This is a genomic window from Pseudooceanicola spongiae, from assembly GCF_014899185.1.
GTDB lineage: Bacteria > Pseudomonadota > Alphaproteobacteria > Rhodobacterales > Rhodobacteraceae > Pseudooceanicola > Pseudooceanicola spongiae.
The window spans coordinates 913,266-969,618 of the sequence record NZ_CP045201.1; the positions used below are offsets into that span (position 1 = coordinate 913,266).

50 protein-coding genes and 5 pseudogenes (2 of these 55 only partly in view) are annotated in these 56,353 nt (G+C 62.3%); 34 read left to right on the top strand and 21 right to left on the bottom strand.

Annotated elements, in window-relative coordinates; genetic code table 11:
- Positions 1–30, top strand: partial view of a chemotaxis protein CheD gene (locus tag F3W81_RS04275; RefSeq protein WP_193082421.1) — the 3' portion only. 501 nt of this gene lie to the left of the window's left edge; the window shows 30 of its 531 coding nt (coding positions 502–531); its start codon lies beyond the left edge, outside the window; it ends in the stop codon at positions 28–30.
- Positions 31–97: 67 nt separating this feature from the next.
- Here the strand turns inward: F3W81_RS04275 and F3W81_RS04280 are convergent, their stop codons facing one another.
- Genes F3W81_RS04280 through F3W81_RS04290 form a run of 3 tightly spaced genes read right to left on the bottom strand, consistent with a single transcriptional unit; the run spans position 98 to position 3,118 of the window.
- Positions 98–784: a GntR family transcriptional regulator gene (locus F3W81_RS04280; RefSeq protein WP_193082422.1), complete on the bottom strand. Its 687-nt coding sequence runs from the start codon at positions 782–784 to the stop codon at positions 98–100.
- Positions 771–1,934, bottom strand: coding sequence for an acetylornithine deacetylase (gene argE, locus F3W81_RS04285; protein WP_193082423.1), 1,164 nt, complete (start codon positions 1,932–1,934; stop codon positions 771–773). The genes F3W81_RS04280 and argE overlap by 14 nt, the downstream gene beginning before the upstream one ends.
- Positions 1,934–3,118 (bottom strand): M24 family metallopeptidase, encoded by a 1,185-nt coding sequence (locus tag F3W81_RS04290; protein ID WP_193082424.1) that lies wholly within the window; start codon positions 3,116–3,118, stop codon positions 1,934–1,936. The genes argE and F3W81_RS04290 overlap by 1 nt, the downstream gene beginning before the upstream one ends.
- Before the next feature lie 350 nt (positions 3,119–3,468).
- On the opposite strand from F3W81_RS04290, the gene F3W81_RS04295 reads away from it, so the two are divergent.
- Entirely contained in the window at positions 3,469–4,839 is a 1,371-nt protein-coding gene (locus F3W81_RS04295; protein ID WP_193082425.1) for an aspartate aminotransferase family protein, read from the top strand.
- 264 nt (positions 4,840–5,103) lie between these two features.
- Here the strand turns inward: F3W81_RS04295 and F3W81_RS04300 are convergent, their stop codons facing one another.
- Complete coding sequence (locus F3W81_RS04300; protein WP_193082426.1) at positions 5,104–5,673, bottom strand: YcbK family protein; 570 nt, start codon at positions 5,671–5,673, stop codon at positions 5,104–5,106.
- Between the two features lie 328 nt (positions 5,674–6,001).
- On the opposite strand from F3W81_RS04300, the gene F3W81_RS04305 reads away from it, so the two are divergent.
- From F3W81_RS04305 to F3W81_RS04320, 4 genes are read left to right on the top strand one after another with little or no spacing between them, the layout of a single operon-like run.
- Positions 6,002–7,630, top strand: a complete 1,629-nt coding sequence (locus tag F3W81_RS04305) for a L,D-transpeptidase family protein (RefSeq protein ID WP_193082427.1) — start codon at positions 6,002–6,004, stop codon at positions 7,628–7,630.
- A 36-nt stretch (positions 7,631–7,666) separates the two neighbouring features.
- A complete protein-coding gene (locus F3W81_RS04310; RefSeq protein ID WP_193082428.1) occupies positions 7,667–8,758 on the top strand; it encodes a UDP-3-O-(3-hydroxymyristoyl)glucosamine N-acyltransferase in 1,092 nt (363 codons plus the stop codon).
- Positions 8,759–8,792: 34 nt separating this feature from the next.
- A complete protein-coding gene (locus F3W81_RS04315; RefSeq protein WP_193083622.1) occupies positions 8,793–9,056 on the top strand; it encodes an acyl carrier protein in 264 nt (87 codons plus the stop codon).
- A complete protein-coding gene (locus F3W81_RS04320) occupies positions 9,053–10,264 on the top strand; it encodes a beta-ketoacyl-[acyl-carrier-protein] synthase family protein (protein WP_193082429.1) in 1,212 nt (403 codons plus the stop codon). Before F3W81_RS04315 ends, F3W81_RS04320 begins: the two co-directional genes overlap by 4 nt.
- A gap of 92 nt (positions 10,265–10,356) precedes the next feature.
- Here the strand turns inward: F3W81_RS04320 and F3W81_RS04325 are convergent, their stop codons facing one another.
- Both F3W81_RS04325 and F3W81_RS04330 read right to left on the bottom strand, forming a co-directional pair.
- Complete coding sequence (locus tag F3W81_RS04325) at positions 10,357–11,022, bottom strand: invasion associated locus B family protein (RefSeq protein WP_193082430.1); 666 nt, start codon at positions 11,020–11,022, stop codon at positions 10,357–10,359.
- A 603-nt stretch (positions 11,023–11,625) separates the two neighbouring features.
- Positions 11,626–12,633, bottom strand: coding sequence for a GlxA family transcriptional regulator (locus F3W81_RS04330; protein ID WP_226941953.1), 1,008 nt, complete (start codon positions 12,631–12,633; stop codon positions 11,626–11,628).
- 172 nt (positions 12,634–12,805) lie between these two features.
- On the opposite strand from F3W81_RS04330, the gene F3W81_RS04335 reads away from it, so the two are divergent.
- Positions 12,806–14,173: a class II 3-deoxy-7-phosphoheptulonate synthase gene (locus F3W81_RS04335; protein ID WP_193082432.1), complete on the top strand. Its 1,368-nt coding sequence runs from the start codon at positions 12,806–12,808 to the stop codon at positions 14,171–14,173.
- Positions 14,174–14,289: 116 nt separating this feature from the next.
- Here the strand turns inward: F3W81_RS04335 and F3W81_RS04340 are convergent, their stop codons facing one another.
- On the bottom strand, positions 14,290–14,973 hold the full coding sequence (locus tag F3W81_RS04340; protein ID WP_226941851.1) for a PAS domain-containing protein: 684 nt from the start codon (positions 14,971–14,973) through the stop codon (positions 14,290–14,292).
- 277 nt (positions 14,974–15,250) lie between these two features.
- Here F3W81_RS04340 and F3W81_RS04345 point away from each other — a divergent pair, with 277 nt between their 5' ends.
- The 10 genes from F3W81_RS04345 (at position 15,251) to phoB (ending at position 24,964) form a co-directional block, all read left to right on the top strand.
- Entirely contained in the window at positions 15,251–16,138 is an 888-nt protein-coding gene (locus tag F3W81_RS04345) for a YicC/YloC family endoribonuclease (protein WP_193082433.1), read from the top strand.
- Positions 16,139–16,220: 82 nt separating this feature from the next.
- The gene (gmk, locus tag F3W81_RS04350; protein WP_193082434.1) at positions 16,221–16,862 is read left to right on the top strand and encodes a guanylate kinase; all 642 of its coding nucleotides are present in this window, start codon (positions 16,221–16,223) and stop codon (positions 16,860–16,862) included.
- On the top strand, positions 16,859–17,386 hold the full coding sequence (locus F3W81_RS04355) for a gamma carbonic anhydrase family protein (protein ID WP_193082435.1): 528 nt from the start codon (positions 16,859–16,861) through the stop codon (positions 17,384–17,386). The genes gmk and F3W81_RS04355 overlap by 4 nt, the downstream gene beginning before the upstream one ends.
- Before the next feature lie 28 nt (positions 17,387–17,414).
- Positions 17,415–18,455 carry an ATP-binding protein gene (locus tag F3W81_RS04360; protein WP_193082436.1) on the top strand — a complete coding sequence of 347 codons (1,041 nt, stop codon included), beginning with the start codon at positions 17,415–17,417 and terminating at the stop codon, positions 18,453–18,455.
- Positions 18,456–18,686: 231 nt separating this feature from the next.
- Positions 18,687–19,727: a substrate-binding domain-containing protein gene (locus F3W81_RS04365; RefSeq protein WP_193082437.1), complete on the top strand. Its 1,041-nt coding sequence runs from the start codon at positions 18,687–18,689 to the stop codon at positions 19,725–19,727.
- A gap of 136 nt (positions 19,728–19,863) precedes the next feature.
- Complete coding sequence (gene pstC / locus F3W81_RS04370; RefSeq protein ID WP_193082438.1) at positions 19,864–21,330, top strand: phosphate ABC transporter permease subunit PstC; 1,467 nt, start codon at positions 19,864–19,866, stop codon at positions 21,328–21,330.
- Positions 21,327–22,694: a phosphate ABC transporter permease PstA gene (gene pstA / locus F3W81_RS04375; RefSeq protein ID WP_193082439.1), complete on the top strand. Its 1,368-nt coding sequence runs from the start codon at positions 21,327–21,329 to the stop codon at positions 22,692–22,694. Before pstC ends, pstA begins: the two co-directional genes overlap by 4 nt.
- A 16-nt stretch (positions 22,695–22,710) precedes the next feature.
- Positions 22,711–23,508, top strand: coding sequence for a phosphate ABC transporter ATP-binding protein PstB (pstB, locus tag F3W81_RS04380; RefSeq protein ID WP_193082440.1), 798 nt, complete (start codon positions 22,711–22,713; stop codon positions 23,506–23,508).
- A 27-nt stretch (positions 23,509–23,535) separates the two neighbouring features.
- Positions 23,536–24,270: a phosphate signaling complex protein PhoU gene (gene phoU / locus F3W81_RS04385; protein ID WP_193082441.1), complete on the top strand. Its 735-nt coding sequence runs from the start codon at positions 23,536–23,538 to the stop codon at positions 24,268–24,270.
- 1 nt (position 24,271) lies between these two features.
- Positions 24,272–24,964 (top strand): phosphate regulon transcriptional regulator PhoB, encoded by a 693-nt coding sequence (gene phoB / locus F3W81_RS04390; RefSeq protein ID WP_193082442.1) that lies wholly within the window; start codon positions 24,272–24,274, stop codon positions 24,962–24,964.
- A gap of 195 nt (positions 24,965–25,159) precedes the next feature.
- On the opposite strand, the gene F3W81_RS04395 is transcribed toward phoB, so the two are convergent.
- Complete coding sequence (locus F3W81_RS04395) at positions 25,160–25,831, bottom strand: TetR/AcrR family transcriptional regulator (RefSeq protein WP_193082443.1); 672 nt, start codon at positions 25,829–25,831, stop codon at positions 25,160–25,162.
- Positions 25,832–25,966: 135 nt separating this feature from the next.
- On the opposite strand from F3W81_RS04395, the gene F3W81_RS04400 reads away from it, so the two are divergent.
- From F3W81_RS04400 to F3W81_RS04420, 5 genes are read left to right on the top strand one after another with little or no spacing between them, the layout of a single operon-like run.
- Complete coding sequence (locus tag F3W81_RS04400) at positions 25,967–27,043, top strand: C4-dicarboxylate TRAP transporter substrate-binding protein (RefSeq protein WP_226941852.1); 1,077 nt, start codon at positions 25,967–25,969, stop codon at positions 27,041–27,043.
- The gene (locus F3W81_RS04405; RefSeq protein WP_193082444.1) at positions 27,040–27,576 is read left to right on the top strand and encodes a TRAP transporter small permease subunit; all 537 of its coding nucleotides are present in this window, start codon (positions 27,040–27,042) and stop codon (positions 27,574–27,576) included. The genes F3W81_RS04400 and F3W81_RS04405 overlap by 4 nt, the downstream gene beginning before the upstream one ends.
- Complete coding sequence (locus F3W81_RS04410) at positions 27,576–28,877, top strand: TRAP transporter large permease (protein WP_193082445.1); 1,302 nt, start codon at positions 27,576–27,578, stop codon at positions 28,875–28,877. Before F3W81_RS04405 ends, F3W81_RS04410 begins: the two co-directional genes overlap by 1 nt.
- 26 nt (positions 28,878–28,903) lie before the next feature.
- Positions 28,904–29,680, top strand: a complete 777-nt coding sequence (locus F3W81_RS04415) for a cyclase family protein (protein ID WP_193082446.1) — start codon at positions 28,904–28,906, stop codon at positions 29,678–29,680.
- A gap of 15 nt (positions 29,681–29,695) precedes the next feature.
- Entirely contained in the window at positions 29,696–30,634 is a 939-nt protein-coding gene (locus F3W81_RS04420; RefSeq protein ID WP_193082447.1) for a fumarylacetoacetate hydrolase family protein, read from the top strand.
- 98 nt (positions 30,635–30,732) lie between these two features.
- On the opposite strand, the gene F3W81_RS04425 is transcribed toward F3W81_RS04420, so the two are convergent.
- Positions 30,733–31,452, bottom strand: coding sequence for a phosphatase PAP2 family protein (locus tag F3W81_RS04425; RefSeq protein ID WP_193082448.1), 720 nt, complete (start codon positions 31,450–31,452; stop codon positions 30,733–30,735).
- A gap of 301 nt (positions 31,453–31,753) precedes the next feature.
- Between F3W81_RS04425 and F3W81_RS04430 the strand changes: the two genes are divergently transcribed.
- The 4 genes from F3W81_RS04430 to F3W81_RS04445 all read left to right on the top strand — a co-directional run bounded on the left by F3W81_RS04430 (position 31,754) and on the right by F3W81_RS04445 (position 36,426).
- Positions 31,754–34,198 (top strand): sensor domain-containing protein, encoded by a 2,445-nt coding sequence (locus tag F3W81_RS04430; RefSeq protein WP_193082449.1) that lies wholly within the window; start codon positions 31,754–31,756, stop codon positions 34,196–34,198.
- 110 nt (positions 34,199–34,308) lie between these two features.
- Positions 34,309–34,767 (top strand): GNAT family N-acetyltransferase, encoded by a 459-nt coding sequence (locus F3W81_RS04435; RefSeq protein ID WP_193082450.1) that lies wholly within the window; start codon positions 34,309–34,311, stop codon positions 34,765–34,767.
- 143 nt (positions 34,768–34,910) lie between these two features.
- A complete protein-coding gene (locus F3W81_RS04440) occupies positions 34,911–35,510 on the top strand; it encodes a TetR/AcrR family transcriptional regulator (RefSeq protein ID WP_193082451.1) in 600 nt (199 codons plus the stop codon).
- On the top strand, positions 35,500–36,426 hold the full coding sequence (locus tag F3W81_RS04445; protein WP_193082452.1) for a DMT family transporter: 927 nt from the start codon (positions 35,500–35,502) through the stop codon (positions 36,424–36,426). The genes F3W81_RS04440 and F3W81_RS04445 overlap by 11 nt, the downstream gene beginning before the upstream one ends.
- Before the next feature lie 39 nt (positions 36,427–36,465).
- Here F3W81_RS04445 and F3W81_RS04450 read toward each other — a convergent pair whose 3' ends face one another.
- Entirely contained in the window at positions 36,466–37,875 is a 1,410-nt protein-coding gene (locus tag F3W81_RS04450) for an MATE family efflux transporter (RefSeq protein WP_193082453.1), read from the bottom strand.
- A 190-nt stretch (positions 37,876–38,065) separates the two neighbouring features.
- On the opposite strand from F3W81_RS04450, the gene F3W81_RS04455 reads away from it, so the two are divergent.
- Positions 38,066–38,521, top strand: coding sequence for a winged helix-turn-helix transcriptional regulator (locus F3W81_RS04455; protein WP_193082454.1), 456 nt, complete (start codon positions 38,066–38,068; stop codon positions 38,519–38,521).
- A 92-nt stretch (positions 38,522–38,613) separates the two neighbouring features.
- On the opposite strand, the gene F3W81_RS04460 is transcribed toward F3W81_RS04455, so the two are convergent.
- Positions 38,614–39,000: a winged helix-turn-helix transcriptional regulator gene (locus tag F3W81_RS04460; protein ID WP_193082455.1), complete on the bottom strand. Its 387-nt coding sequence runs from the start codon at positions 38,998–39,000 to the stop codon at positions 38,614–38,616.
- Positions 39,001–39,104: 104 nt separating this feature from the next.
- Here F3W81_RS04460 and F3W81_RS04465 point away from each other — a divergent pair, with 104 nt between their 5' ends.
- Positions 39,105–40,172: an SDR family oxidoreductase gene (locus F3W81_RS04465; RefSeq protein WP_193082456.1), complete on the top strand. Its 1,068-nt coding sequence runs from the start codon at positions 39,105–39,107 to the stop codon at positions 40,170–40,172.
- Between the two features lie 94 nt (positions 40,173–40,266).
- Here the strand turns inward: F3W81_RS04465 and F3W81_RS04470 are convergent, their stop codons facing one another.
- The 4 genes from F3W81_RS04470 to F3W81_RS04485 all read right to left on the bottom strand — a co-directional run bounded on the left by F3W81_RS04470 (position 40,267) and on the right by F3W81_RS04485 (position 44,002).
- The gene (locus F3W81_RS04470) at positions 40,267–41,766 is read right to left on the bottom strand and encodes a tripartite tricarboxylate transporter permease (RefSeq protein ID WP_193082457.1); all 1,500 of its coding nucleotides are present in this window, start codon (positions 41,764–41,766) and stop codon (positions 40,267–40,269) included.
- 7 nt (positions 41,767–41,773) lie between these two features.
- Entirely contained in the window at positions 41,774–42,205 is a 432-nt protein-coding gene (locus tag F3W81_RS04475) for a tripartite tricarboxylate transporter TctB family protein (protein ID WP_193082458.1), read from the bottom strand.
- Complete coding sequence (locus F3W81_RS04480; RefSeq protein WP_226941853.1) at positions 42,202–43,164, bottom strand: Bug family tripartite tricarboxylate transporter substrate binding protein; 963 nt, start codon at positions 43,162–43,164, stop codon at positions 42,202–42,204. The genes F3W81_RS04475 and F3W81_RS04480 overlap by 4 nt, the downstream gene beginning before the upstream one ends.
- Positions 43,165–43,279: 115 nt before the next feature.
- Positions 43,280–44,002 carry a GntR family transcriptional regulator gene (locus F3W81_RS04485; protein WP_193082460.1) on the bottom strand — a complete coding sequence of 241 codons (723 nt, stop codon included), beginning with the start codon at positions 44,000–44,002 and terminating at the stop codon, positions 43,280–43,282.
- Between the two features lie 69 nt (positions 44,003–44,071).
- On the opposite strand from F3W81_RS04485, the gene F3W81_RS04490 reads away from it, so the two are divergent.
- From F3W81_RS04490 to F3W81_RS04500, 3 genes are all read left to right on the top strand, one after another.
- A complete protein-coding gene (locus F3W81_RS04490) occupies positions 44,072–45,034 on the top strand; it encodes a hydroxymethylglutaryl-CoA lyase (RefSeq protein WP_193082461.1) in 963 nt (320 codons plus the stop codon).
- Positions 45,034–46,215 (top strand): CaiB/BaiF CoA transferase family protein, encoded by a 1,182-nt coding sequence (locus F3W81_RS04495; protein WP_193082462.1) that lies wholly within the window; start codon positions 45,034–45,036, stop codon positions 46,213–46,215. Before F3W81_RS04490 ends, F3W81_RS04495 begins: the two co-directional genes overlap by 1 nt.
- A gap of 282 nt (positions 46,216–46,497) precedes the next feature.
- Positions 46,498–47,184: a GntR family transcriptional regulator gene (locus F3W81_RS04500; protein WP_193082463.1), complete on the top strand. Its 687-nt coding sequence runs from the start codon at positions 46,498–46,500 to the stop codon at positions 47,182–47,184.
- 3 nt (positions 47,185–47,187) lie between these two features.
- Here F3W81_RS04500 and F3W81_RS04505 read toward each other — a convergent pair whose 3' ends face one another.
- The 6 genes and pseudogenes from F3W81_RS04505 to istA all read right to left on the bottom strand — a co-directional run bounded on the left by F3W81_RS04505 (position 47,188) and on the right by istA (position 54,174).
- Complete coding sequence (locus F3W81_RS04505) at positions 47,188–47,634, bottom strand: type II 3-dehydroquinate dehydratase (RefSeq protein ID WP_193082464.1); 447 nt, start codon at positions 47,632–47,634, stop codon at positions 47,188–47,190.
- 6 nt (positions 47,635–47,640) lie between these two features.
- The gene (locus F3W81_RS04510) at positions 47,641–48,936 is read right to left on the bottom strand and encodes a TRAP transporter large permease (RefSeq protein WP_226941854.1); all 1,296 of its coding nucleotides are present in this window, start codon (positions 48,934–48,936) and stop codon (positions 47,641–47,643) included.
- The gene (locus tag F3W81_RS04515; RefSeq protein WP_226941855.1) at positions 48,933–49,448 is read right to left on the bottom strand and encodes a TRAP transporter small permease; all 516 of its coding nucleotides are present in this window, start codon (positions 49,446–49,448) and stop codon (positions 48,933–48,935) included. Before F3W81_RS04515 ends, F3W81_RS04510 begins: the two co-directional genes overlap by 4 nt.
- Positions 49,449–49,523: 75 nt before the next feature.
- The gene (locus F3W81_RS04520) at positions 49,524–50,477 is read right to left on the bottom strand and encodes a sialic acid TRAP transporter substrate-binding protein SiaP (protein ID WP_226941856.1); all 954 of its coding nucleotides are present in this window, start codon (positions 50,475–50,477) and stop codon (positions 49,524–49,526) included.
- A 1,038-nt stretch (positions 50,478–51,515) separates the two neighbouring features.
- A pseudogene (gene istB, locus F3W81_RS04525) lies at positions 51,516–52,385 on the bottom strand (IS21-like element helper ATPase IstB).
- 51 nt (positions 52,386–52,436) lie between these two features.
- A pseudogene (gene istA, locus F3W81_RS04530) lies at positions 52,437–54,174 on the bottom strand (IS21 family transposase).
- A 427-nt stretch (positions 54,175–54,601) separates the two neighbouring features.
- Between istA and F3W81_RS04535 the strand changes: the two are divergent.
- From F3W81_RS04535 to F3W81_RS21110, 3 pseudogenes are all read left to right on the top strand, one after another.
- Positions 54,602–55,525 (top strand): annotated as a pseudogene (locus F3W81_RS04535) (IS481 family transposase).
- Positions 55,526–55,990: 465 nt separating this feature from the next.
- Positions 55,991–56,119: pseudogene (locus F3W81_RS21105) on the top strand (transposase); the annotation flags it as partial.
- 51 nt (positions 56,120–56,170) lie between these two features.
- A pseudogene (locus tag F3W81_RS21110) lies at positions 56,171–56,353 on the top strand (IS3 family transposase) (its annotated part continues 62 nt past the right edge of the window); the annotation flags it as partial.

Below are 56,353 nucleotides of genomic sequence, written 5' to 3' on the forward strand. Positions count from 1 at the left end.
CCAGAACGCAACGGCGTGGAGCTTTTCTGAATTTGCGCACGAGGAATGTCCGGCCAGATCAAAGGAAGAAACGCTGCAGCCGATGTGACGGCGGATTTCACGCGCCCGTTTCGCGCCGCGCCCGCATCCTGCGATAACTGAGCGAGATATGTGTGCGATGGATCGAAGCCGCTGCATCGAGATCCCCGGCCTCCAGCGCGGCCAAAACGTCGGCAACCTCACGTGCGAAAACACTCAGTTCCTCTGCAAGGTCGAGGGAGGATGTGAACAGCGATTGCACCCAGATCCGGGCCGTCTGAAAGTAGAGGTGCTGAGTGACCTCCATCAGGGGCTTGTTCGCGCAGAGTTGCGACTGGGCCAGGATGAAGTCCATGATCAGCTGCGCAAAAGGTCGCGGCGTTTCAGGGTCCGGTTGCAGGGCCATGGCGCGATCGGCAAGGTCACGAAACTGCGTCAGAAGCGCAGTCGAGGGCGGCACGGGATCAAGGCGTCCTGCGAGCTGCGCCAATTCGATCCGCAACCGATAGATCTGGTCCAACTCCTCATCCGCCAGGTCGGTGACAAAGGTGCCGACACCATGCACCGAGTGCAGAAGATGCGCGCTTTCCAGGCGCGCAAGGACACGGCGAAGCGGCGTGCGCGAGATGCCGAACTCCTCCGCCAGCTCGGCCTCGGAGAGGCGCATACCCGGAGGGTAGTCGAGCACGCAGATGCGGTCGCGCAAAATCTCCTCAATCCGCTCGGCACGATCACGCGCCGACAGGGGCGCGCTATCCTGTGCCATGGGCGACGCCGAGCTTGCGCAAAAGGGCCAGGCACTGGGCCAACTGGTCGATGTCGATGAATTCGTCCGGCTTGTGCGCTTGCTCTATCGAGCCGGGCCCGCAGATCACTGTCTCGATGCCAATCTGCTGGAACAATCCCGCCTCGGTCCCGAAGGGCACGCACGAGGCACCGTTGGCCCCTGTCAGGCGTTGGATCAGATCGCGCATCTGGTTGTCAGGCATCGGGATCAGGCCCGCAACCTCGCCAATCACTTCGGTCAGAATATCGGCGCGTGGGGCGACACGGCGCATGGCGGGCAGTAAAGCCTCCTCGCAATAGGCCGCAATATGGGACTTCACGAAGGCCATGTCCGCATCGTTAACGGGCCGCATCTCCCACTCCAGAGTCGCCGCACCGGGGATCACGTTATGGGCGTGGCCGCCGTGCAAGGCCCCGATGTTGATCGTGGTGTGAGGCGGCTCAAAGGGCGAACCTTCGGGCGTGCGCGCCATCAGGTCTTGGCGCAACTCCATCAGCCGGGCGATATAGCGGCTGGCGTATTCCACAGCATTGACGCCGCGCTCGGGCGCCGATCCATGACCTTCGGCACCGGAAAACCGCACGGTATATTCGCAGCAGCCCTTGTGGCCTTCGATCACCTGCATCTGCGTCGGCTCGCCGATCAGGGCCATCGCGGGGCGGAGACCGCGCTGTGACAGGGTTTCGACCAGAGCCCGACCGCCGAGGCAGCCGACCTCTTCGTCATGGGTGAAGGCGAAATGGATCGGTTTCGTAAGCGGCAGGGCGGCGAATTCAGGCGCCATGGCGACACATGCGGCGATAAACCCCTTCATGTCGCAGGTGCCACGGCCATAAAGACGGCCATCGCGGGCGACCATCTCGAAGGGATCGCTGCTCCAGTCCTGCTCGGCCACGGGCACCACGTCGCTGTGACCGGACAGGACCAGACCGCCGTCGCCCGCAGGCCCCAAGGTTGCCCAGAGATTGGCCTTCTGACCCGAGGGATCGCGCAGGACCTCGACCCGCGCACCGGCGCGTTCGAGATGCCCGGCGAGGAAGGCGATCGCATCCATGTTGCTGTCGGAGGAGATCGTCGGAAATCCGACAAGCTCCCCCAGCAGCGCGATTGTTGTGTCGAGGTCGCTCATCAATCCTTCACGAACAGCTTGCGTTCGACGTTGCAGAGGGTTTCGGCGGCACCGTCTTCGCGGATCAGAATGGTCTCGGTGGTCTCCAGACCCCAGTCATCCATCCAGAGGCCGGGCATGAAGTGGAAGGTCATGCCGGGTTCCAGAACCGTTTCGTCCATGGCGCGGATCGAGACGGTGTGTTCGCCCCAGTCCGGCGGATAGGACAGACCGACGGCGTAGCCGGCGCGGTTGGGTCGCTCGATCCCGACCTTCATCATCTCGACATCCAGAGCGCGGGCAATGTCACAGGCGCGGTTGCCGGGACGGGCGACTTCGATCCCGGCGTTGAGGCCCGCCGTCAGAGCTTCGGAGGCGTCGATCATGAATTGCGGCGGTTTGCCGAAGAAGATCGTGCGCGACAGCGGCGCGTGGTAGCGGCGGTAACAGCCTGATTGTTCGATGAAAGTGGCCTCGCCGGATTTCAGCGCCTCGCCGTTCCATGTCAGGTGCGGGGCTGAGGCGTCTTCGCCCGAGGGCAGCAGCGGCACGATGGCGGGGTAGTCGCCCCAGCTGTCGGCCTCGCCCTGAACGGCGGTCTTGAACAGCTCGCCGACGAGATCGTGTTTGCGCATGCCGGGCTCGGCCAGCTCCATCGCGCGGCCGATCACCAGCTCGGAAATCCGCGCGGCGCGGCGCATGAAGGCCAGCTCTTCATCGGATTTTATCAGGCGTTTCCAATTGACGAGCGTCGAGCCGTCGATGATCGTCGCATCCGGCAGGCCCTCGACCAGCACCTGATGCGCCTTGGCGGTGTAGAAGTAGGTCTCCATCTCGACGCCGATGCGCTTGTCGCCGAAGCCCATGATGCGCAGGTGGCTGGCGAGGTCTTCCATCGGGTGGCAGTCGGTCGACTGGATGTAGCGGTCCGCGTAGTAAAGGATTTGACTGTTATCCATCCAGACGGTGCGCTTGGCGCCATTGGCATCCTGCATCCGGCCCCACCAGTAGGGATCGCCCTCCAGCGACAGGATGACGCCCTGGTGGACGTAAAAACTCCAGCCATCGTAACCGGTTAGCCAATACTGGTTGGAGGGGTTGGTGACGAAAAGCACATCGATCCCGGCCTCGACCATGGCGGCGCGGGTGATGCGGATACGCCGGTCATATTCGGCGGCGGAGAAGGGGGCCTTACTGGCGGTCATCGCGGTTCTTTCGATTTGTGCACATCTTGAGCATACAGTGCCGGAGGGCCTTGGGAGAACCGGCAATAACATGAGCAGGATGGGGCGGCAGAGGTTTGCCTGTTTGCGACTCGGGTGCTGTTGTGCACATCATAAGCGAATGTCATCAGCCACACGTCAATAACCAAGATCGGCGGGAGGCATGGAAAGCGAAATCGTGATCTGTGTCGCACGCGATGTCGCCTGCCGAATGAGCAGTAAGCGCGGTGCGGCGGTCGGGCCCTGAGCAAGAAGCGGCCTGCGTAACCGGCTGAGAAGAAACGAAAGACAGCGCCTACGCCAATCCGCCGGGCGCCAGAAAGGAGCATATGATGCTGACCAACGACCAACTGGCGAAATGGGACCGCGAGTCCTTCTTCCACCCCTCGACTCATCTGGCGCAACACGCGCGGGGCGAGACGCCGACGCGGATCATCAAGACCGCCAAGGGGGTCTATATCGAGGATCGTGATGGCAAGAAGATGCTCGACGCGTTTGCCGGGCTTTACTGCGTCAACGTCGGCTATGGCCGTCCCGAGATTGCCGAGGCGATTGCCGAGCAGGCCAAGGAACTGGCCTATTACCACGCCTATGTCGGGCATGGCACCGAGGCGAGCGTGACGCTGGCGCATATGGTGCTGGAGCGCGCGCCGGCGGGGATGAGCAAGGTCTACTTCGGTCTTTCAGGCTCGGATGCGAATGAGACCAACATCAAATTGATCTGGTATTACAACAACATCCGCGGCCTTCCTGAGAAGAAGAAGATCATCTCGCGCTGGCGTGGCTATCATGGCTCGGGCGTGATGACCGGTTCGCTGACCGGGTTGGAGGCGTTCCACAACAAGTTCGACCTGCCGCGTGCGCCGATCCTGCACACCGAGGCGCCGTATTATTTCCGCCGCGCCGACATGAACATGTCCGAGGAAGCCTTTGTTTCGCATTGTGTTTCCGAACTGGAAGCGATGATCGAACGTGAAGGTGCCGACACCATCGCGGCCTTCATCGGCGAGCCGGTTCTGGGCACTGGGGGTATCGTGCCGCCGCCTGCAGGGTATTGGGAAGCGATCCAGAAGGTATTGAACAAGCACGATATTCTGCTGGTCGCGGATGAGGTTGTGACGGGCTTTGGCCGGTTGGGGACGATGTTCGGCTCGGATCACTACGGCATGAAGCCGGATCTGATCACCATCGCCAAGGGTCTGACCAGCGCCTATGCGCCTCTGTCGGGCAGCATCGTCGGCGACAAGATGTGGAAGGTGCTGGAGCAAGGCACCGATGAAAACGGCCCGATCGGGCATGGCTGGACCTACTCGGCGCACCCCATTGGTGCGGCGGCGGGCGTGGCCAATCTCAAGCTGATCGACAGCCTCGGGCTGGTGAAAAACGCCGGGGAGACGGGTGCGTACCTGAACGAAGCCATGCGCCAAGCCGTTGGAAACCATGCCAATGTTGGCGATGTGCGCGGCGAAGGGATGCTCTGCGCGGTCGAGTTCGTCGAGGACAAGGACAGCCGGACCTTCTATGATCCGAGCAAGAAGATCGGCTATCAGATCGCGGCGGCCTTGGCGGCTGAGGGCGTCATCGGGCGGGCCATGCCGCAGGGTGATATCCTGGGCTTTGCGCCGCCGCTGTGCCTGACGCGGGACGAGGCCGACACTATCGTTGGTGCGATGCAGAAGGCCGTCAAATCCGTCCTCGGCTGAGGGCAGGTTTACGAGACATGAAGGGGTGGTGCGCGCTGCACCGCCCCTTTTTTCACGACTGGCGCTGCGGGCCTTGGTTAACAGGGCAAAAGCGGCAAAACGGCACGTCGGTATCCGGTCGGTATCTGCACGGTATCCGGGCGGTGCGTTTTCGGGGGCAGAGCGCGGGTTAACGCAGCGTGCGGACAAAAGAAAAGACCGCCCGAGGCGGCCTTTCAATCTTCTTTCGTGCGTCTTTCGTGTGGCTCGTGTCAGATCACGGGATCAGGCGCCCCAGGTCCGTACCGCGCCGCAATCCATATGCACGAAGTCCGAGCCGCTGTAGCGACCGACGCCGCCCGCGTTGCACGATGCCGCAGCCTTGGCCATCTGGTTGACCGAACGCGAGGTGAGGCGCAGATCGGCGGCCTGGGCTTTCATGTGGAGAGAGTGTTTGGCGACACCGCCGGAGCGCGACCGCAACATGGCGTTGGTCTTGGGTGTCCGGTAACCCGACAGCAACATGTAGGGTTCGTCGATGTCCATCAGGTTGTGCGCGGCGGTCATGATATCGACAGTGCGCAGGTCGATCTGCTTGACCTCGTCGCTGCGCCAGTCGCGCATGAAATTGGAAATCTCGGTCAGGGAGTCTGTGAGGTACTGGCCTTCGATCCAGTAGACCAGATCCAGATGTTCGCCTGTGCGCGCTGAGTACATCTTGATGCGGCGGATATCGCCTGCGTTTCGTAGAAAACCTGCTGCCTTGGAGTAGGTCGGTGCGGCCATTACTGCTGTTGCCGCAAATGCCCCCAAGAGGGAGCGTCGCGATATCATCGCGGTGCTTTGCTTGCTCATTTAGCGCTGTCCCGTCGCTTACCTGTTATAATTCAGACCCACGATGTTACGCGGATCTTGCAATCTCATCCCCAGATGCAGGGTCGTTATGACATGTGGAGGGTTAAACTCAAACCAAGGATTGATTTGGTTCCATGCAATCTGCTTTTTTTGGCGGATTTTCGCCAAAATGACTGCAGTGATGAACCATTTCGGCTGCAGAACGTTTCCTTCCTACATCGCTTGTCAGGAAGTTTCACGGCATACCGATTTGTGAATGGACAGCCACAAGTCCTTGTCAGATCAGTGTTTCAAGCAAGTGACCAAGTGTTTTTGAAAGGACCTTTGCATGAAAGTGCCCCTGTTTTGTGCGATCCGCCCGCGTCTGGCCTCCAGCTTGGGGGCCATCGTGCTGGCCGCGGCGCTGTCTGGCAGTTTCGTGCAACCCGCAACCGCACAGGTGACGCTGGAGGCGCAGGCCATCGCGCAGAGCTCTGCGCAGAATGACGATGTTGCGGCCTATTACCGGGCGCGCGATTTCGCTCCGATCTGGACTGCGGCAGGGCCTGAGGCGGCCGACAGACGCTCAGCGCTGCTGACGGCGATCGATTTTGCCCCGCTGCACGGATTGCCCGCGTCGCGCTATGACGCCAATGCGCTGATGGCGCAGATGGGGGCGGCGCGTACCGCCAAGGAGCGTGGCGTGCTGGATGTGGCGTTGACGCGGATCTATCTGCGGCTGGCGCGCGATCTGCAGACCGGCATGCTGACGCCAAGCAAGGTGGTGCCCGAGATCATCCGCGAAGTGCCGCTGCGCGATGTCTCGCAATACCTCGACGGGATCCTGTCGGCGGATCCGCTGGCCTTCGTGCATTCGCTGCCGCCGCATAACGCCGAATACGTCCGTCTTATGAAGGCGAAGTTCCAGATGGAGCGGCTGATGCAGGCCGGCGGCTATGGCCCTACCGTGCCCGCCACCCAGACGATGAAGCCCGGTCAGAGTGGGCGTGCGGTGATTGCGCTGCGCGACCGTCTGATGGCGATGGGGTATCTCAAGGTGTCGTTCACCTCGACCTATGACGCCAGCATCGAAGCGGCTGTGCGCCAGTATCAGTCGGATATGGGCATGAACATCGATGGTGTGGTCGGGCCGGCCACGCTGGGCATGATCAACACCAGCGTCGAGGATCGTCTGAAATCGGTGATCGTCGCGATGGAGCGGGAACGCTGGCTGAACCGGCCGCGCGGTGACCGCCATGTGCTGGTCAACCTGGCTGACTTCAGCGCCAAGATCGTCGATTTCGACCGCGTGACCTTCGAGACCCGCGCCGTGATCGGGGCCGACAAGGTGGGCCGTCGCAGCCCCGAGTTTTCCGATGTCATGGAATTCATGATCATCAACCCGACCTGGCACGTGCCGCGCTCGATCGTGGTGAAGGAATATCTGCCCCAGTTGCAGCAAAACCCCAATGCGGCCGCACAACTGAATGTGATCGACCGGAACGGGCAGGTGGTGCCGCGCGGCGCTGTCGACTGGCGCCAGTTCAACGCCCGCAACTTTCCCTTCGAGATGAAGCAGCCGCCCTCCAACAGCAATGCGCTTGGGTTGGTGAAGTTCATGTTCCCGAACGCCAACAACATCTATCTGCACGACACCCCCTCCAAGAGCCTGTTCGCGCGGGATAGTCGTGCGTTTTCACATGGTTGCATCCGTCTGCAGGACCCGTTCGATTTTGCCTATGCGCTGCTGGCGCCGCAGATGAAGGACCCCAAGAGCTTTTTCCAGGCCAAGCTGGCCTCCGGCAAGGAGACGCAGGTCAACCTTGAAACGCCGATCCAGGTGCATCTGATCTATCGCACCGCGGTCACCACGCCGAAGGGCGAGATCGGGTTTCGCGACGATGTGTACGGTCGTGATCGCGCGATATGGGAAGCGCTTGCCGCTGAGGGGGTGACTCTGGCACCGGTTCGCGGCTAAACCTGCCCCCGTATCTGATACGGGGGACGTGGCCCGATGGCCCATAGCATTCAAGACATCGCCAACGCCCTGGGCTGTGAGGCCCTGGGCAACACCGAACTGACATTCAACAGCGTCGCTGAGCCCGCTTCTGCCGGGCCCGACGATCTGGCTCTGGCGATGAAGCCGGAGTACGCCGAAGCGCTGCACACCAGCCAGGCCCGCATGGCGATCCTGTGGGAGGGCGCGGACTGGCAGGCGCTTGGGCTGGAGGCCGCGCTGATTGCGCCGCGCCCACGTATGGCCATGGCATCGCTCACCAAAACGCTGGACGCAGGTCCGGGCTATTCCACCGGCATCCACCCGATGGCGTCGATTGACGACACGGCGATGCTGGAGGAGGGCGTCTCGGTTGGCGCGTTCACCGTGATTGCGGCGGGCGCGCGGATCGGCAAAGGCTCGGTCATCGGGCCGCAGTGCTATGTCGGACCCGACAGCGAGCTGGGCGCGGGCGCCTTGCTGCATGTCGGCGCCAAGGTCGGCCCCCGGGTCAGGATCGGCGCCAACTTCACTCTGCATCCCGGCGGCATGATCGGCGCGGACGGCTTCAGTTTCGTCACGCCCGAGGTCAACAACGTCGAGAAGGCCCGCAAGAGCTTTACCAATGAGGTCGAGGAAAACGCCCAGTCCTGGGTGCGGATCCATTCGCTCGGCGCGGTGATCATCGGCGACAATGTCGAAATCGGCTGCTATGCCACGATTGACGCCGGCACCATCCGCGCGACTGAGATCAAGGACGGCACCAAGATCGACAACCATGTGCACGTCGGACATAATTGCATCGTCGGACGCGATTGCCTGTTTGCCGCCTTCGTGGGGATTGCGGGCTCGGTCACGATCGGGGACAACGTGGTCATGGGCGGTCAGGTCGGTGTGTCGGACAATATCTCGATCGGCAACGGCGTGATTGCGACCGGGGGCACGACGATCCTCAGCTCGGTTCCGGCGGGACGGGTGCTGATGGGCTATCCGGCCACGAAAATGGAAACTCAGCTTGAGTCCTACAAGGCCCTGCGCCGTTTGCCGCGCCTGTTCAAGCAGGTCGCCGAGCTGCAGAAAGCGGTTTCAAAGGGAAATGAGAATGACTAAATCGGCGCTGAAGGTAGCACAGGGGGACGGGGTGATGACGGATATCAAGGACAAGGTGATCGCAATCATCGCGGAACAAGCGGTGCTTGAGCCCGCCGACGTGTCGATGGACAACACCCTGGAAGACGTCGGCATCGATAGCCTCGGGCTGGTCGAGTGCATCTTTGCCATTGAAGAGGCCTTTGATATTCAGGTGCCCTTCAACGCCAATGAGCCGAACCAGAGCGACTTTGACATCTCGACCATTGCCTCGATCATCGCGGGCGTCGAAAAACTGGTGGCGGAACAACACGCGTGAAAAGAGTAGTCATCACAGGCGCCGGGACGATCAATGCCATCGGTCACAATGTGGCCGAAACGCTGGAGTCGTTCCGTGAGGGGCGTTGCGGCATTGCCGAACTGGACGTGCGCGATTCTGAGCGCCTGTCGGTGACGATCGGCGCGCAGGTCAAGAACTTCAGCTCGGAAGGGTTGTTCAACCGTCAGCAGATGGTGCTGTATGACCGCTTCACCATGTTCGCGCTGATCGCGGCGCGGGAGGCGATTGGCCAGTCGGGTCTGGAGTTTTCCGGCGAGCTGGCGGCCAAGACCGGCGCCGTTCTGGGCAATTCCGGCGGCGGCATGACGACGCTGGACGAGAATTACCGCTCGGTCTACGAGGACGGCAAGAACCGGGTGCATCCCTTCGTGGTGCCCAAGCTGATGAACAATGCCGCGGCCAGCCACGTCAGCATGGAGTTCAACCTCAAGGGCCCGACGTTTACGGTGTCTTCCGCCTGCGCCAGTTCCAACCACGCGATGAGCCAGGCCTTCCAGATGGTGCGCACCGGCATGTCGCCGGTGATGATCACCGGCGGGTCCGAGAGCATGTTGTGCTTTGGCGGCGTCAAGGCCTGGGAAGGGCTGCGCGTCATGTCCAAGGATGGCTGTCGCCCCTTCAGCGCCAACCGCAACGGCATGGTGCAGGGCGAGGGCGCGGGCGTTTTCGTCTTCGAGGAGCTGGAGCACGCGCAAAAACGTGGGGCCGAGATCCTGGCCGAGGTGATCGGGTTCGCGATGACCTCGGATGCGTCGGACATCGTGATGCCGTCCAAGCAGGGCGCTGCGCGGGCGATTTCGGGGGCCATTCAGGACGCCCGGCTGAACCCCTCGGACGTGGGTTATATCAACGCGCACGGCACCGGGACGGCGGCGAACGACAAGACCGAGAGCGCGGCTGTGGCCGATGCCTTTGGCCGTCATGCGGACACGCTGATGATCTCCTCAACCAAGTCGATGCACGGTCATCTGATCGGCGGCACGGGGGCTGTCGAGCTGCTGGCCTGCATCATGGCGGTGCGCGACGGGATCATCGCGCCGACGATCAGCTATGAAGAGCCGGACCCTGAGTGCGCGCTTGACGTGGTGCCGAACGAGGCGCGCGAGGCGAAGGTCGAGGTCGCTCTGTCCAATGCCTTTGCCTTTGGCGGGCTCAACGCCGTGCTGGCGCTGCGCCGCTTCGCCTGAAACGTTCAAGGTTGAATTGAAAACGCCGCCTGCGAGGGGATCGCAGGCGGCGTTTTCTGTTTGGGGTGGGGGCGCGAGGCCCCCGAAGGCCGTTACTGGTTGCCGATGGGCATCTGGCTGGTCTTGTCGAAACCGGCAGTGAAGCCGATCAGCGACGCGGGCAGCTTGACCTCAACATCCGGCGCGCTGAAGGGGCGGATGACGATATTGGCTTGTTTGCCGTTCTTCATCGCGTTGACTTCAGCTTCGGTCAGGCCGATGCGGGCGACACAGCCAACACGCGAGCAGACGCTGAAGGGGTATTTCTTCGGCTGGCCATCGTCGACGCTGAGCAGCACGCCCGAGGGCAGCAGCGTTTGCAGCGGTGCGATCACGCTGGCACCGGCTGCGACCTGACCGGCGCCGGAGACGCGGAACAGGACGATTTCGGCGACGGGGTTGTCGGTGTCATCGCGCAGCAGCTGATAGAGCTGGCAGGGCTCGTCCTTGCCGTCTTCGGTCTTGACGCATTGCAGGGCCCAGTCGCCGATCTCTTCCTTGATATAGGTCTGGCCGGCCTGCGGCGTGGCGTTGGGATCTTCGCCCATCGACAGGCCGCCCGTGCTGTTGGCGTCGGCCGGAGCGGCCTCAGCCGCGGGGGCGGTGGTCTCTGGCGCGGTGGTGTCCTGCGCGGGGGCCGCGGCATCCTGCGCAAGGGCAGGGCCTGCCAGAAGGCCGAGCACGGCCAGGGCGGAAGTGAACTTCGTGACTGCGAGCATGACGTTCCCGTTCTTTGCAATATTTTCGTCGACTTACCATGCAGGCCGGACGGTGTCAGGCCTTTTACAGCAGATTGCGGGTCAATTTACAGGGAAAGGCCGTGATTGGCGGAGGCCCGCCGGTCTGGTCACAAAATGCGGCGCAGGCATTGTGCCGAGGCGCCGGGGGGCACAGATTGGGACTAAGACGTGCCATAGAAAAAGGGGCCTCGTACAGACCCCTTTTCCGCCGTTTATTCTCCCCGTCGGACCGGCCGACTTGTAATTGCATGGAAGGCTAGGGCCTTTGCGCGCCGTCGTCAATATGCAAAATATTCCGTTTTGTCCGTATGTTAGTTGGGGAGGTTTCCCGCTTGCAGCCTATGGTTGCGCGCTGACCTGCGCGTCAGGCGCTTTGACCACCCGGACATGAAAAAAGCCGCGCCCGTGAGGCGCGGCCAGTCTGACAGGGAGGAAGTTTGTCCAAGTTCATGAGACTACGATCCTGAACCCCTTCTCAATAGCACTAAAGTGTTAAGCAAGTCTTTGCACATACAAGAACATTTGCGTGTAGAACCGCCCGGGGACCGCGGTTGCTGGCGCGGCGAGCCTGCGGGGGGCGCTTTAGATCGACAGCCGCCCGGCCTGACTGCCGCGTTCGCGGTAGGGGGTGGTCTGATACTGCGCACGGTAGCATTTGGAAAAATGCGACGGGCTGGCAAACCCACAGGAGAGGGCGACGTTGATCACGCTCATATCCGTTTGCATCAACAGGTTACGGGCCTTCTGCAGGCGCAGCTCCATGTAGTAGCGCTTGGGCGAGCGGTTGAGATACCGGCGAAACAGCCGCTCCAGCTGGCGGGTCGACATCAGCACATCGCGGGCCAGAGTGGCGGGGCTGATCGGTTCTTCGATATTGGCCTCCATCATCTGGATGACCTGGCTGAGCTTGGGGTGGCGCACACCGATGCGCGTCGGCACGGACAACCTCTGCGTGTCCTGATCGGTGCGGATCGAAGAATAGATCAGCTGGTCCGCGACGGCATTGGCCAGTTCTTCGCCGTGATGATCGGCGACGAGTTTCAGCATCAGGTCGATGGAGGAAGTGCCGCCCGCCGTCGTCAGGCGATTGCCGTCGGCGACAAAGACCGATTTGGTCAGCAGGACCTCCTCGAACTCCTCGGCAAAGCTGTCGTGGTTTTCCCAGTGGATGGTGGCGCGCTTGCCATCGAGCAGACCGGCGCGGGCCAGCACATGGGCGGCGGTGCACAGGCCACCGATCGCCAGACCCTTGCGGGCTTCGCGGCGCAGCCAGTTCAGCAGCTTCTTCGTGGTCTCGTCCTGCACGGCAATCCCGGCGCAGACCAGCACGGTGTCGTCGCGCGACAGCTCGCCCAGAGGCGCGTCGATGGCGAAGGCCGTGCCGCCGGAACAGCTGACCATCTCTCCGGTCTCGCTCTGCAGCTCCCATGTATAGAGGGTGCGGCCCGACATGCGATTGGCAATGCGCAGGCATTCCAGCGCCGAAGCGAAGGAGAGCAGGGAGAAGTTGTTGAGAAGGACAAAGATGAATTTGCGCGGTTTGGTTGTTGGCCCGTCCAGCGGGACCGTGAAATTCTGGACCGAGGACATCGGCTCGGGCATGGGAGAACCTGCGCATCAGAGGAAGCCGGGGCGAAACCGGAACTGGGCGACATAAATTCAGAGGCCGCAAGCGACGTCAATAGTCGCAAATATAATGTGGCCCTTTAACGCTAACTTAGCTATACGCTTGGCGCTCTATGCATCGAACCCGGAGGAAAAGATGGGTACCTGGCAAAAATCCGACTGGCGCAACAAGCCGCGGGTGCAGATGCCTGACTATCAGGATCAGGAAGCGCTGGCGACGACCGAGGCTCAGCTTTCGAAGTATCCGCCGCTGGTGTTTGCAGGTGAGGCGCGCCGCCTACGTGCCGCACTTGGGGCAGCTGGTCGGGGTGAAGCCTTCCTGTTGCAGGGCGGCGACTGCGCTGAAAGCTTTCAGCAATTCACGGCAGATGCGATCCGCGACACCTTCAAGGTGATGTTGCAGATGGCGATGGTGCTGACCTTTGGCGCCAAGGTGCCGGTGGTGAAAGTGGGCCGCATGGCGGGCCAGTTCGCCAAGCCGCGCAGTGCACCGACCGAAGTGATCAATGGTGTCGAGCTGCCGAGCTATCGCGGCGATATCATCAACGAGCTGGACTTCACGCCCGAGAGCCGCATCCCGAATCCGGCCAAGATGCTGCAGGCTTACACGCAGTCGGCCGCGACGCTGAACCTGTTGCGGGCTTTTTCGACGGGTGGCTACGCCGACGTGAATCAGGTGCACCGCTGGACTCTGGGCTTTACCGCCTCGGACAAGGCCGAACGGTTCCGCGACATGTCGAACCGGATCAGCGATACGCTGGATTTCATCAAGGCGGCTGGGGTCAATTCCGACAATGCGCATTCGCTGCGCACGGTTGATTTCTATGTCAGCCACGAAGCGCTGCTGCTGGAATACGAAGAAGCGCTGTGCCGGATGGACACCACCTCGGGCAACTGGCTGGCGGGGTCGGGTCACATGATCTGGATCGGCGACCGGACACGTCAGCCGGACGGCGCACATGTCGAATTCTGCAAGGGCGTGCTGAACCCGATCGGGCTGAAGTGCGGCCCCTCGATGACGGCGGAGGATCTGAAGGTCCTGATGAAGACGCTGAACCCGAAGAACGAGATGGGCCGTCTGACCCTGATCTGCCGCTTCGGCGCAGGCAAGGTGCACGACCATCTGCCGCGCCTGATCGAGACCGTGCGCTCGGAAGGGGCCAATGTGGTCTGGGTCTGTGATCCGATGCATGGCAACACCATCAAGTCGTCGACCGGCTACAAGACCCGGCCCTTCGATCTGGTGCTGCGCGAGGTGCAGGAGTTCTTCCGCGTGCACCGTGTCGAGGGCACGATCCCCGGCGGTGTGCACTTTGAGATGACCGGTCTGGACGTGACCGAATGCACCGGTGGCGTGCAGGCGGTGTCGGACGAGGATCTGTCGGATCGCTATCACACGGCCTGCGATCCGCGTCTGAACGCCTCGCAGTCGCTGGAACTGGCGTTCCTGGTCGCCGAAGAGCTGACGGCACTGCGTGAGGAGCGTCTGGCCGAAGCGGGCTGACGCCCCCAAGGGCTTTGCGAAACACGGAAGGGCCGCCAGATCTGGCGGCCCTTTTCCGTGGGGCAGAGCGTCCGAACGGCTGGCAAGAGGGCTGGCGTCGGAGGATGCGAAGGCGCTCAGTCGTCGGAGGTGTCGACAACGCTGAGGTAGGGACGCGGGCCGGGACGCAGCCGCGTGACGTTTCCTGTGGCCGCGGCGATCTGCTGCGGGATTGTGGGGAAGGGGCGCTCTGTGCGGCGACGCTCGCCCGAGGTATCTGGGTTGCGGTCCTGCGTCAGCGGAGCCTGGGCGTTTGGCATGAAATCCCCCAGCAGCGGCGTGGCGCTGTGGCTGGTGATGTCGAAGCGACGCGGCGCGCGGCCGATGTCGCCATAGGTGGCAAAGCAGCCCAGCGCCCGGCTGATATCGCCGAGATCGCTTTTCATCGGCAGCAGCACCAGACGGGCGTCGATCGCGGGCTTGCCGATGGCGCTGTCGGAGTGCAGGTCGATGGTGGCGCGGGCGGGGCTGTCGAAGACCTGCTCCAGCACGGTCGACATCGTCTCGCGGCCGGCAGGGGTGATGAAGGCGCTAAGGGGCATGCCGCGCACCTCCATCCCCATCATGTCCGACAGGTGAGAGCCGGCGATGCGCAGGCGGGCGATGCCGGGGGCGACGCGTTCAAGGATGAAGGCGAACTCCAGCGCGCGCTCGATCCCGCGCGGGTCGATGTCAGAGCGGCGCGGCACCAGACGACCGGCACGGATCGCGTCCCAGTAGCTCTCGACCTCGGTGATCGCGTTGAAGCGCGTCGCGCTCATGAATCCGCTCATGCTGATGACGGACTGCCCGTCAGTATTGTCTTGTCGCATCTCGACAGCTCCGAATTGAACATGTGTTTCCTCTGTGACAGGTCGCGGGCGACCGGGTCGTGTCTGGATTGCGCCTGTATGGTTAAAGCAATCTTCACAGAGGTTACGTGAACATTAATATGGCACATTTCATTCGAAATTTTCTTGAAATCGTTGCAAATGGTTAACCCAACGCTGATCCTGCAGGCCGTTACAGTGCAGAATACAACAGCAGCGAGCAGAGTTCATGACACGATCAATGACGGCATTTTCGTCGCAAAAAGGCAGTGAGGCCGGGTTTTTCTGGTCTTGGGAGCTGCGCTCGGTCAATGGCAAGGGGCTGGATCTGCGGTTGCGCGTGCCCGACTGGGTGCCGGGGCTTGAGGCGGCCTTGCGCGCCCGTCTGGGCAAGGCGCTGGCGCGCGGCAATGTCACGCTGAACCTGCGGCTGTCGCGAGAGGAGACCGGGGGCACGTTGCGGGTGAACGCGGCGCAGCTCTCCTCGGTGCTGGAGGCGCTGCAGCTGGTCGAGGACACGGCACTGGCGCGCGGCATGACGCTGGCGCCGTCGCGGGCGGCGGATCTGCTGGGGCTGCGCGGGGTGCTGGAAACCGGCGCAGCCGACGAGGAGGTCGAGGGGCTGGCCGGTATGCTGCTGCGTGATTTCGAGCCGCTGCTGGCGGATTTCATCGCCATGCGGGGGCGCGAGGGCGCGGCGATTGACGCGGTGCTGCTGGATCAGGTGGCGCAGATCGAGGTTTTGGTGGCGCGCGCGGCGGCGGTGGTCGAGGCGCGGGCGGCGCGGATGGGCGCGGCGGTGCAGAGCGCGCTGGCCCGTGTCGTCGAGGCCGGTGCGCAGGACCCCCAGCGCATCGCGCAGGAACTGGCGCTGATCGCCATCAAGGCCGATGTCACCGAGGAACTGGACCGGCTGCGCGCCCATATCAGCGCGGCGCGTGATCTGCTGGCGCAGGAGGGGACCGTCGGGCGCAAGCTGGATTTCCTGTCTCAGGAGTTCAACCGAGAGGCCAATACCCTGTGTGCCAAGGCGCAGGACGCCGAGCTGACGACCCTCGGGCTGGAGCTGAAGGCGGTGATCGACCAGCTGCGCGAGCAGGTGCAGAACATCGAATAGCGCGCATGCGGGGGCAAGCATTGCTCCGAGCGGGAAAACCTGCATAACCCTGCGGGCAAACGAACCAAGCGGAGCCTGAGATATGAGCCATAGGCGCGGCCTTCTGATCATCCTGTCCTCTCCCTCCGGGGCGGGCAAGTCGACCCTGTCGAAGAGGCTGCTGGCCTGGGACCCGGCGATCCGGTTTTCCGTCTCTGCGACGACGCGCGCGCCCCGGGTGGGTGAAGAGCATGGGCGCGAGTACTACTTTCACAGCCATGACGATTTCGCCGACATGGTGGCGCGCGACCAGATGCTGGAACATGCCACGGTCTTCGGCAATTCCTATGGTTCACCCCGCGGGCCGGTCGAGGCGGCGATCAATGCCGGGCAGGACCTGCTGTTCGATATCGACTGGCAGGGCGGGCAACAGATCCGCAACTCGGCCCTTGGCAAGCATGTGCTGTCGATCTTCATCCTGCCGCCGACCATGGCCGAGCTGGAGCGGCGTCTGATCAGCCGCGCACAGGACGAAGCCGATGTCATCGCGCAGCGGATGCAGAAAAGCCGTGACGAGATCAGCCATTGGCCGGAATATGACTATGTGCTGATCAACGACGATCTGGACGAAAGCGAAACCCGCCTGCGCACCATCATCGAGGCCGAGCGCATGCGGCTGTCCCAACAACCCGGCGTCGTCGATCTGGTGCGCCGTCTGAACGCGGAATTCGAGGAAAACCAATGACGCTCTACGCTCTGGACGGCCATGCGCCGAAGCTGCCTGAGGATGGTGATTGCTGGATCGCACCGGATGCCAATGTCATTGGCCGGGTGGTGCTGGAGAGCGGCGCCTCGGTCTGGTTCGGGGTGACGATCCGGGGCGACAATGAGGTGATCCATATCGGTGCGGGCAGCAATGTGCAGGAAAACACCGTGATGCACACGGATATCGGCTATCCGCTGACGATTGGTGTCAACTGCACCATCGGCCACAAGGCGATGCTGCACGGCTGCACCATTGGCGACAACTCCCTCGTGGGGATGGGCGCGATGGTGATGAACGGCGCAAAGATCGGCAAGAACTGCCTGATCGGCGCGGGGGCTCTGGTGCCGGAAAACCGCGAGATCCCGGACAATTCCATGGTGCTGGGGATGCCCGGGCGCGTGGTGCAGAGCCTCGACGCGACATGGGTGCAGCGGCTTGAGGCCTCGGCGCTTACCTATCAGAAAAACATGCGGCGGTTTCGCGACGGTCTGACCGCGCTCTGAAACCCCTCTCAGTCAGGACGACCTTGAAATGACGGACTCCTCCCTCACGGCGCTGCTGAGTGCGATCCCGCTGCCTGCCATGCTGGTGGGCCGGGGCGAGCGTATCATCGCCGCCAATGCCAGGACGGCTTCGCTGTTCGGGCCCGGCATCACGGGGCGGCACTTTATCACCGTCATTCGCCAGCCCGCGGTGCTGGACGCGGTGGAATCCTGCCTGCAGGACCGCAAGCCGCACGACACGCGCTATCTTGCGACGCGGCGGGGGCAGGAGACGAACTATGAGGTGAGCTGCTCTTACGTGGATTCGCCGCTGGGGCAGGGTGTGGTGGTGTGTTTTCAGGACATCACCATGCTGGAGAAGGCCGAGGTGATGCGCCGCGATTTCGTCGCCAACGTCAGCCATGAGCTGCGCACGCCGCTGACCGCGCTGATCGGGTTCATCGAGACGCTGCTGGGGCCCGCCAAGGACGACGCGCCGGCGCGCGAACGCTTCCTCGGCATCATGGCGAATGAGGCCGGCCGTATGGAGCGGCTGGTCAAGGATCTGCTGTCGCTGAGCCAGGTCGAGGGCGAGGCGCGGATGCGCCCGACCGAGCGGGTCGATATGCACGGGCTGATGCAATCGGTGCAGAACGCGCTGGCGCCGCTGGCGCGGCGGGCCGAGGTTGAGCTGATCGTGACGGCCGAGCAGACGGATATCTTCGTGCAGGGCGATAGCGACCAGCTGCGGCAGGTGCTGAACAATCTGGTGGAGAACGCGATCAAGTACGGCGGGCGCGGCAAGCAGGTCACCATGGCCCTGTCGGCGCGCGCCGAGATGCCGGAGCTGCGCGGCCCCGGTGTGGCGCTGACCGTCAGCGATCAGGGCCCGGGAATCGAAGAAGTGCACCTGCCGCGACTCACCGAACGCTTCTACCGCGTTGATTCTCATCGTTCGCGCGAAATGGGGGGAACCGGCCTCGGGTTGGCGATCGTGAAGCATATCGTGAACCGTCACCGCGGGCGGATGCGGATTTCGTCGAAAATGGGCCAGGGCACCACAATCCGGGTGGTTTTGCCGGTCAGCTGAGCCGGAAAGCCTGCCGTAAAAGCGTTAAGGTACTGTCATAAAAGGGGCTTTGCGTCTGTGCGCGAGGCCCTTTTTCACGCGCGGGCGGCGGGAAAGGGCAATGAAATCAGAATAATTCGGGCTTTGTCATGAAAGCGTTACACTCATGTCACAAAAGCATCGCGACGAAGGCCTAGCAGGGGCCACGAGGCTGCCGGGGATGGTGGCCAGACACGACAACAGGAGCTTTCCATGTCCTTCATGAAACTGACCGCTTCGGCAATTGCGCTCGCTGCCGTTTCCGCAACCGGCGCCATGGCGCGCGACCAGATTCAGGTTGCAGGGTCGTCGACCGTGCTGCCCTACGCTTCGATCGTTGCTGAAGCTTTCGGCGAGAACTTTGACTTCCCGACCCCCGTTGTTGAATCGGGCGGCTCTTCCTCCGGCCTGAAACGCTTCTGCGAAGGCGTCGGCGAGAACACCATCGACATCGCCAACGCATCGCGCCCGATCAAAGACAAAGAGATCAAGGCCTGCGCCGAAGCTGGCGTGACCGACATCATCCAGGTCCGCATCGGCTATGACGGCATCGTTTTCGCCAGCCAGCTGAACGGCCCGGCCTTCACCGCTTTCGTGCCCACCGACTGGTTCAAGGCGCTGGCCGCCGAGCTGCCCGTCGACGGCAAGATGGTCGCCAACCCGAACATGAAATGGTCCGACGTCAACGCCGATCTGCCGGCCGAAGACATCATGGCCTTCATTCCCGGCACCAAGCACGGCACCCGTGAAGTGTTCGAGGAAAAAGTCCTGATCCAGGGCTGCAAAGACTCCGGCGCGATGGAAGAGATGATCGCAACCGGCCTCGACGAAAAAGCCGCTGAAGCTGCGTGCAAAGCCGTGCGTACCGATGGCAAATCTGTCGACATCGATGGCGACTACACCGAGACCCTGGCGCGTATCGACAGCAACCCGCACGGTCTGGGCGTCTTCGGCCTGGCGTTCTACGAGAACAACACCGACAAGCTGAAAGTCGCGACCATGGGCGGCGTTGCGCCCTCCACCGAGACCATCGCTTCGGGTGACTATCCCGTGTCGCGTCCGCTGTACTTCTACATCAAGAAAGCCCACATCGGCGTCATCCCCGGCCTGAAAGAATACGCTGAATTCTTCGTGTCCGATGACATTGCTGGCCCCTCCGGCCCGCTGGCTGAATATGGCCTCGTGTCCGACCCCGAGCTGGCAGCAACCCAAGCGCAGGTTGCTGACGAAAAGACCATGGCGTCGAACATGTAATCCAGACGACCCCGGGCAGCGCGAGGTTTCGCGCTGCCCGATTTTCGTTTTCCGATCCCGCCGTTCCCGATCTCGCTGCGCGCCTGTCCCATGAGGGCGCGACAAGATTTCAAAAGACCATTCCAGAGAGTACCTCATGCCGGCCACCTGGATTTTCCTCATTGTATTGGCGCTTGCTGCCATCGGCTATGTGCTGGGTCGCAGCCGCGCCCTGGCCTCGGCCAGTGGTGACAGCCGCAATCTGCATTCTCTGCCTTCTTATTACGGCAGCCATGTCGCGCTTTATGCGGCGGTGCCGTCGCTGCTGCTGTTCGGCCTTTGGCTGATCGTGCAGCCTGTCATGATCGAACATCACGTCCAGAAGCTGATCCCCGAGACGAGCTATACCAGTCAGGGCGAGCTGAACCTGTTGATGTCGGATGTGCACCGCATCGCCAACGGGCTGGACTACGCCGTGCGCAACGGCACCCTTGGCGCGCAGGCGGCACGGGACCTGAGCACAGAGACCTCTGATATCCGCGCCGTGCTGGCGAATTCCGGTGTTGCTCTGGGTTCGGACGTTTCGGCGCCGACGCTGGTGGCGGCCAAGGAATACCGCGCGCTGAGCGTGACGGGCGACAGCTACCGCGCCATAGCGGTTCTGGCGCTGGCGCTGGCCGGTCTGGCCTTTGCCGTGATCAAGACCAACCGCGATTTCCGCGCCCGTAATGCGGTGGAGCGGGTGATCCTGTCGCTGCTGATCCTTGCCGCCTCGCTGGCGATCCTGACGACCGTGGGCATCGTGCTGTCGCTGGTCTTCAACACCATCGAGTTCTTCAAGCTCTACCCGGCGATGGATTTCTTCTTCGGCACCACCTGGAGCCCGTCGTTCGGCGGTGGCTCGCAGCTGGGCATCCTGCCGCTGTTCTGGGGCACCTTCTACATCTCGCTGATCGCGCTGGCGGTGGCTGTGCCCATCGGGCTGTTCGCGGCGATTTATACCTCTGAGTACGCCTCGCCACGTATCCGTGGTCTGGCCAAACCGATGCTGGAGATCCTCGCCGGGATCCCGACCATCGTCTACGGTCTGTTTGCGCTGCTGACGGTTGGCCCGTCGCTGATGGCGGTCTTTGGCCCCGGCACCGGCCTTGGCTGGATGCAGGGCGGCACGGCCGTGATGACGGCGGGTCTGGTCATGGGGGTCATGCTGATCCCCTTCGTCAGCTCGCTGTCGGACGACATCATCAACTCGGTGCCCCAAAGCCTGCGGGATGGCTCGCTCGGCCTTGGGGCGACGAAATCCGAAACTATCAAGCAGGTCGTTCTGCCTGCGGCGCTGCCGGGCATCGTCGGTGCCATCCTGCTGGCCGCATCGCGTGCCATTGGCGAGACGATGATCGTGGTGCTGGGGGCAGGGGCTGCGGCCCGCCTGTCGATGAACCCCTTCGAGGCGATGACCACCGTGACGGCCAAGATCGTCAGCCAGCTGACCGGGGACGCTGATTTCGCCAGCCCAGAAGCGCTGGTGGCCTTCGCGCTTGGCATGACGCTGTTCGTCATCACGCTGTGCCTCAATATCTTTGCACTCTGGATCGTGCGCAAATACCGGGAGCAATACGAATGACCGATGCTAGCATTTCCGGTCCTGCGGGCAAACCGCAGCTGAAGAAGACCTCCGGCTCGCTGCTCGAACTCGACAAGGGCACACGCCGCCGCAACGCTGCCGAAAAACGCTTTCGCATCTATGGCATGGCGGCGGTGGGTGTCGGGCTGATCTTCCTGCTGGTGCTTTTGTTCACCATCGTGCGCAACGGCGTGCCGGCCTTCACCCAGACCTTCATCGAACTGCCGGTGGAGCTGAGCGAGGCCAAGCTGGACAAGTCGGGCAACCGCGATGTCGAAGAGATCAAGAAGGTCACGACCTTTGGCTACAGTGGGTTGATCAATGATGCGCTGGCCGCGTCTCTGGTCAATGAGGGGATCACCTCTCCGTTCAAGAAGGCCAGCGATCTCAACAAGCTGGTGTCGTCGTCTGCCGCCGCGCAGATCCGCGACTATGTGCTGGCCAACCCCGATCAGATCGGCAAGACGGTCAATTTCGAGGTGCTCGCCTCGTCGCGTGTCGATGGCTATGAAAAGGGCCGTGTCACCCGTGTGGCGCTGGTCAACGACAAGAACCTGGATGCCGCGCATCTGGATGTCGCGGATCAGCTGAAAGCTGCGGGCACGCTGAAGCGCAAGTTCAACTGGGCCTTCATCACTGGCGCGGATGCCTCCGAAAGCCGCCCCGAACAGGCCGGGATCGGCGTGTCGATGCTGGGCTCTCTGTTCATGATGCTGGTTGTGCTGGTGCTGTCACTGCCCATCGGTGTCGCGGCTTCGGTCTATCTTGAGGAATTCGCACCGAAAAACTGGATCACCGACGTGATCGAGGTGAATATCTCGAACCTCGCGGCGGTGCCCTCGATCGTCTTCGGTATCCTTGGCCTTGCGGTGTTCATCCAGTTCATCGAGCTGCCGCAATCGGCGCCGCTGGTCGGTGGTCTGGTGCTGACGCTGATGACCTTGCCGACGATCATCATCTCGACCCGGGCGTCGCTGAAGGCGGTGCCACCGTCGATCCGCGATGCGGCACTGGGGGTAGGGGCCTCAAAAATGCAGTCGGTGTTCCACCATGTGCTGCCCCTCGCCATGCCCGGCATTCTGACCGGCACGATCCTTGGCCTCGCGCAGGCTTTGGGCGAAACCGCGCCGCTGCTGCTGATCGGGATGGTGGGCTATATCGCCTCGAACTATCCTGACGGGATCGCCTCGGGCTTTCTCGATCCGAACTCGGCCATGCCTGCCCAGATCTATGAATGGGCGAAACGGGCGGACCCGGCCTATTACGAACGCGCCTGGGGCGGTATCATCATCCTGTTGGTATTCCTCATGACCATGAACATCATTGCCATCATTCTGCGCCGCCGCTTTGAGCGTCGCTGGTAAGCAAGGGGGAAGAACCATGTACGACTCGCCCACCCTGGAGACCAAATTGGACACCAAGAACATCAAGATCGCCGCGGATAATGTGCAGGTCTATTATGGCGAAACCCACGCCATCAAGGACGTCAGCGTACAGATCCAGGAAAAGACCGTCACCGCCTTCATCGGGCCGTCGGGCTGCGGTAAATCGACCTTTCTGCGCACACTGAACCGCATGAACGACACCATCGACATCTGCCGCGTGCAGGGCACCATCCTGCTGGATGGCGAGAATATCTATGATCCGCGTGTTGATCCGGTGCAGCTGCGCGCCAAGGTCGGCATGGTGTTCCAGAAGCCGAACCCGTTCCCGAAGTCGATCTATGACAACGTGGCTTATGGGCCGCGCATCCACGGCATGTCGAAAAGCAAGGCGGACCTCGATCAGATCGTCGAGATGGCCCTGCGTCGCGGTGCGATCTGGGATGAGGTCAAGGACCGTCTGCATTCGCCCGGCACCGGCCTTTCGGGTGGTCAGCAACAGCGTCTGTGCATCGCGCGCGCTGTCGCCACCGAACCCGAAGTGCTGCTGATGGACGAGCCTTGCTCGGCCCTCGACCCCATCGCGACCGGTCAGGTCGAGGAGCTGATCGACGAGCTGCGCGAGGATTACTCGGTGGTGATCGTGACGCACTCGATGCAGCAGGCGGCGCGCGTCAGCCAGAAGACCGCGTTCTTCCACCTCGGGAACCTCGTGGAATATGGCGACACCAGCCAGATCTTCACCAACCCGGTCGACCCCCGCACCGAGAGCTATATCACTGGCCGTATCGGCTAAGCCCGCATCCAACAGGAGCCAATATCCATGGCACAGCATATCGCGAGCGCATATGACCGCGATCTTGAAGCCGTTCAGGCCAAGATCATGAAAATGGGCGGACTGGTCGAACAGGCCATTTTCGACGCCAGCCAGGCGTTGGAGAACCGCGACGAAGAAATGGCCGAAAAGGTGCGTGCCGGTGACAAGGTCATCGACGGACTGGAAGAGATGATCCAGGAAGACGCCGCCCGCATCATCGCGCTGCGCGCGCCCACGGCGGGCGATCTGCGCATCGTGCTGTCGATCATGAAGATCGCCGGCAACCTTGAGCGCATTGGCGACTACGCCAAGAACATGGCCAAGCGAACCTCCGTTCTGGTGCAGATGCAGCCCATCACCGGCGCGCATTCGGCATTGCGCCGCATGGCGCGTGAGGTTGAGGGGATGCTGCGCGATGCGCTCGACGCCTATATCCAGCGCGACCCGGAGCTGGCGCAGGACGTGATCAACCGCGACCGTGACGTCGACCAGATGTACAACGCGCTGTTTCGCGAATTCCTGACCTTCATGATGGAAGATCCGCGCAACATCACCGCCTGCATGCACCTGCACTTCATGGCCAAGAACACCGAGCGGATGGGCGACCATGTGACCTCGATCGCCGAGCAGGTGATCTATCTGGTGACGGGTGCCGCGCCCGAAGACACCCGGCCCAAGCAGGACAAGACCTCGGTCGATCCGAGCTTTGCGCCGCCGCAACCGATGGGCGGAGACAAGTAAGATGGCCGCTGACCAGCAACCCACGGTCCTTGTGGTCGAAGACGAACCCGCACAGCGTGAGGTGTTGGCCTATAACCTTGAAGCCGAGGGCTTCAAGGTGAGCCGTGCCGAGAATGGTGAAGAGGCGATGCTGCTGGTGCAGGAGATCGCACCGGACATCATCGTGCTGGACTGGATGCTGCCGAACCTGTCGGGCATCGAGGTCTGTCGCCAGCTGAAGATGCGGGCCGAAACCCGCGGCGTGCCGATCATCATGCTGTCGGCGCGCTCGGAAGAGTTCGACCGTGTGCGCGGGCTTGAGACCGGCGCGGATGACTATGTGGTCAAGCCGTATTCGGTGATCGAGCTGATGGCGCGGGTGCGCGCGCAGCTGCGCCGCACGCGGCCAGCCTCGATGGGCGAGCGTCTGGAGTACGAGGACATCATGCTGGACGCTGAGACGCACCGCGTCATGCGTGACGGGCAGGAATTGAAGCTGGGGCCGACGGAGTTTCGTCTGCTCTCGACCTTCATGGAAAAGCCGGGCCGTGTGTGGTCGCGTGAACAGCTGCTCGACCGGGTATGGGGCCGCGACATCTACGTCGACACGCGCACCGTCGACGTTCACATCGGGCGGCTGCGCAAGGCGCTGTGTACGCATGGCGGTGACGATCCGCTGCGCACGGTGCGCGGCGCGGGCTATGCGCTCGGCTGAGGTTTCCACGAATGACAGGATCAGGGGGCGTTTCAGAGGCCCTCTGGTTATACTATGATGTATCTCATAATCGGTATTATGTAATATATAGAGACTGAAACCAAGGGAATTTGGGCTCGTAGAGCCTATTTTCAGTTCATCTGTTACCTGAGGGTCGCCTCAGAAGGCACTGTTGTGATTGGGTTTGTGCCAAAGCTATTCAATGGCACGGCGAAATCCGCCCGCGCAGAAATCAACCAGCACCTTGCGATAGCCCAGCGGTGTGCGTGGCGCGGGTTTGCCGGACAGCCCGTCGATGCGCAGGTTGCTGGCGACGATGGAAATCATCGAGGCGACCGTCAGCACCAGTGCCGTGGCCATCAGCTGCGGGTCGGCCTTGGGATAGAGCTCGGCAATGGCGGCGAGGTATTCCAGCGCCACGGGGTCGTAGCGGTCCTTCATCTCGGGATAGTAGCGATCATCCGAGACCAGCCGCGCGATCAGCTGCGCATAGGCACGCCACTGCGGATCGCCGCGTGAGGCGATGTCGAGATACGGCGTGATATAGGCGTCGATCAGGTCCTCCAGCGTGACACTTTCGTTCGCTCTCAGCTGCGCCAGAGACTCGCGTCGCAGCCGGTTCAGGGTTTCGGTGCGGCGCGCGAGGACGGTGCGAAACAGCTCCTCCTTGCTGCCGCCGTGAAAGCCGACAACGCCCAGGGTGACGCCGGACTCAGCGGCGATCTGACGAATCGAGACGGCATCGAAACCGGTGGCGGCAAAGCAACGCTCGGCAGCGTCCAGCACCCGCGCCCGGGTGATCTCGCCCCGCGCCACCCTGCCGTCCGGCTTGGGCGATTTCGATGGTATGTCAGAGGGTTGCGTCATGATCTTCGCTCTGCTTTCCGGTCGCTTTCGGGGGGATCGCTTTCAGGCTGTTGACTTTTTATACGAACGTTCAGATAGTTTGTCTACGTTGCGACCGCCGGTGAGGAGACACCGGCGCAACCGGGAGGACCCCCTATGAAATATACCAAACTGCTGGCCAGCGGTCTGATGTCTGCTGCCATGTTGAGCGCCCCTGTGAGCCTATCTGTCGCCCATGCCGAGACGCTGGATGTTACGGCCGTGGCCGGGCATCCGCCCGTGTTCCTTTGGGTCAAGACCATGTCCGAGAGCTTTATTCCGGCGGTGAATGCGGCGCTTGAGGGCACCGACACCAGCATCGACTGGACCGAAGCCTATGGCGGCACCCTTGCCAAGGTCGGTGGCGAACTGGAGGCCATGGAGGATGGTCTGGCACAGGTCGGCATCGTTGCCTCGCTGTTCGAGCCCTCGCTGCTGAGTTTTCAGAACGTGACCTATGTGACGCCTTTCGGCCCGACCGACGTGAACCTCGTGCTGAACACGGTCGACCAGATGACCGACGACATTCCCGCGATGCGCAAGCTCTGGGAGGATCTGGATCTGGAGTATCTGGGCGGTGGTTTCGGGCTGGAGGATTATCTGATGATGACCTCGTTCCCCGTGACTTCAATGGCGGATCTGAAGGGGCGCAAGATCAATGCTCCGGGGCCTGCGGTGAACTGGCTGGACGGCACGGGTGCTGTGGGCGTCGCCGGGGATCTGACGACCTATTACAACGACATCAAGACCGGCGTCGCCGATGGTGTGATCGTGTTCCCGACAGCCGCCGCTGCGGCCAAGCTGTTTGAGGTCGCGCCCTATGTGACCCGAGTGCATTTCGGTGCGCAGTATGCCGGTGGCATCGTCGCCAAGAAAAGCTGGTTCGACGAGCAGTCGCCCGAGGTTCAGGCCGCGTTTCGCACTGGCGCAGATGCCTTTGCCAAGGACTATGCCGCCGGGCTTGAAGGCCGCGTCACGGGGGCTTTTGCCGCCATGACCGAGGGTGGCGCGACCATCACCGAGCTGAGCGACGAAGCGCGTCTGGAGTGGGCCAATGCCCTGCCGAACCTGACGCAGAACTGGGCCGATGCGCTTGAGGCCAAGGGCCTGCCGGCGAACGAGGTGGTCAACACCTATGTGCGCCACATCCAGGAGGCTGGCGTCACCCTGCCCCGCGACTGGTCGGTGAAATGAGCGAGGCTGTCGAAATCGCGGACACCACCTATCTGGGTCGGGCCGCGGTTGCACTGATGGGGGTTGCCAATGTCGTGGCAACCCTCTGGATCCTCGGGCTGATGGTGCTGATCGTCTCTGATATCGCGGGACGAGAGCTGTTTGGCCATCCCATCGCCGGGGTGCCGGAGATGGTGAAATATTCCATCGTCGGCATCGTCTTCCTGCAGATTTCGCACACCCATCGCGCCGGTCAGATGATCCGCTCGGACGGGATTCTGGGCTGGGTGCGGGCCAAACGGCCGGCCGCCGGGGCTGCGCTGGATCTGTTGGCGCAGGTCTGTGGCGCGGCGTTCGCGGCGATGCTGGCCTGGACCGTCTGGCCGAAGGTGCTGCGCGCCTATGCGCGGGGCGAGATGGAGGGCATCGCGGGCCATTTCACCATGCCGCTGTGGCCGTTTCTGGCGCTGATCGTGCTGGGTTCGGGGTTGCTGGCGGCGTCCTTTGCGATGTCGGCGTTTGATGCGGCATTCAATATGCGAAAGAGGTCCTGATGGATCCGATCCTTGTGGGCTACCTGTCGCTGATCGCGATTGCGGTGGCGATCTATGCCGGGCTGCATGTGGCCATTGCTCTGGGCGGCGTGTCGCTGTTCGGGGTCTGGGCGATCACCGGCAAGCTGAAGCTGGCGACCAGTTTCGTCGCACTGGCAGCCACGGACAGCATCGCCGAATATACCTTTGGCGTGGTGCCGCTGTTCGTCCTCATGGGCCTTGCGGTGTCCGAGAGCGGCCTTGGCCGGGACACCTTTGCGATCATCGCGCGCTCCATGCAGCGCTGGCGTGCGGGGCTGAGCGTGGCGACGGTGCTGTCGAATGCGGTCTTTGCGGCGATCACCGGCGTTTCCATCGCCTCGGCGGCGGTCTTTTCCAAGGTGGCAGTGCCCGAGATGGTGCGCGCCGGCACCTCGCGCAGCATTGCGGTCGGTGTGGTGGCGGGCTCGTCCGTGCTGGGGATGCTGATCCCACCGTCGTTGCTGCTGATCCTGTTCGCGATCCTGACGGATTCCTCGGTCGGAGATCTGTTCATCGGCGGCGTCGGGCCCGGTGTGCTGCTGGCGTTGGCCTATATCGCCTACCTCAGCATCCTCGGTTATCGCCGCCCGGATCTGTTCAACCTGCCGAGCGAATTTCAGAGCAGCGACCGGGTGCCGACGCGCGCCATCATTCCGATCCTCGGACTGGCGGGCATGGTGCTGTCGGGCATCTACCTCGGGTTCTTCACGCCGACCGAGGCTGGCGCCGTGGGGGCTGCGGCGGCGCTGCTGATCGGTGTGCTGATGCGGCGCATCGGGATGCGCGAAGGCTGGCGGATCGCGGTGCAGACCGGCCATATCACCGCCGCCGTCAGCTTTCTGATCATTGGCGCGTCGATCTACAGCCGGATGCTGGCCTACTCCGGCCTGCCCGCCTCGATCACCGAGGTCGCCATTGCCTCGGGTATCGGGCCGAGCGCGTTTCTGATCGTCTTCGCGCTGATCCTGGTGCTGCTGGGCACGGTGCTCGACTCCTCGTCGATCATGCTGGTGACGGTCCCCCTCGCCTACCCGATCACGCAGCAGATGGGCGTCGACATTGTCCACTTCGGCCTGATCACGGTGCTGGCGGTCGAGATCGGCCTGCTGACGCCACCCTTGGGCCTGTCGGTGTTTGTGGTGCATGCCACGCTGCGCGACACCGGCATCACCCTGGGCGAAGTGTTCCGCGGCGCGGCCCCCTTTGCGCTGATCATGGCGGGCATGCTGCTGACCCTGATCTTCGTTCCCCAAATCGCGACCGGCCTTTTAGGTCGCTGAATCTATTCCCCATAAGGATCATAGAGATGCAACTGATTGACCTGTCCCGGTCACTGGAAAATACCGACTATGCCGACCCTCCGGGGCTTGGCCCCAAGATCACCTATTTCAGGCATGACGAAACCGCCGATCAGCTGCTGCAGTTCTTTCCCGGAGTCACCCGGGATCAGCTGCCCGGTGGCGAAGGCTGGGCCGTGGAAAGCGCCACGATCTCGACCCACAACGGCACCCATCTGGATGCGCCTTATCATTATCATTCGACCATGGACGGCGGAAAGCGCGCCATCACCATCGACGAAGTGCCGCTGGAGTGGTGCATCGGGCGTGGCGTGAAGCTGGACTTTCGTCACTTGCCCGATGGCCATGTCGTCACGGCCGCTGAGATCGAGGCCGAGTTCGCGCGCATCGGCCATGACCTGGCCCCCGGAGACATCGTTCTGGTGAATACGGCGGCGGGCGCGAAATACGGCACAGCCGCGTACGTGGCCTCTGGGTGCGGTATCGGGCGGGATGCGACGCTATGGATGACAGAGCGCGGGATGCGCGTCTGTGGTACCGATGCGTGGAGCTGGGACGCTCCTTTCGTGCATACCGCCGAAAAAGTTGCTCAGAGTGGCAATGCCGGGCTGATCTGGGAAGGCCATCGTGCCGGAATGGAGCGCGCCTATTGCCACATGGAGAAGCTGGCCAATCTGGACCAGCTGCCCGACACCGGCTTCGAGGTGCAGTGCTTTCCGGTCAAGATCAAGGCCGCCTCGGCTGGCTGGACGCGCCCCGTCGCGATCCTCCGCAATCAACCATAATCAGGAGACGACTTTATGAAACTGGCAACTTTTGACGCAGGCCATGGCCCGCGCCTTGGCGCATTGACGCAAAACGGCGATGCTCTGGTCGATCTGACGGCGACCGGCCTGCCCGCTCTGGCGTCGATGCAGGCTTTGATCGAGGCGGGAGACGCTGGCCTGAAGGACGCGCAAAGCGCGCTGGCCGCAGGCACCGGCCTTGCGCTGGACAGTGTGACGCTGCTGGCGCCCCTGCCCTGTCCGCCGCAAATTCGCGACGCTTCGACCGCGCCGCGCCACATCAAGCACGCCCCTGTCGGCATGCGCCGTCTTGCGGCCCTGCTTGAAGGTCAGCCCGATCCAGGACCCGCCGAAGGCTCCATCCCGGATATATATCGTGCTCAGCCAATCTTTTACATCACGAACCGCTTTTCGGTGGCGGGCCCGGAGGCAGACATCCACTGGCCGTCCTATTCAAAGTACATGGACTATGAACTGGAAGTTGCTGTTATCATAGGGAAAGGTGGTCGGGACATCAAGGCGGAAAATGCCATGGAGCATGTTTTCGGCTATACGATCTTCAACGACTTTTCGGCCCGCGACACGCAGCTGCGCGAAATGCAGGGGTTGCTGGGGCCGGCCAAGGGCAAGAGCTTTGATGCCGGGAATGTCTTCGGTCCCTGGATCGTCACCCGCGACGAGATCCTCGACTACCGCGCCCTGCGCTGCACCGCCCATATCAACGGGCGGCTGGTGACGGACAGCCGGCTGGGCGAAATGCTGCATGGCTTCGAGGATATGATCGCCTTCATCTCGGACAGCGAAACGCTGCATCCGGGCGAGATCATCGGTAGTGGCACTGTCGATGATGGCTGTGGTCTGGAACGCTGCGAGTTCCTGTCGGATGGCGATGATGTGGCGCTGACGGTGGACGGCATCGGCACGCTGCGCAACCGTATCGTCGCCAAGGGCTGAGCACGGCCATAGGTTAAAAAAGGGGGCGGCTGGCATGGCGGCCCCCTTTCGTTTGCTCTGCGGTGGCTATTGTGCGGCGCAGAGCATTGACCCTCGGGTCAGCTCTCCCCGCGTCGATCCGGTTCGATCTGGCCTTTGCGGCCCATCTGACGCGCCAGCAACCACACGCCCAGTGCCCAAGCCGCGCCGAGGGTCCAGCCCGCCAGCACGTCTGAGGGCCAGTGCACGCCGAGATAGACGCGGCTGACCCCGACGAGCATCGCCAGAATGGCCGCGACGCTGATGTAGAACGCGCGGATGCTGAGATGGCGTTCAGAGCGCGCCAGCATCACCGCAAGCGTCAGGTAGGTCACGGCCGCCATCATCGAGTGGCCAGAGGGAAAGGAGGTGGTCGCCACCTCGACCCCATGTGGCACCAGATCAGGCCGGGGCCGCGAAAAGCCCAGTTTCGCCAGATGCGACAGCGCCTGCCCGCCGAGGATCGCCACACCCATGAACAGGGCCGAGGCGCGCTGGCGACGCAACACCAGAAACACCAGCACGCAGAGCGTGATCAGTGTCAGCACCGTGACGCCACCAAGGGCCGTCAGATCACGCATCGCCACTTCGACCTGTGGCCCGCCAATCGGGTCACTGAGATCGCCGGGAACCCGCAGAGCCAGCAGCACGGCCTTGTCGAAGGAATGCAGATCGCCCTCCAGCATCTCGGCCGCCAGCGCCACAAAGGCCCAGAGTGCGCCGCCAATGACGATGATGACGACCAGGGTGAGGACCTCAACCCGGCGGATCAGGTCGAGGAAAACGGAGCGAGCTGACATGGCGGTCCTGCGTTGTCTGGGTGTGATCTCTGGCGAAGGAGATGGGGCGCAGGCGCTTTGGGACAAGCCGACTGCCGTTTTTTGCGCCTTGTGCGGCGCGTTGCGCAGGGTGTCAAAGGGTCCGCCCCCCTGCCCGCGATCCAAAGCGCGCTTTGGGTGACACAGGACAGACCCTTCCTGCGAGCAGACATGATTTTTTTTGAGCGCGGGCTTGCTAAGAGCCATGCATTTGCTGGCATATTGGGTGAGACTGTATGAGGTGAAGACATACGTGGACCGACCTGCGAGAAACGAGCTGGGAATGAGCGGAACTGTGACTCAGACGACACTTGTAAATGCTCTGGAAAAGGGCCCGTTTGTCTATGGGTATATCGATACCGCCATGACCCTGCTGCGGCACAATGCGCCCGCTGCGGACTGGTTGGGCCAGCCGGGGCAGAACCTTGTCGGGACATCGCTGCAAGATCTGGTTGCACGGGACGTGATGGAGAGTGTCGGGCCGTCACTGGCGCTGGCGCTGGCGGGTGAGACGCAGGAATACGAACGCTCTGCCCCCCATGGGACGGGCACCAGAACGTCGATTTCGCGCTATATTCCAGAGTGTGACGCGAGCGGCGCCGTCATCGGGCTGCATATCTTCGTCATCGATATCACCGATCAGAAAGAGACAGAGAACGAGGCCTTCGCGCTGCGGGAACGCTTTCGGGGCGCCTTCCACCACGCGGCTATCGGGATGGCCGTCGTCTCGATCGAGGGGCGGTTCCTGTCTGTCAACGCGTCGCTGTGCAAGATGCTGGGCTATACCCCGGAGGAACTTCTTGAGGTCGACTTCAAGGATCTGACCCACCCCGACGATCTGGCGGCCGACCTTGCCAATCTGTCGCAGCTTCTGGAGGGCGCGCTGGATTCCTACACGATGGAAAAGCGCTATCTCTCGAAATCGGGCGGGACGATCTACGCCATCCTGAGCGTCACCGTCGCCAGGACGACCGATGGCGCGCCGCTGCACCTCGTCGGGCAGATCCAGGATATTTCGGCGCGCAAGATCGCCGAGGACAAGCTGTTCCGCGAACATGAAATGGCCGAGGTCACGCTGCTCTCGATCGGCGACGGGGTGATCACCTGCGATCCGGAGGGCGGTGTGGTCTATCTGAACCCGGTGGCGCAGGGCCTGACCGGATGGAGCAACGAAGCGGCCTCGGGGCTGCCGATTGCAACGATTTTCGATGTCCGCGATGCCGAGGACCATACCGTGCCCTGCCCCATGTCCGAGGCGCTTGAAACCGGCCGGATCGTGGCACTGCAGGCCAATTCGCTGCTGGTCAGCAAGGACGGCTTGCGGGTGCCGGTCGAGGATTCCGCTGCGCCGATCCGGGACAGGTCGGGCAAGGTGGTGGGCGGTGTGCTGGTGTTTCATGACGTCTCGCATCAGCGGGCCATGGCGATCAAGCTGGAGTTCCTTGCCCATCACGACATGCTGACAGAGCTGCCGAACCGGGCGCTGTTCAAGGACCGGCTGGCGATGACCCTCTGGGCGAACCGCCGCGAGGACAAGAAGTGCGCCGTGCTGTTCTGCGACCTCGACCGGTTCAAATCGATCAACGATGCGCATGGCCATGCCGCCGGGGATGAGGTGCTCAGCGAGCTGGCTCTGCGGCTGAAGAAAAGCGTGCGCGATGGCGATACGGTGTGCCGCTGGGCGGGGGATGAGTTTGCCATCCTTCTGCCTGAAGTCAGCTCCGAGCGTGATGCCCGGATGGTGGCCAGCCGGATCGTCGAAAGTGCCCGGACGCCGATCTACCTGAAATCCTCGGTCGGGCGTGTGGATGTGGGCGTCAGCGTCGGGATCGGCATGTTCCCTGAAGACGGGATGGATGCGAGCAGTCTGCTCGCCGCCGCAGATGCCGCGCTTTATGAAGTCAAGCGGACCGGGCGCAATCGCTTTGCCTTCCACCATGAGGGCCTCAACATCCTGACCCGCGAACGTGCCCGCCAAGAGGCGCAGCTGCGCGAGGCCCTGCTGACCGAGGCGATGGAGCTGCATTATCAGCCGCGTGTCTCGCTGAAGGACGGCAGCATCACCGGGGTCGAGGCGCTGGTCCGCCTGCGCATCAAGGGCGAGCTGATCTATCCCGATGAATTCATCGCCATCGCCGAGGACACCGGCCTGATCCACGATCTGAGCCGCTGGGTGCTGCGCGAGGCCTGCCGTCAGAGCAAGAAGTGGAAGTCCGGCCCGCTGCGCGATGTGCTGGTGGCGATCAATATGTCGCCCATGCGTCTGCGCCAGCCTGACCTGTCCGAAGAAATCGCCAGCGTTCTGCTGGAATTCGACCTTGAGCCGAGCCGCATCGAGTTCGAGATCACCGAGACGATGATGGCCAATGCCACGCAGGAGTGCAGCCATCAGATACATGCGCTGTCGGATCTGGGGTTCAAGCTGTCTCTTGATGATTTCGGGACCGGGTTTTCCAACCTCGCCTATCTGCGCAGCCTTCCGGTCGACACGCTGAAGATCGACCGCAGCTTCGTGTCGCTGACGGAGGGTGACATGACCATCGCCAACGCCATCATTGGGCTCGGGGCGTCGTTCGGCAAAACCATTGTCGCCGAGGGCATCGAGACGCGCGAACAGGAGCAGGCTCTGATCCGGCTCGGCTGCGACGAGGGTCAGGGCTTTCTCTACTCCAAAGCCGTGCCCGCCTCCCGGATCGAGGAGATGTTCGGGACCGTCTTCGTGCATTAGCCCGTGCCGCTTGGCCCTGCCATCGATCAGATCGCTATGCGCGTTCTGATGCGGTGCAGGACCTTGCGTGCAGATGTCGTAAATCGCTGAAATAGAATAGGAATTCGCATATGTCCGAAACGTCTGGCCTCACCGTCCGCCCCGTTCGCCCGCAGGATCGGGCGCAATGGGATGTCTTGTACCAGGGCTATGCGGCGTTCTACGGGGTCGCACAGACGGTCGAGATGCGTGATACGCTCTGGTCCTGGCTGCACGATACGGCCAAGGAATCCGAGGGGCTGGTTGCGGAGCTGCCGGGGGGCAAACTGGTCGGTCTGACCCATTGCCGCCCCTATGCCCGCGCGCTGGCTGCCTCGACCGGCATGTTCCTCGACGATCTGTTCGTCATCCCCGAGGCACGGGGCACGGGCGCGGCTGAGGCGCTGATCGACGCGGTGCGCGCTTTGGCGCTCGAGCGTGGCTATACCGTGGTGCGCTGGATCACGGACGAGACCAACTACCGGGGCCGCGGTCTGTATGACCGCGTCGCGACGCGCACCCCTTGGGTGACCTACGATATCAAGCTCTAGTCGCGGCCGCTTTCGGGGCAGTTGGACAACTCCTGCAGAGGGGGCTGGCACGGGCATTCGCAATTCGGTGCGGCGCGAACGCGTCTTCGACTTGACCCCGGAGCCATTTAGGTAGACCGATCTACCTAAATGGAGGCCTTTTGATGTCTGCACTCCCTGCCGAAACCGTACGAGAGCGCCTGCTGCGCGCCGCCGCTGAGCTGTTCTATGACGAGGGCCTGACGGCGACCGGCATCGACGCGATCACGCAGCGCGCCGGTGTCGCCAAGCAGAGCCTTTACAACAATTTCGCGTCCAAGGCCGATCTTGTCGCCGCCTATATCGAGGCGCGTCATGCCGAATGGCTCGGCCTCTATGGCGCCCGCGAAGTTCAGGTTGCGGCGCAGGACAACGCTGGGAAAATCCTCGCGGTGTTCGACGCGTATGGTGATCATGCGGCCTTTGCCTATGCGCGGGGATTTCGCGGTTGCGGGCTGCTCAACGCGGCGGCGGAACTGCCGGCGGGGCATGAGGGGCGCGCGGCGGTGCGGCGTCATAAGGAGGAGGTCGATGCCATCCTGACGTCGCATCTTGCGCGCCTCCTGCCCGATCAGCCTGAAGAGGTGAAGGTACTGACGGCGCATCTGTCGTTTCTGCTGGAAGGCGCCATGGTGCGCGCGGGTCTGGAGGGCAGCGGCGCGCGTGTGCAGGAGGCGCGGGCGATCGCCCAGGCGCTGCTACAGGGGCGTTCGCATGACATCTGAGATCGGTCAGCCGGGGCGCGGCGCGGGTGTCGTATGCTGCCTTCTCGCCGCGACGCTCTGGGGCACGACCGGCACCGCGGCGACATTCGCGCCGGGCGTGCCTGCGGTGGCGATTGGGGCGGCGGCGATGGGGATAGGCGGGGTGCTGCAGGCCCTCATCGCGCTGCGGGGTATCCGGGCCAGCCTGTCTGTCCTCGCCCGGCACCGGCTGCTTCTGGGGCTGGGGGCGCTTTCGGTCGCGCTCTATCCCCTCGCGTTTTATGCCTCGATGCGGCTGGCGGGGGTCACCATTGGCACTGTCATCTCCATTGGCTCGGCGCCTGCGATTTCGGCGCTGATCGAGAACCGGATCGAGGGCCATCGTCTGACGCTGCGCTGGGGGATTGGCGCCGCCCTCGGAATTTTGGGGATGGCGCTGCTGGGTGTCGCGGAGGGCGGGCATGAGAGCCTTGCGCCGAATGTGCCGCTCGGGATCCTGCTCGGCCTGATCGCGGGGGCGACCTATGCGCTTTATTCCTGGTGTGCGCGCCAGCTGATGCAGCATGGCGTGCGATCGCGTGCTGCGATGGGGGCGACGTTTGGATTGGGCGGGCTGCTGCTGATGCCGGTGCTTGTGGTCACGGGGGCGCCCTTCCTCGACAGCGCGACCAATCTGGCGGTTGGTGCCTATATGGCCATTGTCCCGATGTTTCTCGGCTATGTCGCCTTTGGCATTGCCCTGTCGCGGATCCCCAGCAGTCAGGCCACGACCCTTTCGCTGTTTGAGCCGGTCGTGGCGGCCTGTCTCGCCATTCTCATTGTCGGGGAGCGCCTGCCCGCGATCGGCTGGTGGGGTGTTGGCCTGATCATTGCCTGCCTTTTCTGGACGGAGCTGCCCGTGCCGCGCCGATGGCGCAGGTCTGGCCAGACCGGGTGACGCTCTGCGCCACCCCGAAAGCTTTGCGATGGCGCAGGCTTATTCCCCCCTTCGCCTCCAGCGTGTGCGATAGATGGCGATGCCGATGACCAGCCCATAGACCAGCATCGCGCCGCCGATGCTGGCAAAGACGCCGCGCACGCCGAGGGGGGTGAACGAGGTCAGTAGGACTGCGCCGAGCACAGCGACAAAGATCCGGCTGAGGCTGCCGGTCACGGGCCAGACCATCCGGCCTGCCCCCTGAGAGGCGAAATACATCGCCAGTCCGAGGCCGAAGAAGCAATAGAATGGCGCGACGATGCGGAAATAGCTGCGCCCAACGGCGAGTGCGGCGTCATTCGAGGGCTCCAGAAAGATGCCGAGCCACAGATCCGGCATCAGAGCCAGAAGAGCGCCAACACTGCCAACGACGACTGCGGCGGCCAAGGCTCCGGTCCAGGCGATCTGCAGGGCGCGGTCCCGGTTGCCGGCACCGATATTCGCGCCGACCATGGCCGTCAGGGCGGCACCGATGCCGAAGATCACCGGGATCATCAGGAACTCCAGCCGGGCCCCCAGACCATAGCCTGCCAGCGCTGCTTCGCCGAACTGACCGACAAGGCCGACCATGATCACGGTGGTCAGAACCGTCAGCACCGTATTGATCGCCGCCATCGTGCCGACCTGAAGAATGTCGCGGATCATGCTGGTGTCGATGCGTCTGGCGGCCCCTGCGAAGGTCAGGCCGGTGCGCCCCGTGGCGATATAGGCGATCGCGCCGAGTGCGCCGGTGCCATAGGCGACGACCAGTCCCAGTGGCAGCCCGGCCATGCCGAGGGCAGGCAAGCCGCCCCAGCCGAGCGCAAAGCCACCGGACAGGGGAATGGACGCCGCGGCCACGACCAGCAGCAACATCGAGGGTGTCTGCATGTCGCCCGTGCCGCGGATCACGCTGAGCGCGGTGTTGAACAGCCAGATGGCCACGCAGCCGGGAAAGAAGACGGCGGCGTAGGACGCGGCGGCACTGATCGTTTCTGGCCCGCCGCCGAGGACGCCGAAAATCGCGCGTCCGCACAGTGCCATGAGCACTGCCGTCACCAGCGCAAAACCGATGGCGATCAGCCCGGCGACGAGCGCGAGTGAGGCGGCCCGGTCAGGCTTGCGCGCGCCGAGGGCCCGGGCAATGGCGGCGGAGACAGAGCCGCCAATAGCGCCCGCCGACAGCATCTGCGTGAGCATGACCAGGGGAAAGACCAGAGCCAGCCCCGCCAGCGCTGTGACCCCCAGAACGCTGGCATAATAGGCCTCGGCAATGCTCTGGGCGGATTGCACGAACATCGCCAGCACGTTGGGCGCGGCGAGCCTGAGCAGAGTGGGGCCAATCGGCGCGGTCAGCAGCAGTGTGGTGCGTGCCGCCCTGAGGCTGGCCGCGGCGTCCGGTTGCCCTATCGGAGACGTGATATCGCTCATGATGTGGTGGCGGCGCAGACGCGCCCTGCCCGGCCCGATTGGGATATCTGGCTGTCGTGATCCATGCAGCGCCTCCTCTCCGTGTCTCCTGAAGGATAATGCCTGCGCACAAACCGACAGGGTTCCGATATGGAACCCTCTCTGGGTAAGTTCTCTTTCGGAACCTGTCAATTCCTGATACGATCCGGGCATGAAATGGAACGAGCTTCACGAAGATGCCTGCCCGGTTGCCCGCGGTCTGTCCGTGATCGGCGACCGCTGGACGATGCTTGTGGTACGCGACTGTTTCATGGGCATCCGCCGCTTTGACCAGATGCAGCAGCGCCTCGGCATCACGCGTCACGTGCTTGCCGACCGTTTGCGCAAGCTTGAAGCCGATGGCGTGCTGCGCCGGGAGGCCTATCAGGAACGCCCGCTGCGCTACGAATACCGCCTGACCGACAAGGGCAAGGCGCTGTATCCGATACTGGTGACGCTGATCGACTGGGCCAATACGAACATGCCGGTTGAAGGGGGCCCCTCCGTCGTGCTGACATCGCGCGCCACGCAAGACCCGATCAGGCCAAAGCTCATCGACGCCGAAACCGGGGAAGAGATCACGACGCGCAGTGTGCTGGCGGTTCCCAACGCAGACCAGAGCGACTGACACGCCGGATCTGCTCGCTGTTGGTCCGATGCGCTTACGCTCGGTGATCCTTTTCCGGGGTTTTGGGCGAGGTTGCCGCCTGCGACGGGCCGCTATTCTGCGTCGGTGTTGCGCACCCGGCGCGCGCCCTCCCGTGGTTGCAGGGCATCGAGCGCATCCGCATTGTCGCGGCCCCAGTCATAGACCATATCCACCAGCCCCACGAACCGTTGCCCAAGGGGCGTGAGGGCATAGGTCACGGCGGGGGGTACGGTGCTGTCGATGCGACGGTCGATCAGGCCGCCGGCTTCCATGTCACGCAGGGTCTGAACGAACATCTTCTTGGAGAGGCCTGGCAAGCTGCGGTGCAGGGCGCCACTGCGCGCCGCCCCCCTGTGTCGGGCCTTTAATGTGTGCAGGATCATGCTGGTCCATTTCGTCGCAAAGATCTCCAACACGCGGCGCGGCGCGCAGTCTTCACGCCAGTCGGTTTCCTTCATGGTGGTCTCCTTTTGGTGACTACGTTCCGTTTTGGTGCCGTCTAGCGCACTGCGGTCCGGCTGGCTAGGTGGGTGTCATATCTTGTAACGACAGGAGAGATCACATGACAAAGACCGCACTCGTCGTCGGCGCGACCGGCATTCAGGGCAGCGCCATCGCGACCAAACTGGTTGAGGACGGCTGGAACGTCCTGGGGTTGGCGCGCACGCCACAGGATCAGCCCGGCGTCACCCCTATTGCGGCAGACCTGCTGAACCCTGAGGCGCTGGCGCAGGCACTTGAGGGCCACAAGCCGACCCATGTCTTCCTGACGACCTGGCTGCGTCAGGATACCGAGGCCGAGAATATTCGCGTCAATGCCACCATGGTGCGCAATCTGCTGGACGCCCTGCGCCCGGTTGGTGGCCTGGAGCATGTCGCCCTGGTGACCGGCCTGAAACACTATCTCGGGCCGTTCGAGGCCTATGGCAAGGGCACGCTGCCAAAGACCCCATTTCGCGAAGATCAGGGCCGCCTGGACGTCGCCAACTTCTATTACGCGCAGGAGGACGAGGTCTTTACCGCTGCGGCCCGCGACGGGTTTGGCTACAGCATCCACCGCCCGCATACGGTCATCGGCAAGGCTGTCGGGAACGCGATGAACATGGGCACCACGCTGGCGGTCTATGCCACGCTGTGCAAAGCGACCGGACGTCCTTTCCGGTTTCCGGGATCGCAGGTGCAGTGGGACTCGCTGACCGACATGACCGATGCCCGCCAGCTGGCGGATCAGGTGATCTGGGCCTCGGTGACGCCTGCTAAGCGCAACGAAGACTTCAATATCGTCAATGGTGACGTCTTTCGCTGGAGCTGGATGTGGCACCGGATCGGTGACTATTTCGGCGTGCAGGTCGAGGACTTCGATGGCGTTGAACGCCCGCTTGAGCAGCAGATGAAAGACGATGCCGCCGCATGGACGCAGATCGCGCAGCAGCAGGGGCTGGCGGAAAAAGACCTCGCACGTCTTGCCTCGCCCTGGCACACCGATGCTGATTTGGGACGTCCGATCGAGGTTGTAACCGATATGGGCAAGAGCCGGGCCATGGGGTTCTCTGGCTATGTCGCGACGGATACGGCCTTTTTTGATCTGTTCGACCGGTTGCGTGCCGATGGGATCATCCCCAAGGCGTGACCTACAGAGCGGCGGGCTGAGTCCCACATACCAAAGCGATGCGCCCCTTTTCGCGAGGGGCGCATCGCTTTTTTTTTGGCCGTGCGCCGAAGTGTCAGCTTGCTGCTTTGCCAGTCTGCCGGCGCGCCATAATCACTGTCAGAAATAACATCACGGCCGTCAGCGCATAGATTGCCAGCGCGATGGAGCTGTGAACCAGAATCCCGAAATCTCCGCCCGAAATGGACAGCGCGCGGCGCAGGTTGTTTTCCATATCCGCCCCCAGCAGCAGACCCAGCACAACCGGCACCAGCGAGATGTCGAGCTTGCGCAGCGCATAGCCCAGCACCCCGAAGGCGATCATCACGAAGAGGTCGAACGGCGCATGGCTGATCGAATAGATGCCGATGAAACTGACCATGATCACCACCGGCATCAGCAGCCACTGGGGCAAAGACAGCAACCGGGTGAAGATGCCCACCAGTGGCACGTTCATTACCAGCAGCACGACGTTGGCGATATAGAGCGAGGCGATCAGGCCCCAGACGATCTCGGGCTGGCGTTCGAACAGCAGCGGACCGGGCTGGATGTTGAGTGAAATCAGCAGGGCCAGCATCACGGCGGTCGTGCCACTGCCCGGAACGCCGAGGGTCAGCATCGGGATGAGAGCGCCGCCCGAAGCGGCGTTGTTGCCCGCCTCAGGCGCGGCAATGCCGCGTGGGTCGCCGGTGCCGAAGGTGCCGTCCTTGTCGCTGACCTGCTTTTCCACGTTGTAGGACACGAAGGCCCCCAGCGATGCGCCCGCGCCCGGCAGAACGCCGCAGATGAAGCCGATGACCGACCCGCGCAGCGACGCCGGGAACCCGGCGAACACCTCTCGCAGTTTGGGCAGGCCACGATCCAGGGGCACCGCCTCGCCGCCCTCGCCCGCAATCCGCTCGAAATACATCAGGATTTCGCTGATTGCGAACAGACCCACGATCGAGACGATGGGGTCGAAACCGTCATACAGGTTGTAGGATCCGAAGGTGAAACGCGCCGTCCCCGTCGCCGGGTCCAGCCCGACCGAGGCCAGCATCAGCCCGATGACCGCCGCCAGAAGCGTCTTGATCGGGTTCACCCCGGCGACACCACCGATGGTCGCAAACGCCATGACGTAGAGCGCGAAATAGTCGGCCGGTCCGAAATAGATCGCGGCCTTTGCAAGGTAGGGCGCAAAGAAGGTCAGTCCCAGCGTCGCCACTGTCGCCCCCACGAACGAGGCCACGGCCGAGATGCCAAGTGCCTGCGCCGCCTTGCCCTTCTTCGCCATAGGATAGCCGTCGAGGGTGGTCATGATTGCCGGTTCGTCGCCGGGAATGTTCAGCATGATCGAGGAAATCCGTCCTCCGTACATGCAGCCGTAATAGATGCAGGACAGCAGGATCAGCGCCGAGCCGGGCGACAGTTTCATCGCGAAGGCGACGGGGATCAGGATGGCAACACCGTTCACTGGGCCAAGCCCCGGTAGCGCGCCGATCAGCGTGCCAATAAAGCAGCCGAAGACCGCCAGCCCGAGGTTGGTTGGGGTCAGCGCCACCGAAAAACCGTCCATCAGCGCGTTCAGAATATCCATGTCACCCTCAGCCGATGAACGCAGGGGCCAGTGGCAAAGGCAGCCCCAGAACGTTGTTGAAAAGCAGATACAGCCCGACGCCTGTCCCAAGGCCCGTCGCGAGGGCGCGCATCGCCCGTGCCCCGAACAAGGCCGCGAGCAGTGCGGTGGCGAGCGTCGTCGAAACCGGAAAGCCCAGCGGCTCCAGCAGCAGGACGTAGCCGATCAGAACGGCCAGCGTGGCCAGTTGTTTCAGCCGCGCGCGATCCATGCGGAAGTCGGGGTTCGGGTCCGGTCGAAAGATCATGCCGAGGCTGAGGATGGCCGCCAGCGCGGCGACCATCTGCGGGAAGACCGCGGGGCCCAAAGGGTCCCCGAAGCCTGCCTCATAGCCCCGGGCGACCAAAAATACCGTGACCGAAATCACCAGTATCATCAGCCCCACAAGGCGGTCGATCATTTGATGACGCCGATCTGGCGGGAGATTTCCTCCATCTGCTGCGCCTGTTGTTCGACATAGGTTTCGAACTCTGCACCGCCGCGCCAGACCGGGATCAGCCCGTTCGCCTCAGCCGCAGCCTTCCACTCCTCGCTGTCGTAAAGGGTGTTCAAGGCCGCGACCCAGCCGTCGTAATCGGCATCCGAGACCTCGCCGCCGGTGTAGAACCCGCGCCAGTTGTAGCCGGTCACGTCATAGCCCTGCGCCTTGGCCGTGGGCGCGTCGGGGAAAGCCGGGATCGGGTCGTCCGACAGGGCCGCGAGAATGCGGATGTCGCCCGATTGCACGAAGCCCGCGATCTCGCCCAGGTCGGTCGACACCGCGCCAACCTGCCCGCCCATCATCTGGGTCACGGCGGGGCCACCCCCATCGAACTGCACCCAGCGGATTGCCTTGTAGGCGTCGCCGGTCATGCCCGCGCTGTCGGCCAGCATCAGCAAGCGGATGTGATCCCAGCCCCCTGCGCCTGACGAGCCTGCGACCGGCACCGAGGTCGGATCGTCCTTCAATGCGCCCAGCAAATCGTCGAGCGAGGCATAGGGCGAGGCTGCGGGCACCACGATGACGCCAACGTCAGAGCCGAGCATCCCGACCCAACGCATCACATCCACACCACCGGGATATTTGCCCTGCGCGATCTGCGTGACACCGACGGTCGAGGTGGCGACCAGCAGATCGCCTTCATCCGCACGTTTGCCGGCCACATTGGCAAAGGCTACCGCGCCGACACCGCCAGGCATGTTGGTGACCTGCACAGGGGCCTCTTCGATGCCAAGCTCGGTCAGCAGCCGCCCGACGGTGCGGCAGGTGAAATCCCAACCGCCACCGGGATCTGCCGGGGCAATGCATTCGGCCGCGCTCGCAGCTGTTGCCGACATTCCGGCAGCCATCACGACCGCCACTAAAAGGTTGCGTTTCATAGACATGTCTCCTCCCTGAGTTCTGTCTTCTTTCGGTTTTGGGGGGTAAGCCCCCTCCGCTCCAGTCTTTGGGGGCAAGCCCCCTCTCCGCGCGGTCCTCCACCGCGCGAAGTCGTCAGTCTTGCGCCGTGCTGTCCACGATCCCACGCGTGCCAAGAAACCGTTTGGCATTGCCGACGGCGACAAGGATCTGGTCGCGCACGGCGCGCGTGTGAAGTCGTACCGCCTCCGCTGCCGCCTCTTCGTTCCGGGCCGCAACGTGATCCAGTATCGCACAATGCTCCGTCCAAGCCGTTTCGCGCTGCGCTGGATCACTGGCCAGCAGCCAGCGCAGACGCAGGGCACGCGCGACGGCATTCTGCACCGCGTCGCGCAGGAACACATTGCCCGAGAGCGCCGCCAGCTCGACATGGATATCGAGGCCTTGCGCCAGCCATTCCTCAGGGTCGATATCGGCGCGACCGCGATCGACCGTGGCACGCAAGGCAGCCAGTCCCTCGGGGCTGGCACGTCGACTGGCCAGACGCACCGCGTCGTCCTCAACCTCCTCGCGGTACTCGAACAGCGCGTGGATCTCCTGAATGTCGATGGGGGCAACCTCATAACCGCCGCGGGCGCCACGGTTGATCAGGCCCTGCTGCACCAGCATGGCCAGCGCCTGACGGATCGGGGTGCGCGACACGCCATAGCGATCCTGCAGAAACCGCTCTGACACGGCCTCGCCCGGGGCGAAGGTCATCGACAGGATCTCCTGGCGCAGCAGCAGCAGGGCCTGATCCCCGCGCGGCGCAACAAGCCCTTGTTCGGCACCCGTTTTATGATCTCTGATTGTCGGCATTGACCCCTCTGGTTGAGTCGGTATACCACGTTGGTGGACCACATCAACAGATTTGGCGGAGGAAAACGAATGTCGCATCACAGAGTGCAGGGGTTCCCCGAACACGTCCGCGTCGTGGATGTGGGGCCACGGGACGGATTGCAGGCCTGGCCTGATCCGGTGCCGACCGAGACCAAGATCGCCATGGTCAACGGGCTGATTGATGCCGGTATCCCTCAGCTGGAGGTGACCTCATTTGTCTCGCCGCGCGCGGTGCCGCAGCTCTCCGATGCGGCCGAGGTGCTGGCCCAGATCGACCGCAGTCGCGGGGCCGAGCTGACGGCACTGGTGCCGAATGCGAAAGGTGCCGCGCGCGCGATTGAGGCCGGGATCGATGCGATGGTCGTGTTCCTGTCCGCCTCGGAGAGCCACAATCAGGCCAATGTGAATGGGTCGCGCGCCCGCTCTCTGGCGGCGGCCGCAGAGATTGCCCGCATGGGCGAACAGGCCGGTATTCCGGTTTATGGCGCCATCGCCACCGCCTTTGGCTGCCCGTTTGAGGGCAATGTGCCCGTCGCCGATATCGTGCATGTGGCACAGGCCTATGCCGACAGCGGTATTCGCAAGATCAGCCTTGGCGACACCACTGGCATGGCGACGCCGCTGCTGGTGCAGGAGCGTTGCCGCAACCTAGCCGAGGCGGTCCCCGAGGCCGACATTGCCCTGCATTTTCACAATACGCGCGGCGTCGGTCTGGCCTGTGTCTATGCCGGTTTGCTGGAGGGGATCACCCGGTATGAGGCCAGTCTTGGCGGCATTGGCGGCTGCCCCTTTGCGCCCGGCGCCACCGGCAATATCTGCACCGAGGATCTGGTCTATCTGCTGCACGAAAGCGGCGTCGAGACTGGGATCGATGCCGACAAGCTGCTCAGCCTCGCCCGCTGGACGGAAACGCAACTGGGCCGCGCCCTGCCCGGTCAGCTGATCAAGGCCGGACCGCGGCTGCATCTACGTCAGCGCGACGAAGTGCGCAGCGCCAGTGGGCGCGCGTGATGGGCGTGTCGGCAAAGCTTCCCCTCGACGGCGTGCGGGTGATCGATCTGACGCGCATCCTGTCGGGGCCGTTCTGCTCGATGCTGCTCGGGGATATGGGCGCAGAGGTGATCAAGATCGAAAGCCGGGACGGAGATCCGGTGCGGGCACAGGGCCATCACAAGGACGGGTTGTCGTGGTATTTCGCCGGGTTCAACCGCAACAAGAAGTCCGTCGTGCTGGATCTGCACACCGATGAGGGCAAGGCCGCGTTGACCCGTTTGCTGGAGGGCGCGGATGTCCTGGTCGAAAACTATCGCCCCGGCGTGCTGGCGCGTATGGGCTTTTCTCAGGCCCGCCTTGAGGCGCTGAATCCGGGCCTTGTGACCGCCAGCATCAACGGGTTCGGCAGCGAAGGCCCCTATACGGAGCGTCCTGCTTTTGACTTCATCGCTCAGGCGATGAGTGGATTCATGAGCGTGAATGGCCCTGATGCGGCGCATCCCATGCGGGCCGCACAGCCGATTTCCGACCTGATTGCGGGCCTCTATTCCGCCTTCGGCATTGTCTCTGCGCTGCGCGGGCGCGACCGCGACGGCCTTGGCCAGCATGTCGAAACGGCGATGGTGAACGGCGCGCTGAGCTTTATGGCCTATCTTGCGTCAGAGCATTTCGTGACCGATCGCAACCCGGTTCAGACCGGCAATGATCACCCGCTCGTGGCGCCCTATGGTCTGTATGAAACAGCCGATGGGCAGATCGCCATCGCCCCGTCAAACGAGCAGATCCTGCAAAAGCTGCTGAGCGAGATCGGCCTGCCGACCCTGATGCAGGACCCGCGCTTTGACAGCAACGACAAGCGCTTTGCGCGCCGTGCCGAGTTGCATGACATCCTCGATGCGGCGATGGCCACGGACAGTCGCGACAACTGGATCGCCCGTTTGAACCGGGCCGGTGTGCCAGCCGGCAAGGTCCAGTCGTTGCAGGATGTTTTCACGGACCCGCAAATCGTGGCTCAGGAGATGGCGATCGACGTGCATCATGAAGGGCACGGAAACGTGCGGATGCTCGGCTTTCCGGTCAAGCTGAGCCGGACCCCCTGTGCGGCCCGCCTGCCCGCTCCGAAGCTGGGCGAACACACAGATGCCGTGCTGTCCGCCGCTGGCGTGAGCCCCATGGCCACAGGTAGAGAGATTTCCTGAGGCGTTGAAACTCTGGCTTGTACGGGCTTCTCTTTTGGCATCGGAAGAAAAGCAGATCAGCGCGAAGGGGGCGCTGCTGTCTAGCAAGTAAGATGGTGTCGTCAGGGCGAGCGCGACACATCATATGGTGATCTGTGAAAATTCACGGCATTATATGTTTCATATGGTATTGCCCATAAAATCCTATATTGCTCCTTAAAGTGTCACCGCTACGCTGCTATTTGGGCCACCGGGCCCGCAGGCGATGGCACTGGCCACGCCACACAGACAGGAGACAGGCGCATGAGTGGAAAGACGTTTTTCCTCGACAAGGACGGTGACAGCATTGCTGACAAGGTCCTGCGCCGGATCCGCTTTGATATCATCACCAATACTCTGAAGCCCGGTGACCGGCTGCGGCTGGAGCGCCTGCGTGAAACATATGGTGCCAGTGTCAGCACGCTGCGAGAGATCCTCAACCGGCTGGCGGCGGAGTACTTCGTCGTGGCCGAGGGCAATCGTGGCTTCGGCGTGGCCCCGATCAGTCAGCGGGACCTGCGCGATATCTGTGAAATGCGTCTGCTTCTGGAATGCCATGCCCTGCGCCGCTCGATCGAGGTTGGCTCGCTCGACTGGGAAGCGCAGGTGGTCTGCTGCCATCACAAGCTGCATACGGTCGAAAGCCAGCTGATCGGCGGTGACGACACGCAGGTCATGAAATGGGTGCAGTACGACTGGGATTTTCACCATGCGACGGTTGTGGCCTGCGACAGGCCCGTCCTCAGCGCCAGCCACTCCAACATCTTTGACCGCTTCATGCGTTACCATCTCTACGTGCTGGACTTTCGCGGCCGCCCCGCTGCGGAAGAACATGCCCGCTTGCGGGATCTGGTGGTCGGGCGCGATGCAGACGGAGCCGTCGCGCTGCTCACCTCTCATGTCACGGCCGGGATGGAACACATCATTGCAAGCGGCAAGATCCCGGCCTGACAGTCAGGCGGCGACCTTGTCTGCAGCCATCTCGAGCAGCAGCTTCACGGCGTAGCCATAGCCCCGAGTGCCGGTGCCCGCCATCACGGCCGTCGCCACCCCCGAGACCAGAGAGTTATGGTACATCGGTTCACGCCGGTGGACATTGGTGATGTGGAACTCGATCAGCGGATGCGGGTACATCTTCAGCGCATCCATGATGGCCATTGAGTAAAACGTGAAGGCCGCCGGATTGATCAACAAAGCGCAGGAACCATCGATCGCCTCGTGAATCCAGTCGATCATCTGTTCTTCCGAGTTCGTCTGACGGAACACCAGCCCCACCGAACCCGCAGCCTCGGTGCACAGAGCTTCCACCTCCGCAAGTGTCACGTGGCCATAGATCTCGGGCTCGCGCTTGCCGAGGCGGTTCAGGTTGGGGCCATTCAGAACATAGACAGGTTTGGTCATGTTTTCTTATCCATTGTAACCGAAGAGACGCGGCAGCCAGAGCGAAAGCTCCGGGATCAGCGTGATGAGGAGCAGCGCGACCAGCAAGGCGCAGAGGAACGGCAGGATTTCCCTGATGATCTGGCTGAGCGAGCAGCCTGAGATCGTGGTCATCACAAAGAGCAGCAGGCCGTAGGGCGGCGTGATGAGCCCCAGCATGATGTTGACCACGCAGACGATCCCGAAATGCACCATGTCGATGCCCAGAGCGCTGGCTGTTGGAATGAAGACCGGTACGATGACCAGCAGGATCGTGGTGCCTTCAAGCAGGCATCCAAGGACCAGCAGGATCAGATTGACGATCAGCAGAAAGGCGATCGGCGAGAGGTCGAAACCGGCAAGCCAGAGGCTGAGCGCTGCGGGAATGTTCTCCACCGTGATCACGTAGTTGAAGACGAGGGCTCCGGCGATCAGCATGCCGATGGAGGCCGTGGTGCGTGCGCTGGAGAGGACAGAGGTGTAGGTCGAGCGCAGCGATATGCTGCGATAGAGAACGGCCGAGACAATCAGCGCATAGAGCGCCGCAACGGCCGCGGCTTCGGTCGGTGTGGTGGCGCCCCCGTAGATCCCGCCCAATAGGACGACCGGCATCATCAGGGCGGGAAACGCATCGAAGGTAATCTTGGGCAGCTCGCGCAGGGGCACTGGCTGCTCGACAGGGAAATTTCTGCGGCGCGCCGTCAGTATGATGATGCCCGCCTGCACAAGCCCCATCAGAAGGCCCGGCACGACACCGGCCAGAAAAAGGTAGCCGATGGAGGCATCCGAGACGAGAGCGTAGATCACCATCGGGATCGACGGCGGGATGATCGGACCGATCACCGCTGTGGACGCCGTCAGCGCGGCAGCGAATGCGGGGGGATATTTGCCGCCTTCCGTCATCATCCTCTGCATCATCTTACCCGAGCCAGCCGCATCGGCGATGGCCGAGCCAGACATGCCGGCAAAGATGATGGACTGCGCCACGTTGACCAGAGCAAGGCCGCCCTGAAAGCGCCCGATGAATGCGTTGCAGAAGGCCAGAAGCCGCAGTGTCATGTTGCCCGAGTTCATCAGCTCGGCCGCGAGGATGAAAAGAGGGACCGCCAGCAGGATATAGCTTGAGAACATGCCGTTCAGCAGCTGTTCGGCGGCGGTGCCCATGTCCTGCCCGCTCATCAGCAGGTAGAGGATCGACGAGGTGATCATCGCATGGCCAACGGGCAGACCCAGCAGCGCCAGCAGAATGATCGACAGAATGGCGGCACTAAACGGATCTATCACGGCTCGCCCTCCGCGCCGCCAGAGCGGCGGGCATCGGCGTCACGCCCGCGCAGCGCCGCCCAGAGCAACCAGCCGTAGCGTGCCAGCGTGGCCACCGCGAAGATGATGTAGATAGAGTAGACCCAGTCGTAGCGCAGATCGAGGTAGGAGGTTTCCTGTATCTTCATGAAGGTGACGAAGTCCCAGGCCGCAGGCAGTGAATATCCGTAGAGAAACAACAGTGCTATGCAGGCGAGTATCGTCATCAATCGGCGGGTCCGCGGCCCGACCATCGAGATCAGGAAGTCGAAGCGGATTTCTTCACGCTCTCGCAACACGAAGGACGCCCCCCAGAGAACCAGCCAGAGCCACATGATCGTGGTCAGCTCCGAAGCGCCACCGACAGGGAGGTTCAGCAGATAGCGAAAGGCCACCTGCACAACGAAGGCAATGAACATCACTGTCAGCATCGCGACGGCAATATCCTCGGCCCTGCGCCGCAGCCAGGACCCGAGCACAGTCAGTCTTTCCAAGTTTCTCACCTTTCAGCCACCGCACCCCGAAACAGGGTGCGGCAGTGGTTGGAAGCAGTGGATGGAGGCAGCGGGTCAGAGGCTGTTGATGCGCTCAAGCATGCCGTCGGGCCAGTCCTGGGACAGTTCCGACTCCAGGTACATCTGCTGCGCATGGGTGCGGAAGGCTTCCAGGTCGGGGGTGTATATCTTGACGCCCTGTTCCTTGAAGAAGGACGCAAGCTCCTCCTCGCGTGCGAGATGTTGCTGGGCGCTCCATGCGATTGCCTCGTCCGCGGCAGCCTGGAACGTGGCGCGTTGCTCCTGCGTGAAGCCGTTCCAGACCTCACTGGAGACGACCAGCAGATCGTAGCCCACCAAGTGCGACGTCAACACGATCTGCTTCAACACCTCATAGAACTTCATGTTCTGGACGTTGGGCAAGGGGTTGTCCTGACCATCGATCGCGCCGGTTTGCAGGCCGGTATAGACTTCGGCGTAGGCCATGGGCGTCGGATTGGCCCCCAGCGACTTGCCCAGAAATTGCCATGCATCTCCGCCTGGCATCCGTAGCTTCACGCCGGCCATGTCCTGTGGTGTATTGATCTGCTTGTCGATCCGCAGGCCCACCTGTCGGGTACCGAAGTACGTCGGCCCCAGGATGTGAATGCCCAGCTTTTCTTCCGCCAGTCCCACCATCTCCGCCCCGGCGTCACTGTTGAAGAAGGCGTTCAGGTGTTCGACGTCCCGGAAGAGATAGGCAGATGTCAGGATCGAGAACTCCTTGATCTGTGTCGCGATATCTTGAGGCGCGACATTGCCCATATCCAGGTTGCCGCGCTGGATCGCGATGATTTCGGTGGTCTGCTTGAACAGGTTGCCGCCGTAGAAAAGTTCGAGATTTGCAAAGTCCGAGACAGAAGCGGCCAGCTTCTTCATCATCTCTGCACGGATGTCCTGCTCAGAGAAAACAGCCGAGAAGCGAAGCTGCTTCGCGTCCTGCGCGAAAGCTGGCACACCTGTGCCAAGCGTCAGGCCGGCAGCTGCCATACCCCCTAGAAATATCCTACGGTTTGTCATCAATCCCTCCCTTTTTTGCGCATACGATTAATAAATCATATGACGATCTAATCATCCTAAGATGAAGTCTCTTTATTGGTAAAGGGGGAATTCACACGCACGCACCTTAAAGTTGCAAGAAGACAAAGAAAAACAGCCTTCGCTGATCTGCACGGGAAAGGTTTTCTTGATTTTAGACAGTCAGGACTTTCGGCTCTATTCAGTTCCCAAATTTCTCAGAACAGATGCACCGCGCGCTGAGCTTGGCCGCTGGGGACTCTGCATATCAGGTGCAAGCTCCACGATATTCTTTTGGGTCACAGGAGTTTACTGGCCGAAAAGAGCCCCTCCCTACAGTCAAGCTCCGACATGTGCTGCTCGTCTCCAGACATCTTGGCACCGGGGTCGCCGTTTCCCCAAGTTGCCCGAGCGAACCGTGAGCCTCTACAGCGATCACACCCGACGCCGGAACGGGATCCTGCCTCACTGTCAACCAAAGTGATCAAATCAGACCGCTGGCTGCGGACGTCGCAGCAGTGCTGGGCAGTGGCAAATCTAAATTCCTAGGCTATTTGACAGTAAAGCACTCGGCGTTGGGAGAATGATGCCCAGAGATCACTTCTGATGCTCCCTGCCTCTCTTTAAAGTTTCTTGCTCTGTCTTGAGGATACGGACATCGGTCCCACTCCGGTCTGAATGTCGGACGAGATAACGATACCTTTCCGACATCAGCTCAGTGCTTCGATGTACGGGGGTCGTATAGCGAAGGTCAGAAAGCCAATACACAGCAAGCCAGCGGACTGTTTATACGTCAGGGCTTGATCGACAGATCCATGCAAGTGAATGACGCTGCGCGCCATCGCGCAACGAAATCATCTGGCGAACTGATCTGCTCCTCATCTTCGGACTGGATATGGAGCTTTCTAGCTTTTCTTCTGATGATCGCGTTGCGTGTATGTTGGATGTCACTCATAACTGACCGAGCATTGTCACCGAGAACTGACCCGCCCGTTTGTTATGTCTTCTGGTTCATGACGTGGTCAATGGCGCTGTATCCTTCCGTTTCTTTTTCGCTGTCTCGGAGCTGGCTTTGAAGCGGTAGCTGTCGTTTCCGGTCTCGAGGATGTGGCAGCGGTGGGTGAGGCGATCGAGGAGTGCAGTGGTCATCTTGGCGTCGCCAAAAACGCTGGCCCACTCGCTGAAGCTCAGATTGGTGGTAATGACCACACTGGTGCGCTCGTATAGTTTGCTGAGAAGATGGAACAGCAGCGCACCGCCCGAGGCGCTGAACGGCAGGTAGCCGAGCTCGTCCAGGATCACCAATTCGGTCTTCACCAGCGCCTCGGCGATCTTTCCAGCTTTTCCCTGGGCCTTTTCTTGTTCCAGCGCATTCACCAGTTCGACGGTCGAGAAGAAGCGCACCCGCTTGCGATGATGCTCAATGGCCTGAATGCTCAATGTCACGCCAAAGGCGTGCTTTCAGCACGACCGCAACGTGGCTTTTCCCAGTTCCGGGTCCGCCGATCAGGACCACGTTCTCGGCCGCGTCCATGAACTCGCACCGATGCAGTTGGCGCACGAGGGCTTCGTTGACCTCGCTGGTGGCAAAGTCGAAGCGGGACAGGTCCTTGTAGGCCGGGAAGCGCGCGGCCTTCATGTGATAGGCCCCTCTCGTGCATGTAAACATGCACTGCCGGGCAGTGGATGGAGCGCACCTCGCGTTCGGCCATTTCAGCCTTGAGCAGTTGCGACAGGATCGGGGCCGTGCCGGAGGCACGCTTTCAGCGTGACCGCGTCAAATGCAGGCGCTCCCTGTTCCATGAGGTCATGCACTGCCTGCGCCATGCGTCGTGCTGGAAGCACGCCTTTGGCGTGATGCATCTTGAGGCTGCGCAGCATGATGACAATTGCGGCGTCGCGCCAGAGGCGCGCAGGATTGAATGGGCGGGATCATGACGCATGGCGTGTGCCTCCCCGCAGTCCATCGTAGCGCGCAACGTTGGCCTCAGGCTCCTTCTTCAGGGCGAGACTTGAAGGTGGCGTCACATCGGGCTGGTCGATTGGCGTGCCATCCACCAGCCTGTGGAGCAGGTTCAGCACATGGGTCTTGGTCGGCACGCCCGCCTCCAGCGCCATGTCCACGGCGCACAGAACGGCCTGTTCGTCATGCTGAAAGCATGCCTCCGGCATGACGTGATGCAAAACCAAGGACAGAATCTCGACCATCTCGCGATCGCCGCCGGGCTTGCGCAGCATCTGCCCCTGCAATTGACGGAACGCCTCTGGCATCTCGACGAAGGGCGCACCATTTCGTAGCGCGCCCGGCTTGCGCTGGACCACGGCGAGGCAATGTTGCCAGTCATAGATGACGCGGCCAGGTTGCCGGTGCGACCGCTCAATGATGCGCCGATGCTCGCAGACCACGTGCCCTTCGGCCGTCACGCCAAAGGCGTGCTTTCCAGCACGACCACCAGCCGTTCAGGGTAGATGTGCAGGCTGACGGGGCGGTTTGCGAAGCTGGCAGGCACAGAGTAGCGATTGCGGTCGAAGGTGATAAGGCCCCCTCTCGGCAGCATGCTTCGCATGCGCCTGCCGGGCAATGCGTGGGCGATACGCGCTTGCTCTGTTCGACGAAGCCATCAAAGGCCGTAGGCAAGGGCATCAGCGTCGGCTTCTCGGCCTCCCAGGCATCGGCAATACTGCCCGCTGACCGGCAACACATGCTTGCATGTGTGAGAGGGGGACAAAGTGCCATGCGCAGTCTCGGCCCACAGAACCTTGCAGCGCTCTTCAAGCCAGTCATTCAGCGCATCGAGATCTGAGAAGGCTGGCATCACCTGCCAGAGCCGTAGTGCCGGAGGCGCGCTTTCAGCGCGACGCGCATCGCGGACGTTCTTCTCCACCTGTCCTTTCTCCCAGCCCGCTGCCGGATTGCAAAAATTGGGCTCAAAAACGTAGTGGCTGGCTCCTCTCGGCAGAATTGCTGCGCAATTCGCCTGCCGGGCAATGCATGGCCAGGAACCGCGCATTCACATCACGCTTCTTGCCAGCGCCCACGCGATCCACCGCCGTCTTCGCGTCCATTGTCCTCGGACCAATGGCGGACAATTCCCGCTGTCGTAGATCCCGCGGCCCGGGAGCCCTCAAAGACCCGGAACGCTTGCCAGTGCGCGTCAAACAGCATCTCATGCGTCTGCAACAGATAGGCCCTGACCAGAAACGCCCGACTGTGCGACAGCTTGATATGGGCCACCTGCAACTTGATGCGCTCGCCGCCGACGCCGTGCCGGAGGCGCGCAGACCGTGCGCGACCCCAGTCCTCGCTCCAGTCAAACTGGAACGCCTCGCCCGGCTGGAACACCAGCGGCACGAATGTCCCGCGATCGGTGGTTTGCAGCGCAGGTTGCCGATCCCCCTTCCATACCCGCACGAAGGCTGCGACCCGCTCATACGAGCCGCCATAGCCAAGCTGAACAAGATCAGCGTGCATCTGCTTGGCGGTGCGCCGGTCCTTGCGCGACTTGCGCTGCTCCGTCACCAGCCAGCCTGTCAGCTTCGCGGCATACGGGTCCAGCTTGCTTGGCCTTGATGGTGCCTGGAACTTGGGCTCAACAGTGCCCGCCCGCAGATACCTCCTGATGGTGTTGCGAGACAGCCCGGTCCGCCGTGAAATCTCGCGGATGGGCATCTTGTCCCGCAACGCCCAACGTCGAATGACGCTTAAAAAAATCCTTGTCGATCACTCCAATAACCCCCGACAAATCCCGTCAGGGGCAAGGTTCCACATGGGTCAATTCTCAGTGACAATTTCGACTGCTGCTGGGTCAGCTCTGAGTGACATCCAACAGCGTGATTTCTATTTTCAGCGAGTAGACACTCTCGGGTAGTCGGTAGCCAAAGGCGTTGGGCGGGCAGCGCTGATCGCCGACTTGCATCCATTTTCGCGGCTGGAGACCCGGTCTGACAGGCACAAAAGTATAACACCCTTATTCCAAAAATCATCGCACAATGAAAGGTTTGTGTTCCATCCCGGACGGTCACATAGCCTCTCGGCAATCTGCATTTTTCATGGAGAGGCCGGTTCTGATCGACGTTTTGGACGGGGTGCAACCACTCTGATCCATCGTCTCAAACAGGCGACGACGATACCCACGGTAAGGGCGGCGATCCAGGCCAGTGACGAGCCTGCATCGACCTTGGCTGAACGCTTCGGCACGACCGAGCAGACGGTGTCAAAATGGAAGCACGGCGACAGTGTCGAGGGTCGCAGCCACACGCCGCACCGGCTGCAGACGACGCTGAGGCCCGCGCAGGATGCCGTTGCGGTAGCGCTACGCAAGACATTGCTGGTGTCACTTGATGACCTACTGGCGGTGGTGCGCGAGTTCTTGAACCCGAATGACTCGCGCTTGGGGTTGGTTCGCTGCCTGCGTCGCCACGGTGTGGGGAGCCTGCGCGACATGTAGGCCGAGGCAGCAAGACCGAAACACAGCGCCTTCAAGGCCTTTGAGCTTGGCTAGATCCACATCGACGTGAAATACGTGCCCCAGATGGCAAATGCCCGCCGCTTCTTTCGTGACCTGTAGCGCGTTTGCCCGCTGCGCATCTGCACCATTCGCACGGACAACGGCAAGGAGTTCACGGATCGCCTCTTCGGCTTGCGCAAGCGTGCAGCGACTGGCGCACACCAGTTCGACACGCTGTGCGCCGCCCTCGGCATCGAGCATCGCCTCACGCCGCCGAAGTCGCCTCAGACCAACGGCATGGTCAAGCATTTCCCCTCTCGTGCATTTTCAATGCACTGCCGGGCAGTGAATGGCCGGATCGAAGAGGTGCTGCAAAGCCAATACTTCCTATCCGGCGAAGAGTTGGAGGCAACGCTGCACCGCTACGTTTGGCTCTATAACCAGCAGCTTCCGCAATCAGCCCTAGGCAGCAAGCCCCCCTTGCAGGCGATGAAGGACGTGCACAAACTCAAGCCAGAGCGGTTCAAGAAACAGCCATATTACCTTCGGGATGTAACAAGTGTGTCTAGGTAGCGGGCCTTGCTATCCATAAAGATAAGGATGCCCGACTGACGCACGTAGTCTGTCCGAGTCAAGAATATGAATTGGCCTCCTAGATCTACAGTCCGACAGTGGTTTGCTTTCAAACCATGCGACGGCAGTTCATTATTTCGGAGGACTCGAACCTGCAGATTGTCTTGTTCAGCACTTAGACGCAGACGTCGGCGTCCGGCGCGTTCGATAACCGCCACGGCAAAATCTTGCGGGCGTGCCAATCCGCGATCTCCACCAGACAAAGGACCCCTCTGGGCATCGGTTGCCCCGGAGGTGATTTGCCAGGAAAATCTTCCTGCAGGGGGAAGCTGGGTGATGTCCGACCCCTATGGTCATGCACAACATGATCCCGTGAGGAAACTCTGATTTGATCTGCTAATCCTCCGCAGACCTAAGGTGAAGCGGACGTAGAATTTTCTCAGCAAGATACCTGAGGAGATTCTGATGGAGATGACGAGATTGAGTGACCCACAGATCCTTGAGATCCTGCGTCAGGCCGCGGTTGGTGTGCCGGTTGCTGAGCTGTGTCGTGAGCACGGCATGAGCACGGCGTCCTTTTATAATTGGCGTGCCAAACGAGCCATGGAACGCCACCAGTCCGTGAGAGCCTGAACAGGCTCCTGGAAAAAAGTGACGCGGCCATCTCAGCGTCGCAAAATGGCTGCCACGGCAGTGGAGCACCGGGGGGGGGCAGCATCGCATTGGCCTGTCGGAAGTGTGGTGTGAGCGAGACCTGCTATCGCTACAGCCTGCTGCTCAGAGATGAAAACGATCGGATCGCTGACCTGCTGGCCGGCCTGACCGACG

What these genes read in the sequence shown, in the direction of transcription:
- F3W81_RS04505 (WP_193082464.1), bottom strand. Translation starts at nt 47,634, where the DNA reads ATGACCAAACCTGTCTATGTTCTGAATGGCCCCAACCTGAACCGCCTC.
- F3W81_RS04340 (WP_226941851.1), bottom strand. Translation starts at nt 14,973, where the DNA reads ATGAGCGCGACGCGCTTCAACGCGATCACCGAGGTCGAGAGCTACTGG.
- gmk (WP_193082434.1), top strand. Translation starts at nt 16,221, where the DNA reads ATGAGCCATAGGCGCGGCCTTCTGATCATCCTGTCCTCTCCCTCCGGG.
- F3W81_RS04305 (WP_193082427.1), top strand. Translation starts at nt 6,002, where the DNA reads ATGAAAGTGCCCCTGTTTTGTGCGATCCGCCCGCGTCTGGCCTCCAGC.
- F3W81_RS04300 (WP_193082426.1), bottom strand. Translation starts at nt 5,673, where the DNA reads ATGAGCAAGCAAAGCACCGCGATGATATCGCGACGCTCCCTCTTGGGG.
- F3W81_RS04460 (WP_193082455.1), bottom strand. Translation starts at nt 39,000, where the DNA reads ATGAAGGAAACCGACTGGCGTGAAGACTGCGCGCCGCGCCGCGTGTTG.
- F3W81_RS04295 (WP_193082425.1), top strand. Translation starts at nt 3,469, where the DNA reads ATGCTGACCAACGACCAACTGGCGAAATGGGACCGCGAGTCCTTCTTC.
- F3W81_RS04415 (WP_193082446.1), top strand. Translation starts at nt 28,904, where the DNA reads ATGCAACTGATTGACCTGTCCCGGTCACTGGAAAATACCGACTATGCC.
- F3W81_RS04470 (WP_193082457.1), bottom strand. Translation starts at nt 41,766, where the DNA reads ATGGATATTCTGAACGCGCTGATGGACGGTTTTTCGGTGGCGCTGACC.
- F3W81_RS04455 (WP_193082454.1), top strand. Translation starts at nt 38,066, where the DNA reads ATGAAATGGAACGAGCTTCACGAAGATGCCTGCCCGGTTGCCCGCGGT.
- F3W81_RS04310 (WP_193082428.1), top strand. Translation starts at nt 7,667, where the DNA reads ATGGCCCATAGCATTCAAGACATCGCCAACGCCCTGGGCTGTGAGGCC.
- pstB (WP_193082440.1), top strand. Translation starts at nt 22,711, where the DNA reads ATGTACGACTCGCCCACCCTGGAGACCAAATTGGACACCAAGAACATC.
- F3W81_RS04500 (WP_193082463.1), top strand. Translation starts at nt 46,498, where the DNA reads ATGAGTGGAAAGACGTTTTTCCTCGACAAGGACGGTGACAGCATTGCT.
- F3W81_RS04330 (WP_226941953.1), bottom strand. Translation starts at nt 12,633, where the DNA reads ATGTCCTCGGTCCAGAATTTCACGGTCCCGCTGGACGGGCCAACAACC.
- F3W81_RS04335 (WP_193082432.1), top strand. Translation starts at nt 12,806, where the DNA reads ATGGGTACCTGGCAAAAATCCGACTGGCGCAACAAGCCGCGGGTGCAG.
- pstC (WP_193082438.1), top strand. Translation starts at nt 19,864, where the DNA reads ATGCCGGCCACCTGGATTTTCCTCATTGTATTGGCGCTTGCTGCCATC.
- F3W81_RS04410 (WP_193082445.1), top strand. Translation starts at nt 27,576, where the DNA reads ATGGATCCGATCCTTGTGGGCTACCTGTCGCTGATCGCGATTGCGGTG.
- F3W81_RS04290 (WP_193082424.1), bottom strand. Translation starts at nt 3,118, where the DNA reads ATGACCGCCAGTAAGGCCCCCTTCTCCGCCGCCGAATATGACCGGCGT.
- phoU (WP_193082441.1), top strand. Translation starts at nt 23,536, where the DNA reads ATGGCACAGCATATCGCGAGCGCATATGACCGCGATCTTGAAGCCGTT.
- F3W81_RS04450 (WP_193082453.1), bottom strand. Translation starts at nt 37,875, where the DNA reads ATGAGCGATATCACGTCTCCGATAGGGCAACCGGACGCCGCGGCCAGC.
- F3W81_RS04440 (WP_193082451.1), top strand. Translation starts at nt 34,911, where the DNA reads ATGTCTGCACTCCCTGCCGAAACCGTACGAGAGCGCCTGCTGCGCGCC.
- F3W81_RS04520 (WP_226941856.1), bottom strand. Translation starts at nt 50,477, where the DNA reads ATGGCAGCTGCCGGCCTGACGCTTGGCACAGGTGTGCCAGCTTTCGCG.
- F3W81_RS04280 (WP_193082422.1), bottom strand. Translation starts at nt 784, where the DNA reads ATGGCACAGGATAGCGCGCCCCTGTCGGCGCGTGATCGTGCCGAGCGG.
- F3W81_RS04480 (WP_226941853.1), bottom strand. Translation starts at nt 43,164, where the DNA reads ATGAAACGCAACCTTTTAGTGGCGGTCGTGATGGCTGCCGGAATGTCG.
- F3W81_RS04315 (WP_193083622.1), top strand. Translation starts at nt 8,793, where the DNA reads ATGACGGATATCAAGGACAAGGTGATCGCAATCATCGCGGAACAAGCG.
- F3W81_RS04405 (WP_193082444.1), top strand. Translation starts at nt 27,040, where the DNA reads ATGAGCGAGGCTGTCGAAATCGCGGACACCACCTATCTGGGTCGGGCC.
- F3W81_RS04325 (WP_193082430.1), bottom strand. Translation starts at nt 11,022, where the DNA reads ATGCTCGCAGTCACGAAGTTCACTTCCGCCCTGGCCGTGCTCGGCCTT.
- F3W81_RS04400 (WP_226941852.1), top strand. Translation starts at nt 25,967, where the DNA reads ATGAAATATACCAAACTGCTGGCCAGCGGTCTGATGTCTGCTGCCATG.
- F3W81_RS04355 (WP_193082435.1), top strand. Translation starts at nt 16,859, where the DNA reads ATGACGCTCTACGCTCTGGACGGCCATGCGCCGAAGCTGCCTGAGGAT.
- F3W81_RS04435 (WP_193082450.1), top strand. Translation starts at nt 34,309, where the DNA reads ATGTCCGAAACGTCTGGCCTCACCGTCCGCCCCGTTCGCCCGCAGGAT.
- F3W81_RS04495 (WP_193082462.1), top strand. Translation starts at nt 45,034, where the DNA reads ATGGGCGTGTCGGCAAAGCTTCCCCTCGACGGCGTGCGGGTGATCGAT.
- F3W81_RS04445 (WP_193082452.1), top strand. Translation starts at nt 35,500, where the DNA reads ATGACATCTGAGATCGGTCAGCCGGGGCGCGGCGCGGGTGTCGTATGC.
- F3W81_RS04430 (WP_193082449.1), top strand. Translation starts at nt 31,754, where the DNA reads ATGAGCGGAACTGTGACTCAGACGACACTTGTAAATGCTCTGGAAAAG.
- F3W81_RS04490 (WP_193082461.1), top strand. Translation starts at nt 44,072, where the DNA reads ATGTCGCATCACAGAGTGCAGGGGTTCCCCGAACACGTCCGCGTCGTG.
- F3W81_RS04425 (WP_193082448.1), bottom strand. Translation starts at nt 31,452, where the DNA reads ATGTCAGCTCGCTCCGTTTTCCTCGACCTGATCCGCCGGGTTGAGGTC.
- F3W81_RS04365 (WP_193082437.1), top strand. Translation starts at nt 18,687, where the DNA reads ATGTCCTTCATGAAACTGACCGCTTCGGCAATTGCGCTCGCTGCCGTT.
- pstA (WP_193082439.1), top strand. Translation starts at nt 21,327, where the DNA reads ATGACCGATGCTAGCATTTCCGGTCCTGCGGGCAAACCGCAGCTGAAG.
- F3W81_RS04360 (WP_193082436.1), top strand. Translation starts at nt 17,415, where the DNA reads ATGACGGACTCCTCCCTCACGGCGCTGCTGAGTGCGATCCCGCTGCCT.
- F3W81_RS04420 (WP_193082447.1), top strand. Translation starts at nt 29,696, where the DNA reads ATGAAACTGGCAACTTTTGACGCAGGCCATGGCCCGCGCCTTGGCGCA.
- F3W81_RS04485 (WP_193082460.1), bottom strand. Translation starts at nt 44,002, where the DNA reads ATGCCGACAATCAGAGATCATAAAACGGGTGCCGAACAAGGGCTTGTT.
- phoB (WP_193082442.1), top strand. Translation starts at nt 24,272, where the DNA reads ATGGCCGCTGACCAGCAACCCACGGTCCTTGTGGTCGAAGACGAACCC.
- F3W81_RS04475 (WP_193082458.1), bottom strand. Translation starts at nt 42,205, where the DNA reads ATGATCGACCGCCTTGTGGGGCTGATGATACTGGTGATTTCGGTCACG.
- F3W81_RS04465 (WP_193082456.1), top strand. Translation starts at nt 39,105, where the DNA reads ATGACAAAGACCGCACTCGTCGTCGGCGCGACCGGCATTCAGGGCAGC.
- F3W81_RS04395 (WP_193082443.1), bottom strand. Translation starts at nt 25,831, where the DNA reads ATGACGCAACCCTCTGACATACCATCGAAATCGCCCAAGCCGGACGGC.
- argE (WP_193082423.1), bottom strand. Translation starts at nt 1,934, where the DNA reads ATGAGCGACCTCGACACAACAATCGCGCTGCTGGGGGAGCTTGTCGGA.
- F3W81_RS04345 (WP_193082433.1), top strand. Translation starts at nt 15,251, where the DNA reads ATGACACGATCAATGACGGCATTTTCGTCGCAAAAAGGCAGTGAGGCC.